Source organism: Companilactobacillus nuruki, assembly GCF_002872255.1.
Taxonomy (GTDB): domain Bacteria; phylum Bacillota; class Bacilli; order Lactobacillales; family Lactobacillaceae; genus Companilactobacillus; species Companilactobacillus nuruki.
In genome coordinates, this window is sequence record NZ_NIPR01000004.1 from 57,672 (window position 1) to 115,342 (window position 57,671).

Annotated in this window: 58 protein-coding genes (2 of these 58 cut by a window edge); 8 read left to right on the top strand and 50 right to left on the bottom strand. The window is 34.5% G+C overall.

What is annotated here, in order from left to right; all coding sequences use genetic code 11:
- The 20 genes from CBP76_RS01840 to CBP76_RS01930 form a co-directional block, all read right to left on the bottom strand.
- Positions 1 to 440 carry the start of a phospho-sugar mutase gene (locus tag CBP76_RS01840; RefSeq protein ID WP_102195228.1) on the bottom strand. The gene continues 1,279 nt to the left of window position 1, outside the view, so the window shows 440 of its 1,719 coding nt (coding positions 1–440); the start codon lies at positions 438 to 440; its stop codon lies beyond the left edge, outside the window.
- A gap of 131 nt (positions 441 to 571) precedes the next feature.
- Positions 572 to 823 carry a helix-turn-helix domain-containing protein gene (locus CBP76_RS01845; protein ID WP_102195229.1) on the bottom strand — a complete coding sequence of 84 codons (252 nt, stop codon included), beginning with the start codon at positions 821 to 823 and terminating at the stop codon, positions 572 to 574.
- Positions 824 to 1,072: 249 nt separating this feature from the next.
- The gene (gene trxB / locus CBP76_RS01850; protein WP_102195230.1) at positions 1,073 to 2,014 is read right to left on the bottom strand and encodes a thioredoxin-disulfide reductase; all 942 of its coding nucleotides are present in this window, start codon (positions 2,012 to 2,014) and stop codon (positions 1,073 to 1,075) included.
- 64 nt (positions 2,015 to 2,078) lie between these two features.
- Positions 2,079 to 2,894 (bottom strand): prolipoprotein diacylglyceryl transferase, encoded by an 816-nt coding sequence (lgt, locus tag CBP76_RS01855; protein WP_102195231.1) that lies wholly within the window; start codon positions 2,892 to 2,894, stop codon positions 2,079 to 2,081.
- Entirely contained in the window at positions 2,894 to 3,853 is a 960-nt protein-coding gene (gene hprK, locus CBP76_RS01860; RefSeq protein ID WP_102195232.1) for an HPr(Ser) kinase/phosphatase, read from the bottom strand. The genes lgt and hprK overlap by 1 nt, the downstream gene beginning before the upstream one ends.
- Before the next feature lie 65 nt (positions 3,854 to 3,918).
- Positions 3,919 to 4,284 (bottom strand): phage holin family protein, encoded by a 366-nt coding sequence (locus CBP76_RS01865; protein ID WP_102195233.1) that lies wholly within the window; start codon positions 4,282 to 4,284, stop codon positions 3,919 to 3,921.
- 28 nt (positions 4,285 to 4,312) lie between these two features.
- On the bottom strand, positions 4,313 to 4,561 hold the full coding sequence (locus CBP76_RS01870) for a PspC domain-containing protein (protein ID WP_102195234.1): 249 nt from the start codon (positions 4,559 to 4,561) through the stop codon (positions 4,313 to 4,315).
- Positions 4,562 to 4,612: 51 nt separating this feature from the next.
- Entirely contained in the window at positions 4,613 to 5,305 is a 693-nt protein-coding gene (gene phoU, locus CBP76_RS01875; RefSeq protein WP_102195235.1) for a phosphate signaling complex protein PhoU, read from the bottom strand.
- Positions 5,306 to 5,317: 12 nt separating this feature from the next.
- Positions 5,318 to 6,076, bottom strand: a complete 759-nt coding sequence (gene pstB, locus CBP76_RS01880) for a phosphate ABC transporter ATP-binding protein PstB (RefSeq protein ID WP_102195236.1) — start codon at positions 6,074 to 6,076, stop codon at positions 5,318 to 5,320.
- A gap of 11 nt (positions 6,077 to 6,087) precedes the next feature.
- Positions 6,088 to 6,894, bottom strand: coding sequence for a phosphate ABC transporter ATP-binding protein PstB (gene pstB, locus CBP76_RS13090; protein ID WP_166667145.1), 807 nt, complete (start codon positions 6,892 to 6,894; stop codon positions 6,088 to 6,090).
- Between the two features lie 3 nt (positions 6,895 to 6,897).
- Positions 6,898 to 7,785 (bottom strand): phosphate ABC transporter permease PstA, encoded by an 888-nt coding sequence (gene pstA, locus CBP76_RS13095; protein WP_166667146.1) that lies wholly within the window; start codon positions 7,783 to 7,785, stop codon positions 6,898 to 6,900.
- Positions 7,785 to 8,705 (bottom strand): phosphate ABC transporter permease subunit PstC, encoded by a 921-nt coding sequence (pstC, locus tag CBP76_RS01890; RefSeq protein ID WP_102195237.1) that lies wholly within the window; start codon positions 8,703 to 8,705, stop codon positions 7,785 to 7,787. Before pstC ends, pstA begins: the two co-directional genes overlap by 1 nt.
- Complete coding sequence (locus CBP76_RS01895) at positions 8,706 to 9,581, bottom strand: phosphate ABC transporter substrate-binding protein PstS family protein (RefSeq protein ID WP_102195238.1); 876 nt, start codon at positions 9,579 to 9,581, stop codon at positions 8,706 to 8,708.
- Positions 9,582 to 9,680: 99 nt separating this feature from the next.
- Positions 9,681 to 11,330, bottom strand: coding sequence for a sensor histidine kinase (locus CBP76_RS01900; protein ID WP_102195239.1), 1,650 nt, complete (start codon positions 11,328 to 11,330; stop codon positions 9,681 to 9,683).
- A gap of 2 nt (positions 11,331 to 11,332) precedes the next feature.
- Positions 11,333 to 11,998, bottom strand: coding sequence for a response regulator transcription factor (locus CBP76_RS01905; RefSeq protein WP_102195240.1), 666 nt, complete (start codon positions 11,996 to 11,998; stop codon positions 11,333 to 11,335).
- A protein-coding gene (gene prfB / locus CBP76_RS01910) for a peptide chain release factor 2 (RefSeq protein ID WP_102195241.1) occupies positions 11,998 to 13,108 on the bottom strand; the annotation gives its coding sequence in 2 pieces (ribosomal slippage) (positions 11,998 to 13,035 and positions 13,037 to 13,108; 1,110 coding nt in all). Before prfB ends, CBP76_RS01905 begins: the two co-directional genes overlap by 1 nt.
- Positions 13,109 to 13,148: 40 nt before the next feature.
- Entirely contained in the window at positions 13,149 to 15,509 is a 2,361-nt protein-coding gene (gene secA, locus CBP76_RS01915; RefSeq protein ID WP_102195242.1) for a preprotein translocase subunit SecA, read from the bottom strand.
- Between the two features lie 207 nt (positions 15,510 to 15,716).
- On the bottom strand, positions 15,717 to 16,265 hold the full coding sequence (gene hpf / locus CBP76_RS01920) for a ribosome hibernation-promoting factor, HPF/YfiA family (protein ID WP_102195243.1): 549 nt from the start codon (positions 16,263 to 16,265) through the stop codon (positions 15,717 to 15,719).
- A gap of 96 nt (positions 16,266 to 16,361) precedes the next feature.
- Positions 16,362 to 16,748, bottom strand: coding sequence for a ComF family protein (locus CBP76_RS13320; RefSeq protein WP_245865538.1), 387 nt, complete (start codon positions 16,746 to 16,748; stop codon positions 16,362 to 16,364).
- A gap of 290 nt (positions 16,749 to 17,038) precedes the next feature.
- Positions 17,039 to 18,349 (bottom strand): DEAD/DEAH box helicase family protein, encoded by a 1,311-nt coding sequence (locus CBP76_RS01930; protein ID WP_102195245.1) that lies wholly within the window; start codon positions 18,347 to 18,349, stop codon positions 17,039 to 17,041.
- Between the two features lie 22 nt (positions 18,350 to 18,371).
- On the opposite strand from CBP76_RS01930, the gene CBP76_RS01935 reads away from it, so the two are divergent.
- Entirely contained in the window at positions 18,372 to 19,016 is a 645-nt protein-coding gene (locus CBP76_RS01935; RefSeq protein WP_245865541.1) for a YigZ family protein, read from the top strand.
- 55 nt (positions 19,017 to 19,071) lie between these two features.
- Here CBP76_RS01935 and CBP76_RS01940 read toward each other — a convergent pair whose 3' ends face one another.
- The 14 genes from CBP76_RS01940 to CBP76_RS02005 all read right to left on the bottom strand — a co-directional run bounded on the left by CBP76_RS01940 (position 19,072) and on the right by CBP76_RS02005 (position 34,303).
- Positions 19,072 to 19,845 (bottom strand): helix-turn-helix domain-containing protein, encoded by a 774-nt coding sequence (locus tag CBP76_RS01940; protein WP_102195247.1) that lies wholly within the window; start codon positions 19,843 to 19,845, stop codon positions 19,072 to 19,074.
- A gap of 141 nt (positions 19,846 to 19,986) precedes the next feature.
- A complete protein-coding gene (locus tag CBP76_RS01945) occupies positions 19,987 to 21,072 on the bottom strand; it encodes a glycosyltransferase family 4 protein (protein WP_102195292.1) in 1,086 nt (361 codons plus the stop codon).
- 115 nt (positions 21,073 to 21,187) lie between these two features.
- Positions 21,188 to 22,753, bottom strand: a complete 1,566-nt coding sequence (rny, locus tag CBP76_RS01950; RefSeq protein WP_102195293.1) for a ribonuclease Y — start codon at positions 22,751 to 22,753, stop codon at positions 21,188 to 21,190.
- Between the two features lie 159 nt (positions 22,754 to 22,912).
- Positions 22,913 to 24,013, bottom strand: coding sequence for a recombinase RecA (gene recA / locus CBP76_RS01955; protein WP_102195248.1), 1,101 nt, complete (start codon positions 24,011 to 24,013; stop codon positions 22,913 to 22,915).
- A gap of 88 nt (positions 24,014 to 24,101) precedes the next feature.
- Positions 24,102 to 24,644 (bottom strand): nicotinamide-nucleotide amidohydrolase family protein, encoded by a 543-nt coding sequence (locus CBP76_RS01960; RefSeq protein WP_102195249.1) that lies wholly within the window; start codon positions 24,642 to 24,644, stop codon positions 24,102 to 24,104.
- A gap of 23 nt (positions 24,645 to 24,667) precedes the next feature.
- Positions 24,668 to 25,252, bottom strand: coding sequence for a CDP-diacylglycerol--glycerol-3-phosphate 3-phosphatidyltransferase (gene pgsA, locus CBP76_RS01965; protein ID WP_102195250.1), 585 nt, complete (start codon positions 25,250 to 25,252; stop codon positions 24,668 to 24,670).
- A gap of 79 nt (positions 25,253 to 25,331) precedes the next feature.
- Positions 25,332 to 26,174, bottom strand: a complete 843-nt coding sequence (locus CBP76_RS01970; protein WP_102195251.1) for a helix-turn-helix domain-containing protein — start codon at positions 26,172 to 26,174, stop codon at positions 25,332 to 25,334.
- A 65-nt stretch (positions 26,175 to 26,239) separates the two neighbouring features.
- Entirely contained in the window at positions 26,240 to 26,962 is a 723-nt protein-coding gene (gene ymfI / locus CBP76_RS01975; protein WP_102195252.1) for an elongation factor P 5-aminopentanone reductase, read from the bottom strand.
- Between the two features lie 3 nt (positions 26,963 to 26,965).
- Positions 26,966 to 28,204: an EF-P 5-aminopentanol modification-associated protein YfmH gene (gene yfmH / locus CBP76_RS01980; RefSeq protein ID WP_102195253.1), complete on the bottom strand. Its 1,239-nt coding sequence runs from the start codon at positions 28,202 to 28,204 to the stop codon at positions 26,966 to 26,968.
- Between the two features lies 1 nt (position 28,205).
- Positions 28,206 to 29,480 (bottom strand): EF-P 5-aminopentanol modification-associated protein YfmF, encoded by a 1,275-nt coding sequence (gene yfmF, locus CBP76_RS01985; protein WP_102195254.1) that lies wholly within the window; start codon positions 29,478 to 29,480, stop codon positions 28,206 to 28,208.
- The gene (locus CBP76_RS01990) at positions 29,477 to 31,864 is read right to left on the bottom strand and encodes a DNA translocase FtsK (RefSeq protein WP_102195255.1); all 2,388 of its coding nucleotides are present in this window, start codon (positions 31,862 to 31,864) and stop codon (positions 29,477 to 29,479) included. The genes yfmF and CBP76_RS01990 overlap by 4 nt, the downstream gene beginning before the upstream one ends.
- Before the next feature lie 83 nt (positions 31,865 to 31,947).
- Complete coding sequence (locus tag CBP76_RS01995; RefSeq protein ID WP_102195256.1) at positions 31,948 to 32,391, bottom strand: DUF1149 family protein; 444 nt, start codon at positions 32,389 to 32,391, stop codon at positions 31,948 to 31,950.
- An 11-nt stretch (positions 32,392 to 32,402) separates the two neighbouring features.
- Positions 32,403 to 32,912 carry a tRNA (uridine(34)/cytosine(34)/5-carboxymethylaminomethyluridine(34)-2'-O)-methyltransferase TrmL gene (gene trmL, locus CBP76_RS02000; protein WP_102195257.1) on the bottom strand — a complete coding sequence of 170 codons (510 nt, stop codon included), beginning with the start codon at positions 32,910 to 32,912 and terminating at the stop codon, positions 32,403 to 32,405.
- 179 nt (positions 32,913 to 33,091) lie between these two features.
- Positions 33,092 to 34,303 carry an AI-2E family transporter gene (locus tag CBP76_RS02005; RefSeq protein WP_102195258.1) on the bottom strand — a complete coding sequence of 404 codons (1,212 nt, stop codon included), beginning with the start codon at positions 34,301 to 34,303 and terminating at the stop codon, positions 33,092 to 33,094.
- A 75-nt stretch (positions 34,304 to 34,378) separates the two neighbouring features.
- Between CBP76_RS02005 and CBP76_RS02010 the strand changes: the two genes are divergently transcribed.
- The 3 genes from CBP76_RS02010 (at position 34,379) to CBP76_RS02020 (ending at position 36,991) form a co-directional block, all read left to right on the top strand.
- Positions 34,379 to 35,398: a lactonase family protein gene (locus CBP76_RS02010; protein WP_102195259.1), complete on the top strand. Its 1,020-nt coding sequence runs from the start codon at positions 34,379 to 34,381 to the stop codon at positions 35,396 to 35,398.
- A 33-nt stretch (positions 35,399 to 35,431) separates the two neighbouring features.
- Positions 35,432 to 36,268, top strand: coding sequence for an undecaprenyl-diphosphate phosphatase (locus tag CBP76_RS02015; RefSeq protein WP_102195260.1), 837 nt, complete (start codon positions 35,432 to 35,434; stop codon positions 36,266 to 36,268).
- A 78-nt stretch (positions 36,269 to 36,346) separates the two neighbouring features.
- Positions 36,347 to 36,991 (top strand): copper homeostasis protein CutC, encoded by a 645-nt coding sequence (locus tag CBP76_RS02020; RefSeq protein WP_166667152.1) that lies wholly within the window; start codon positions 36,347 to 36,349, stop codon positions 36,989 to 36,991.
- A gap of 260 nt (positions 36,992 to 37,251) precedes the next feature.
- Here the strand turns inward: CBP76_RS02020 and mgtE are convergent, their stop codons facing one another.
- The 4 genes from mgtE to yjbM are packed head-to-tail and all read right to left on the bottom strand — an operon-like array spanning position 37,252 to position 40,990.
- The gene (gene mgtE / locus CBP76_RS02025; protein WP_102195262.1) at positions 37,252 to 38,625 is read right to left on the bottom strand and encodes a magnesium transporter; all 1,374 of its coding nucleotides are present in this window, start codon (positions 38,623 to 38,625) and stop codon (positions 37,252 to 37,254) included.
- Entirely contained in the window at positions 38,618 to 39,538 is a 921-nt protein-coding gene (locus CBP76_RS02030) for an RluA family pseudouridine synthase (protein WP_102195263.1), read from the bottom strand. The genes mgtE and CBP76_RS02030 overlap by 8 nt, the downstream gene beginning before the upstream one ends.
- Positions 39,525 to 40,337, bottom strand: a complete 813-nt coding sequence (locus tag CBP76_RS02035) for an NAD kinase (protein WP_102195264.1) — start codon at positions 40,335 to 40,337, stop codon at positions 39,525 to 39,527. The genes CBP76_RS02030 and CBP76_RS02035 overlap by 14 nt, the downstream gene beginning before the upstream one ends.
- On the bottom strand, positions 40,337 to 40,990 hold the full coding sequence (yjbM, locus tag CBP76_RS02040; RefSeq protein ID WP_102195265.1) for a GTP diphosphokinase: 654 nt from the start codon (positions 40,988 to 40,990) through the stop codon (positions 40,337 to 40,339). The genes CBP76_RS02035 and yjbM overlap by 1 nt, the downstream gene beginning before the upstream one ends.
- A gap of 148 nt (positions 40,991 to 41,138) precedes the next feature.
- Here yjbM and CBP76_RS02045 point away from each other — a divergent pair, with 148 nt between their 5' ends.
- Positions 41,139 to 41,786 (top strand): DsbA family protein, encoded by a 648-nt coding sequence (locus CBP76_RS02045; protein ID WP_102195266.1) that lies wholly within the window; start codon positions 41,139 to 41,141, stop codon positions 41,784 to 41,786.
- Between the two features lie 51 nt (positions 41,787 to 41,837).
- Here CBP76_RS02045 and CBP76_RS02050 read toward each other — a convergent pair whose 3' ends face one another.
- The 4 genes from CBP76_RS02050 to CBP76_RS02065 all read right to left on the bottom strand — a co-directional run bounded on the left by CBP76_RS02050 (position 41,838) and on the right by CBP76_RS02065 (position 45,022).
- The gene (locus CBP76_RS02050; protein ID WP_166667147.1) at positions 41,838 to 42,692 is read right to left on the bottom strand and encodes a competence protein CoiA; all 855 of its coding nucleotides are present in this window, start codon (positions 42,690 to 42,692) and stop codon (positions 41,838 to 41,840) included.
- Positions 42,693 to 42,803: 111 nt separating this feature from the next.
- Complete coding sequence (locus CBP76_RS02055) at positions 42,804 to 43,481, bottom strand: adaptor protein MecA (protein ID WP_102195268.1); 678 nt, start codon at positions 43,479 to 43,481, stop codon at positions 42,804 to 42,806.
- Positions 43,482 to 43,661: 180 nt separating this feature from the next.
- Positions 43,662 to 44,060 (bottom strand): transcriptional regulator SpxA, encoded by a 399-nt coding sequence (spxA, locus tag CBP76_RS02060; RefSeq protein WP_102195269.1) that lies wholly within the window; start codon positions 44,058 to 44,060, stop codon positions 43,662 to 43,664.
- 236 nt (positions 44,061 to 44,296) lie between these two features.
- Entirely contained in the window at positions 44,297 to 45,022 is a 726-nt protein-coding gene (locus CBP76_RS02065) for an MBL fold metallo-hydrolase (protein WP_102195270.1), read from the bottom strand.
- A 44-nt stretch (positions 45,023 to 45,066) separates the two neighbouring features.
- Here CBP76_RS02065 and CBP76_RS02070 point away from each other — a divergent pair, with 44 nt between their 5' ends.
- Positions 45,067 to 45,519: a hypothetical protein gene (locus CBP76_RS02070; protein ID WP_102195271.1), complete on the top strand. Its 453-nt coding sequence runs from the start codon at positions 45,067 to 45,069 to the stop codon at positions 45,517 to 45,519.
- On the opposite strand, the gene CBP76_RS02075 is transcribed toward CBP76_RS02070, so the two are convergent.
- Positions 45,509 to 47,509 carry an ABC transporter permease gene (locus tag CBP76_RS02075; RefSeq protein ID WP_102195272.1) on the bottom strand — a complete coding sequence of 667 codons (2,001 nt, stop codon included), beginning with the start codon at positions 47,507 to 47,509 and terminating at the stop codon, positions 45,509 to 45,511. The two genes, CBP76_RS02070 and CBP76_RS02075, sit on opposite strands and share 11 nt — an antisense overlap.
- Positions 47,490 to 48,260, bottom strand: a complete 771-nt coding sequence (locus CBP76_RS02080) for an ABC transporter ATP-binding protein (RefSeq protein ID WP_102195273.1) — start codon at positions 48,258 to 48,260, stop codon at positions 47,490 to 47,492. The genes CBP76_RS02075 and CBP76_RS02080 overlap by 20 nt, the downstream gene beginning before the upstream one ends.
- Before the next feature lie 78 nt (positions 48,261 to 48,338).
- Between CBP76_RS02080 and CBP76_RS02085 the strand changes: the two genes are divergently transcribed.
- Together CBP76_RS02085 and CBP76_RS02090 are read left to right on the top strand one after the other, a co-directional pair.
- Positions 48,339 to 49,013, top strand: a complete 675-nt coding sequence (locus CBP76_RS02085; RefSeq protein WP_102195274.1) for a response regulator transcription factor — start codon at positions 48,339 to 48,341, stop codon at positions 49,011 to 49,013.
- An 11-nt stretch (positions 49,014 to 49,024) separates the two neighbouring features.
- Positions 49,025 to 50,017, top strand: coding sequence for a sensor histidine kinase (locus CBP76_RS02090; RefSeq protein WP_102195275.1), 993 nt, complete (start codon positions 49,025 to 49,027; stop codon positions 50,015 to 50,017).
- Positions 50,018 to 50,080: 63 nt separating this feature from the next.
- Here the strand turns inward: CBP76_RS02090 and relB are convergent, their stop codons facing one another.
- The 6 genes from relB to CBP76_RS02120 form a co-directional block, all read right to left on the bottom strand.
- Positions 50,081 to 50,305: a type II toxin-antitoxin system RelB family antitoxin gene (gene relB, locus CBP76_RS02095; protein ID WP_102195276.1), complete on the bottom strand. Its 225-nt coding sequence runs from the start codon at positions 50,303 to 50,305 to the stop codon at positions 50,081 to 50,083.
- 533 nt (positions 50,306 to 50,838) lie between these two features.
- Positions 50,839 to 52,899 carry a heavy metal translocating P-type ATPase gene (locus tag CBP76_RS02100; protein ID WP_102195277.1) on the bottom strand — a complete coding sequence of 687 codons (2,061 nt, stop codon included), beginning with the start codon at positions 52,897 to 52,899 and terminating at the stop codon, positions 50,839 to 50,841.
- A complete protein-coding gene (locus CBP76_RS02105) occupies positions 52,896 to 53,318 on the bottom strand; it encodes a CopY/TcrY family copper transport repressor (protein WP_102195278.1) in 423 nt (140 codons plus the stop codon). The genes CBP76_RS02100 and CBP76_RS02105 overlap by 4 nt, the downstream gene beginning before the upstream one ends.
- A 178-nt stretch (positions 53,319 to 53,496) precedes the next feature.
- A complete protein-coding gene (gene nrdJ / locus CBP76_RS02110) occupies positions 53,497 to 55,737 on the bottom strand; it encodes a ribonucleoside-triphosphate reductase, adenosylcobalamin-dependent (protein WP_102195279.1) in 2,241 nt (746 codons plus the stop codon).
- Between the two features lie 408 nt (positions 55,738 to 56,145).
- Positions 56,146 to 56,442, bottom strand: a complete 297-nt coding sequence (locus CBP76_RS02115) for a hypothetical protein (protein WP_102195280.1) — start codon at positions 56,440 to 56,442, stop codon at positions 56,146 to 56,148.
- Between the two features lie 295 nt (positions 56,443 to 56,737).
- A protein-coding gene (locus tag CBP76_RS02120) for an SLAP domain-containing protein (protein WP_166667148.1) crosses the window boundary here: on the bottom strand, positions 56,738 to 57,671 show its 3' portion. It continues 368 nt past the right edge of the window; only the last 934 of its 1,302 coding nucleotides appear in the window; the start codon falls outside the window, past its right edge — the gene reads right to left on this strand; its stop codon occupies positions 56,738 to 56,740.

Sequence of the window (57,671 nt, forward strand, 5' to 3'; positions counted from 1 at the left end):
TGGCTAGCTGTGATCATTATACCTGCATAAGTATGCAGATTTCTTACAGCAAAAGATAATTCTGGAGTAGGTCTCAAACTGTCAAATACAAAACTGTGAATGTTATGTGCACCAAGTACTTTAGCTGATTCATAAGCAAAATCTTGTGAGTAATAGCGAGAATCATAACTAATTGCTACACCTTGCGATTTAACTTTTTCATCTAAAGTATCCATAAATGCGGCTAAACCTTCAGTTGCTTGACGAACGGTGTAAATATTCATTCTATTAATACCAGGTCCAATCAAGCCACGCATACCAGCTGTACCAAATTCCATAGGTTCATAAAATGCTTCTTCAGCTACTTTATCATCCTTTTTAATTTCGTCCAGTTGTTCTTTCATATCTGGATCTAAATTTTTATAATCGAGCCATTGTTGCATATTATCTTGCCAAGACATTAAATTTGTCCTCCTAATTTGTAAGTACTTACAATCATTATAGCAATCATAGAGTACTATTAAAATTTGATTTACATAACTTTAACAATAAAAATTTAAAATCGCCTTAAAATTATGTCCAAATTAACAAATTAGTTGTCACTACTAATGATTCTATCAATATCCGTTTCGTAATATTTGGCCAACGAGATCAGGGTATCAATGTCAGGCATACGAATACCAGTTTCATAATGAGATAAAGTTGTTACATCGATATTTAAATGCTGAGCGACTTCCTTTTGAGTTACATTTTTTTCTCTTCTAAGATCTTTTAAATTTTTTGAAATATTAAAGCCTGACTCATGCATTAGATTATGAAGGTTTTTATCTACTACTTCACGCATAAGAATCACTTCCAGTCTTTTTTGATTAATATCATTATATGTTTAAACATATTTGCAATGTGTTCAATTTTAAAAAAATTTATTTTCAATATGTAAACAAATATTGATAAATCGGCCAATTCCAATTTGGAAATATACCAATAGACTAGACGCTATGTATATGAGTTGATGATCCCTGATTTGCCATTATACTTTTTATATAATTGTATAAAAAAACAGCTAGACCAATAGGCCTAGCTATTTTCTTAATTACTTAGTAGAAACTTTATCATCAGCAATTTCTTGAATATAATTATAAGCTTGTTGTCCAGCAATACCGCCTTCACCAACGGCCGTTGCAATCTGACGTAGATCTTTCTTTCTAACGTCACCAACAGCAAAGATACCAGGGATTTTAGTTTCCATATGTTCATTAGTATCGATCCAGCCGTTTTCATCAAGAATTCCTAGACCCTTGAAAGGAGTCGTCATTGGATCAATACCAACATAGATAAAGGCACCCTTTGCAGGAACAACGTGCTCTTCACCAGTTTTCTTATCAATATATTTAACGCCGGATACTTTGTCATCCTCACTAGTGATTTCCTTGACATCAGCATTCCAGACAAATTTGATTTTATCATTCTTAAATGCACGATCTTGTAAAATCGCTTGAGCACGTAATTGATCACGACGGTGAATAATTGTTACAGATTTGGCTAATTGTGTTAAATAAATACCTTCTTCAACAGCAGAATCACCACCACCAACGACAGCAACGTCTTGTCCCTTAAAGAATGCACCATCACAAACGGCACAGTAAGAAACACCTCGGCCTGATAATTCTTCCTCGCCAGGTACCCCAATCTTTTTATATTGTGAACCCGTGGCAATGACTAAAGCCTTTGTTTCATAGTCTCCATCATCAGTATGGATGATTTTAACATTTCCTTTATCCTCAACGGACTCAACTGCACCATAACCAAAATCAGCCCCAAATTGAGTAGATGATTTATACATCTTTTCACTCAAATCTGGTCCTAAAATTGAATCAAAACCAGGATAATTTTCAATTGCGGCAGTATTATTCATTTGACCACCATAAATACCACGGTCAAGAATCATTACTGATAGATTAGCTCGTGAAGCATAAAGGGCAGCTGTCAAACCACCAGGACCTGCTCCAATAACTACTACATCGTATGTTTTCATCGTCGATTACCTCCTATTACTCAACAAATATTACCATTTATTTTTTTCTTAGCAATTAAATTGCTCACAACTCATTATACCAAGGTTCATTTTGTTTCCTTCGACGATAAACAAATAGACAAATTGCGACGGCAAACAATATCAAAGAAAGAACTTGAGAAACTCTAACACCAGGTAAAATATATAAACTATCGGTTCTCATACCTTCAACGAAGAATCTAACGGCCGGATACCAGATTAGATAAGATAAGAAAATCTCTCCACGTTTAAAGAGATGCTTTCTATTTCGCAAAACTAATATTAAAATCAAGCCAATTAAATTACCAACTGATTCATACAAAAAGGTTGGCTGACGATAAGCTCCGTTGATATACATCTGTTCAATAATGAAATGTGGTAAATGCAAAGATTGTAAGAAGCTCAAAGTCGTTTTACCACCAAAAGCCTCTTGATTCATAAAATTTCCCCAACGCCCAACAATTTGGCCTAATAGAACTGATGGTGCAGCAATATCTAACATCAGCCATGGGGAAATACTTCTTTTCTTGCATAAAACTAATAACACAATAAAGGCCGCAATCAGACCACCATAAATAGCGATACCACCATGCCAAATTTTAATGATCTCACTGGGATTAGCTAAATAAAATGGTAATTCAAATATTACATAGTACAATCTTGCACCAACCAAAGCAATTGGAACGCCGTATAAAACCAAATCCAAAATATTATCTGGGTCCAAGTGACGCCTCTTGGCCTCACGCATTGCCATAACGACACCGACTAAAGCTCCTAAAGCAATGATGATACCATACCAATGAATTTGTAATCCTCCCAGATCAAATGCAATTGGATTTAATGCTAATAGGCTAAAAATCATTACTTACTTTCCCCATCATTCTTTGCTTTATTTTCATTCTCTTTGATTAATAATCCCAAATTATCTTCAAACTTTTTAGTTGCATCATAACCCATCTTCTTAGCACGATAGTTCATCGCAGCAACTTCGATAATAATTGAAATATTACGACCAACCTTAACCGGAACAGTAATTTGTGGAACATCCACATCAAAGAACGTTCTCTTATCTTCCAAGGTTCCAATTCGATCATAATTTTTATCAGCCGACCAATTTTCAAGGTTGATGATCAATTGAATTTCACTTTGAGAACGAACTGCTCCAGCACCAAAGAGGTTCATGACATCGATAATACCAATCCCACGAATTTCTAGCAAATGATTAAGAATCTTGGGTGCTTCACCGACAATGGTTTTCTCATCGCGTTGATAGACGTCAACGCGATCATCTGCAATTAAACGATGTCCTCGTTTGACCAATTCTAAAGCAGTTTCACTCTTACCAATTCCAGAGTGACCTGTTAAAAGAATTCCAATTCCATAAACATCAACTAAAACCCCATGGATCGATTCCCTAGGCGCCAATTTTTCATCCAAATATTCAGTAATCATACTTGAAAGACGGGTAGTAGGTAATTCTGAACCAATCACAGGAACATTGTGTTCACTTGCTGCCTTTAAAAGTTCCTTGCTAGGTTGAATATTTCTAGAAATCAATAGAGCTGGAGTATCCTCACGACACAACTCCAACATTACCTTGTAACGATTATTGGATGTCATTGACCGTGAATAGGCCGACTCTGTTTGTCCAAATAATTGAATACGTTCACTTGGATAATAATCAAAATAACCTGTCAATTCGATTCCTGGACGGGAGATATCACTTGTCGTAATCTTCTTTTCTGACAGTATATCTTCACCGTTATAAACCTTTAGTTCATTATCTTTAACCATTTCAGAAACAGTAACAAAATTTGTCATAACCGATCCTCACTAATTCTAGTTTTATAATAATTTTATCATTAAAAATACAAAAAAAACGCGTTCTAAACGCGTCTTTGAAAATTATCCATGGTATAGCTGTTAATAATAGAATTACAAATCGCTAAAATGACTGCTACAACTAGTGCTGAACCAAAACCATTAAAGTGAAAAGTTGAAGATCCTACTAAAACAGAAGTTAATTCCAAGGTTATCGCATTTATTACAAACGAAAACAGTCCAAAAGTAATAAATGTAATGGGTAAAGAAATGATATGCAACAGTGGCTTGATTGTCCAATTGAGGATTACTAGCACAAAACTAGCTAGAACCGCTGTTCCTAAACTATCAATTTGAAACATACCTGGTAATACCCGTGCTATTGCTAGAAACAACAGCGTTTGTACAACCAGTCTGATTAATAACTTCATTTTATACCTCATTTAATTCAAATTTGAATCAATAATATTTTTTTGATGCCTTAGGAAGACGTTTCTTTCTAAAATCGGTCTCTTGAATATTACGCTTTTCAGGGAAAGAAAAGACACAAATAATATAAACCAAAATTGTTAAGAAATTAGTCAACGGCGTTAAAAAGATAAAGGCTAGGCGAATCCAAGTTGAGTCAACCCCAAAGTACTCACCTAATCCTCCACAAACACCTGCAAGCACCCGATTTGTACTAGATCTCGTGATTCTATGTCTCATATAGCTTCACCTCAACTTGTTCTGAAAATATACTCTATATTCAAAAAAATATCAATTTTCATCCATATCTTCATCACTTGTGATATGCTTTCCATCTAGTTCTACCACATGACCGGTATTCAAGTAAACTACCCATTCACAAATATTAGTTGCATAATCACCGACACGTTCCAAATAGCTGGCAACAAGCATATATGATGATCCACTTAATACATACTCACCGTCTTCTTGCATTGCTTTGATGGATAACTCATTTATTTTATTACTTTCAATATGAATATCCATATCCCGACGTGCAACCTCTTCGGCCATCTTACTATCACGCTTTAAATATGCCTCAAGAGCATCTTCAACAATACTTGTTCCTTTATCACCCATTTCAGCAATCAATTTTTCAATTTCAGGACTTCTTGTTTCACCTTTAACCCGAATTGTTTCCTGAGCGATACTGGCTGCATGATCACCCATTCTTTCAAGATCAGAACTGGCCTTCAAAACGGTCACTATCATTCTGAGATCTGAGGTAACAGGTTGTTGTAAAGCAATCATTTCAAATGATTCTTTTTCTAGATCCATTTCACGTTTGTTAATGTAATGATCATTACTAATAACCTCGTTAGCTAGAGACTTATCATGATCAACATAAGCCTTAACCGACTTCATAATGGCCTCACTTGCCATCATACCCATTTCTGAGAACCGTAAATGTAAACTATTTAATTGTTCTTCAAATGTAGTACGCATCTTTTTTCTCCTCTAACCGAATTTTCCAGAAATATAATCTTCTGTTTGTTTTTCTTTGGGATTTAAGAAAATATTTTTAGTATTATCTGCCTCAATCAATTCTCCATTTAGGAAGAATGCTGTTTTATCAGATATTCTAGACGCCTGTTGCATATTGTGAGTAACAGTAATAATCGTGTAATCTTCACGCAATGCCAGCATTGTATTCTCAACCTTGGCTGATGAAATTGGATCCAATGCTGATGTAGGTTCGTCTAATAAAATAATATCAGGTTTCACCGCTAAAACTCTAGCAATACATACCCGCTGCTGTTGACCACCAGAAAGTGATAAAGCACTTTGATGTAATTTATCCTTGACATCATCCCAAACCGCCGCATTTTGTAAACTCGTTTCAACAGCTTCGTCAAGTACTGTCTTATCTTTTACACCAGCTAATCTTAACCCATATACTACATTATCATAAATTGAAAACGGAAATGGGTTTGGTTGTTGAAAAACCATACCAACTTGTTTTCTAAGCTCAACGGTATCAACACTAGGTGCGTAAATATTTTGACCATTAAGAGATATTGTTCCAGTTATCGTTACATCAGGAATTAAATCATTCATTCGGTTTAAGCACCGAAGATAAGTAGATTTTCCACAGCCTGATGGTCCAATTAAAGCCGTAATTTCATTTTTGTTAAAATCTAAATTGATGCCTTTTAAAGCTTCTTTTTTTCCATAAAATAAATGTACATCGGAAGATGTTAAAATTTTTTCTGTCAAGTCGAGCGCTCCTATCCAAAGTGTCCAGAAACATAATCTTCAGTCGTTTTAATTTTAGGACGAGTAAAGATCTTTCTAGTTTCATTAAATTCGACAGCATGTCCCATATGGAAAAATGCCGTGTAATCACTGATTCTAGCTGCTTGTTGCATGTTGTGCGTAACAATAATAATTGTAAATTTGTCTTTCAAGCTCAACATTGTTTCTTCAACATTCGACGTTGATATTGGATCTAGGGCACTTGCTGGTTCATCCATTAACAAAATATCAGGTTTCATAGCAATTGCCCGTGCAATACAAAGTCTTTGTTGTTGACCCCCAGATAGCGCCAAAGCACTTTTGTTAAGATCATCTTTAACTTGGTCCCAAAGAGAAGCCTGTTTCAGAGTTGTCTCAACTATTTCATCTAATTTCTTTTTATCATGTAATCCATGACGCTTCAAAGCAAAAGTAATATTTTCATAAATTGATTTTGAAAATGGGTTAGGCCTTTGAAAAACCATACCTATATGTTGCCTAACCTCATAAATATCAACATTATTTTTGTTGATATCCAAACCGCGGTACATGATTTGACCCTTAACCGTGGCTCCTGGAACATTATCGTTCATTCGATTCAAAGATCGTAAATAAGTTGACTTACCTGATCCAGAAGCTCCAATTAACGAGGTGATCTTATAACGCTCGAATTGTAATGAAGCTTTGTGCATCGCTTCTTTCTCACCATAGAAAACTTGTAAGTCTTTAGTTTCCATGGCAATCTCATGTTCATCCTCATCTAAATGAAGGATGTATTGTTGATCATTTTGTTCATCCATATGTTACTCACCCGTCATCTTTTTATAAACTAAGTTTCCTATATATCTTGCAAGAAGATTGAAGATCAACACTGCAATAATCAATACGGCTGAAGCACCTGCGGAAACTTGAACCGCATCAGGAATCAATCCCTCAGAATTAACCTTCCAAATATGAACCGCTAAAGTTTCTGCTGGACGCATTAAATTCAAAGGACTAGTGATACTAAAAATATTAAAATTAGTAAAATCAAGTGGCGGTGCACTTTGACCAGCTGTATAAATCAAAGCAGCAGCTTCACCAAAGACTCTACCGGCACCAATAATCATACCAGTGATAATTCCTGGTAGACCATCTGGAATAATAACATGGATAACCGTTTCCCATTTTGAAAGTCCCAATGCCAAACCTGCTTCACGTTGAGATTGAGAAACTGATCTTAATGAATCTTCAACATTCCTGGTCAAAATTGGTAGATTGAAAACCGTCAAAGTCAATGCACCTGAAAGAATGGAAAAGCCAAATTTGAAACTGATAACAAAAATCAAAAAACCGAATAACCCTACTACAATTGAAGGTAATGAACTTAAAACTTCGATTGAAACTCTGATTAACTCGACGAATCTATTTTTACCAGCATATTCGGATAAATAAATTCCAGCACAAATGGAAATTGGAATTGAAATCAACATTGATAATATCAATAGGAAAAAGGAATTAAATAATTGAATTCCCACACCACTACCGGCTTGAAAGGCCTTTGAGCCTGATGTTAAAAAATGCCAATTAACATAACGTAGACCATTACCCAAGATATAGATCAATAGCCCGGCAAGGATGAGGACAATGATACCAGACATTACATAAATAACTCCTGTTGCGATCTTGTCCTTAGTTTTCTCATTAAACACTAGAACTCACCTCGCTTAGCAATCTTTCTTATTACAAAGTTGAATAAGAGTGACATTAACAATAGTAATAATGCTAGTGACCAAAGCGCATTATTTGCAGTCGATCCCATAATTGTATTTCCCATATTCATTGTTAGAACACTAGTCAAAGTTGATGATGGTGATACTAAGTTTTGTGGCAATAGCATTGCATTACCAATAACCATTTGAACGGCCAATGCTTCACCAAAAGCTCTGGCCATCCCAAACACCACCGCTGTCAATAATCCCGGTGTGGCTGCTCTCAAAACAACCTTATAAATTGTTTGCCATCTAGTAGCGCCTAAAGCCAAGGAAGCCTCACGATAATATCTGGGGACGGCTTTTAAGGCATCAACAGACATGGATGTAATCGTTGGCAAAATCATAACAAATAAAACAAACGATCCAGCCAAAATACCAAATCCACTACCACCAGCTATCTTTCTTACAACGGGAACAACTATTGTTAAACCAATAAATCCATAAACTACTGAAGGGATACCAACTAATAGTTCAATAACTGGTTGCAAAACTTTTCGTCCCCATTTGGGTGATATTTCTGTCATAAAAATAGCCGCGGCAATTGCAAATGGAGTTCCAATCAAAGCTGCTATCAGGGTAACCGAAAATGAACCTATGATCATCGGTGCAGCCCCAACAATTGGATGTCCCGCACTGTCTAGTTTATTTGGCGACCAAATTGAATGTGTTAAAAAATCAATTGGATTTACTCCATCTTTAATAAAAATAATCAGACCACGTGATGCGATAAAACCAATAATAGTTACAACTAGTAATACAATAATGGCAGTAAAACTGAAAGAAATAATCTTACCGCGGGTCTCACGTTTAGCAGAGACAGATTTTTTAGTTAAACTTTCTCTAATAGGATCTTTCAATTATTTTACCCCCTTAGTAACGGGCGTAACATTGCCCTTATAATCTTTTTGATACTTCATTTCATTTATAGGAACATAATTCATCTTCCTAACGACCTCACGTTGAATTTTATCAGTCATGATAAAATCAAGAAAATCCTTAGTCATACCTGTGGGTTTCCCATTAGTATACAAGTGTTCGTATGACCATATCTTCCACTTATTATTTTGGATATTCTCAATCGTTGGTTCTACCCCATCAACGTTAACTGTTTTAACAGTATCATTTAAATAAGGCATAGCTAAATAACTAATTGATCCAGCTGTATTATAGACAATTTGTCTAACCATTCCACTGGAATCTTGTTCTTGAGAGCGTACAAACGGAGTTCCATTCATAACATCGCTCTCAAAAGAAGCACGAGTTCCACTCCCATCGGCACGATTAATAATCGTTATGGCTAGATTTTGTCCTCCAACTTGTTTCCAATTAGTTATTTGACCTGAAAAAATTTGTCTCAATTGCTTTATTGTTAGGGATTTTACCTTAACATCCTTATTAACAACGGGAATCATTCCAACTGCAGCTATTCGATGATCCACAAGTTTTTTAGCATCAATATCTTTTTTCTGTTCCGCATAAAGATCAGAATTTCCAATATTAACCGCCCCTTGCTGAATCTGGCTGAGTCCTGTACCAGTTCCACCGCCTTGAACATTAACATACTCGTTAGGATTGTCTTTAGTAAACTCTTCCCCGGCAAGTTCCACTAGTGGTTGAGCAGCTGAGGAACCAACTGCTGTAATAGTTTCTTGGCTTCCGCTGCCTTTGCAACCGCTCAAAACTAAAATAGTAGGAATCATAATTGCAAATAATGCGACAAGTCTTTTTTTCAATGTTCTCACCTCTATCCAACTAGGATATTACAACAATGTATATTTTTTGTATAAAAAAAAGGCCACAACTAAATTAATTATTTAGTTGCGGTAATTTTTTTATAATGGTATGTCAACTGTAAAAGTCGTTCCTAACCCTGGATGTGATTCTATCCTAATATCACCATCCAACGTGTCTAGAGTTTCCTTAACTATAGCCAATCCAAGACCAGTTCCACCAGTCTCAAAACTTCTAGAACGATCTACTCGATAGAATCTTTCAAAAATACGGGCCTGATCTGCTTCCGAAATACCGATACCACTATCCTTAATTATAAATTTAATTCGATTCTCAATTTCATCATGGTGGACTTCAATATTAATTTCCCCATGTTCCTTATTATATGAAATAGCATTCTTAATTAAGTTACGAAAAATCAAATTGATTTTTTCTTTATTGGCTGTTACTTCTGGGTTACCAAAATACTCTTGTTTAACGGTTATATCATGTTTCTTAACTAGCAATGACTGACGATCAAGAATCTTTTTTATATCATCTTTTAAATTAATTACATCAGTCTTATTAACATCACGTTTTACTTTAGATAAAGATAAAATATCTTGAATCAATTCTGATAAACGAACACTTTCACTATGAATTATTTCTAGGAAATGATCCAACTTCTTAGGATCATCTTTGGCACCATTCAATAAGGTCTCAGAAAATCCTTCAATTGATGTAACCGGCGTCTTCAATTCATGACTGACATTGTTTACAAAATCAACTTGCATTCGCTCAATCTGACGACTTTCCGTCAAATCATATAATATAACTAAAACTTGTTGGTCAAAATCTTCACGTGAATGAATCAGACGAATAATGCTAGCATCAACATATTTTTGCGAATTACCAACCAATTGAATTTGGCGATGATGATTTTTATTCTTCCTCAATGTATGTTCAATCATTTGACTTAAACTATATGTTTTGACGTCTTCAATGAAAGGATGAATATTATTGGAAATATTTACATCCAACAAACTAGCCATTGCCTGATTATGTAATAAAACATCTCCCTGAGAGTTTAATAGCATAACACCTATAGGCAAATGACCTATTAACCCTTTAAAGCGTCTCTCACGTAACCTAACATCATCCCTTAAATCATTAATATCCATACTAATTTTGTTAGTTTGTTCCACAAGTCCATATAATTCGTCATCTGGTGCAAGAATCAAAGAAGCCATTTCTTTATTTTTCCGAACTCGTCGTAAGTTTTCAGTAACACTTTTAATGTCCTTACTCAATTGCTGACGTTTTCGATAGTAAAACAAGATGACCGAATCAGTAATTAAGAAATACATCAATGCCACAATAACAAAAGTCATTGGACTTTGATTCCAAAAACGATTATACCTTTTGGCTACCAAATAACGGCTTGAACCTGACATAAAATACATCGTTCTAGTTGAAAAAGTCGTGTTAGTAACATAATTTTTCCCAGGGGCAATACGCCCATTATGATATAAATCATAAGCATTTTTTTCTTTAGATGTATTCTCTTTAGTGCTGTCTATATAATCCAAGCCAGCAATTCTAGCCGCATCGGCTGGTTTATGGTTCTTTTTCAATTCCTGATAAGAAACCGTTTCTTCAGTAAACATAGTATTCTGAGAGTTTTCCAAAATACTATCGGAGAATGTTACCAAAATAAGAAAGATAGCTATAGAAATCAAAATAGCAACTATTGGACCTATTCTTCTTTTCATTGTTATACCTCTAAGATGTAACCGAATCCGTGTACGGTTTTTATTAATTGTGGGTTCTTAGTATCCTGTTCAATTTTATCACGGAGATGACTGATTTGAATATCAACCATTCGCATTTGGGAATTAGAATTTATTCCCCAAACATTATCAAAAATCTGTTCTCTTGAAACAACGATTCCCTTATTCCTGATTAAGAATTCTAATAACTCATACTCTTTTTTAGTCAAACTAATTTCCTGACCATCAATTACCAAACCCTTTACATCGGTATTTAGTTGAAAGCTTTTTTCATTACCCTGATGTGTTGTTCTTCTCAGAACCACTTCAATTCTAGCTAACAACTCCTTAATACTAAAGGGTTTAGTGACATAATCGTCAGCTCCACTGATTAGGCCTTCAATCTTATTATCCTCAGAATCAACCGCAGTTAAAAATATAACGGGAGTCAAATTACCTGACATACGCATCTTTTTCAATACTTCCAGACCACTAAGTTTAGGTAACATCTGATCCAAAAGCATTAAATCGAATTCATTTCTGCTGACTTTTTCAAAAGCCATCTGACCATCAGTAGCGGTAAAGACCTGATAATCATTGCTTTCCAAATTATATTCGATCAATTCTAAAATTGAGGGTTCATCATCGACAACTAAGATTTTTTTCTTCATTATTTGGCTCCTTGCAATTTCCATTGAAGATAAGCATAAATAAATGGATCTAAATCGCCATCCATAACGGCTTGACCATTGCTAGTTGAATAGTTTGATCGATGATCTTTGACCATTGTATATGGATGAAAAACATACGAACGAATCTGAGATCCCCAACCAATATCCAATTGTTCACCTTGAATTTCAGCATGCTTTTTGGCTTGTTCTTCCTGTTCACGCTGGAAGAGTTTAGCCTTCAACATATTCATAGCCGTTTCACGATTTTGTAATTGTGATCTTTGGGCTTGAGAACTAACGACGATTCCTGTAGGTAAGTGAGTAATTCTTACTGCTGAAGATGTCTTATTAATATGTTGTCCACCCGCCCCAGATGAACGGAAGACATCAACTCTCAAATCATCATCGTTAATTTCCACATTGATACTGTCATCAAGTTCGGGCATAACATCAATTGATGCAAACGATGTATGTCTACGGCCTGCCGAATCAAATGGCGAAATCCTAACTAAACGATGAACTCCACGCTCCGATCGCAATAAACCATATGCGTTTTTTCCAGTTATCATTATTGATACACTCTTAATTCCGGCCTCATCTCCAGGTTGATAATCTTCTATCTCAACCGAAAATCCATGTTGGTCAGCCCATCTTTGGTACATTCTTAGCAACATTGAACCCCAATCTTGCGATTCAGTACCTCCAGCGCCTGGATGAATTTCCAAAATAGCATTGTTAGAATCGTAAGGTTCCGACAATAACATCATCAACTCATATGAACGTAACTTATCGGCTAATTTGGCTGAATCATCTTCCATTTGCTGCATCAATTCTTCTTCAGGATCTTCTTGATAAAGCTCAACTAGAACTTGTAAATTCTCCAAACCTTCACTCAATGATTTGAAATTATCATATTTATCCTTTAAATCATTCGTCTCATCAATTAGCTTTTGAGCCTTCTCATGATTATCCCAAAAACCATTCTCGGTCATTCTACTTTCATTTTCAGCAATATTTTCTTCAAGACCTTCTAAGTCAAAGAGACCCCCTGAACTGCTTTATTTTGTCTTCCATTTCAGAAATATTATTTTTAATTTCTCCAAATTCCATAAAATCACCCTTATAAAAAAAGCAGGCCATAGGCCCGCTTTTATCTTTCCATATTTTGTCTGATTTCGGCCTTCATGAATAGTCTTGTAACATCATACTCAATATCAGAAACCATTTCTTCAAACATACGATATCCTTCTTCTTGATACTCAACCAAAGGATTCAATTGACCATAACCACGTAGTCCAATTGATTGGCGTAGTTGATCCATAGCATCGATATGATCAGTCCAATGTTCATCAACAACTCTAAGTATAACAACTTTTTCAAATTCTAGCATTTGTGAAGGATCGCCAAGCTGTTGTTTCTTTTCTTCATAGTTATTATGAACAAAGTCCATCAAGTATTTGACGATCTCATCCTGAGTTTTCAGTTGTAAATCAACTACACTCATTTCCTTATCGCCAACTAAGGCAGCCTTAGCAAAATCAGCAATTGCTTCTAGTTCCCAATCTTCTTGTTTACCTTGTGTATGTACATCAACTTGTGCTTTGATAGTACGTTCCATCATTGGAAGCAAGACACGATCTAAGTCCTTGTCTTCATTGATGACTTCCATTCGTTCCTTATAAATAACCTCACGTTGTTCACGCATAACATCATCATATTGAAGAGTGTTCTTACGTGTATCATAGTTATTACCTTCTACACGTTTTTGAGCTGACTCAACTTGTCTCGTCATCATACGACTTTGAATGACAGCATCATCATCTTCAATCTTCAAGGCTTTAAGAACACGTTTGATACGTTCTGAACCAAAACGTTTCATCAAGTCATCTTCCAGTGACATGTAAAATTGTGTCACACCTGGATCACCTTGACGTCCTGAACGTCCACGAAGCTGATTATCAATACGACGTGATTCATGACGTTCTGTACCTAGAACACATAAACCACCAAGATCTGTAACACCAGGTCCAAGTTTAATATCGGTACCACGACCAGCCATGTTAGTAGCAATAGTTACGGCACCACGTTGACCAGCATTCATAACAATTTCAGCTTCTTTAGCATGGTTCTTAGCATTAAGAACAGCATGAGGAATACCTTCTTGATCTAATAGTTTAGATAGGTATTCAGAAGATTCAACAGCAACTGTACCAACCAATAATGGTTGGCCCTTAGCATGACGTTCTTTAATATCCTTAACAACTGCCGCAAACTTACTCTTTAACGTTGGATAAAGAACATCTTCTTTATCTTCACGAATAACTGGCTTATTTGTAGGAATTGAAATAACTTCCATGTTGTAAATTTCTCTAAATTCTTCAGCTTCGGTCTTAGCTGTACCAGTCATACCTGATAACTTGTCATACATACGGAAGAAGTTTTGGTACGTGATATTAGCCATGGTCTTAGTTTCATCCTGAATTTCTACACCCTCTTTAGCTTCAATAGCTTGGTGCAATCCATCGGAATAACGACGACCATCCATAACACGACCAGTAAATTGATCGACAATCTTAACTTCGCCTTCTTGTACAACATAATCAATATTTAAACTCATGATGTAGTTAGCACGCAAAGCTTGATCCAAATGGTGGTTTAAAACAGTATTATCAATATCGTAAAGGTTATCTAAGCCAAAGTAATCTTCAGCTTTTCTAATACCTGTTTCAGTTAAACTAATTGACTTAGTTGGCCAATCAATCTTGTAATCATCCTTTTCAAGTGTTTTGGCAAAACGATCTGCACGAACATACATTGCAGTTGATTTTTCGGCAGCACCTGAAATGATCAAAGGAGTTCTAGCCTCATCAATCAAAATTGAATCGACCTCATCAACAATCGCATAGTGTAACGGACGCTGTACCATTTGTTCTTTATAAACAACCATGTTATCACGCAAATAATCGAATCCTAATTCACTATTAGTTGAATAAGTAATGTCACAATTATAAGCTGCACGTTTTTCTTCAGAATCCATACTGTTGATATTTAAACCAACACTCAATCCTAACCAATTGTATAGCTCACCCATTTGTTTAGCATCACGACCAGACAAATATTCATTAACTGTAACAACATGAACACCCTTGCCAGCCAAAGCATTCAAATAAACAGGTAATGTAGCGGTTAAAGTTTTACCTTCACCAGTTTTCATTTCAGCAATATTACCTTCATGTAAAGTAATACCACCAATCAATTGCACTCTAAATGGATAAAGTCCAAGGACTCTTTTAGCACCTTCACGAGCTGTAGCAAATGCTTCAGGTAAAATATCATCTAATGTTTCACCCTTTGCTAGTCTCTCTTTAAATTCAGGAGTCTTAGCTTGAAGTTCTTCGTCAGAAAGTTTGCTGTAAGCATCAGCGTAACTTTCAATCTTATCGGCAATCTTGCCCATACGTTTGACTTCTCTTTTGTCGCTTTCGACCCATTTTCTTAGTGGATTTGCCATATTAATATATCTCTCCTAAGTGTTATAAACATACTCTTAATAGTAGCATTTTTTTTTAAACTTTTAAACTTAATATCAATTAAACAGACTTTCAGAGTTACAATGATACACCATTTCTCTAAACTTTGTGTTAAGAATGCTTTACAATTTGTAATTTTAGAGCACAAAAAAGCTGAGACACTAAATGTCTCAGCTTTAAAATTATTTTTATTCGTTTGTTTCAATCAAACCATACTTACCATCATTACGTTTGTATACGATGCTGGCCCCATTAGTTTCTGAATCTTCAAAGATAAAGAACTCATGACCTAACATTTCCATTTGTAGAACTGCTTCTTCAGCATCCATTGGTTTTAATGATAGACGCTTTGTTCTAACAATTTCTGATTTATCATCATCTGTATCCTCAGATGTTACATCATCCAAAGGAATATCCTTTAGACTGCCACCTTCACGACTCTTACGATTTACACGAGTCTTGAATTTCTTGACCTGTCTTTCAAGTTTATCAACAACAAGATCAATTCCGGCATACAAGTCATCATTTAACTCTTCAGCCCTCAATGTAATATATGGCAATGGAATTGTTACTTCAACCTTTGTACCTTTTGAAGGGTATGTTTTCAAGTTTACATGAGCAATTGGATTACTTTCATCGCTAAAGTATTTCTCCATTTTAGAAATTCTTTTTTCGACATATTCGCGAATTGATGAAGTTACTTCGATATTTTCACCACGTACATTAATAGTTAACATAATAATCTCTCCTTCCGACGATAGGAAATTAAAGAGTGTTCTTACATCTCTTTAATGCAATTATAATATTCTCAGGCCAATATGACAACGTTTCCATCAGCTAGATAATGAAAACGTTGAAATATTTTTAAATCCTGACTCCCAAAATATATCATGAGCATACATCAAAGTTCTTCCCGTTGTATAAATATCATCCAAAATCAAAATACTCTGATTTTTTGACAACCTATTAATTTCTGGCAACGCCGAAAATGTTTGTGGAGTTTGTAATCGCTCCTGACGATCTTTTTGTGCCTGAGGCTTATCGGCATCTACTTTCACCAAAAGTAATTGTAAATCGAAGATATCTTTATACAATTCAAGGACCGGATCGAATCCTCGAAGCCGTTGATGGCTTTGACTAGATGGAATATAAGTAACCACATCAAATTGATTTTGTTTAGACCAGCTCATTATGTCTTTAAAAAATAACTTAGCTAACAAGACATCCCCATATCGTTTATACAGCTTGAAGTAGCTGTGTATGAACTGATTATACTCAAACAAAGCTTGATGGCAATTAATTATTTGATACTTCTGCTCCCAAATTTGACAATCTGAGCAAATACCAGAAACATTTGGCTTATAACACCTTAAACAATTGTTTTTATTTTTCAATGGTATCAACTGACTACGACATAATTGACATATATAATCCGGAATAATTTTTTTAAATAAAAATATCTCTTTTATTTTTAAATTATTTGTTATTGAATTACCACAGTTTAAACATTTCATCTTTTAGCCTGCCGATTTAGATAGTTGATCTCCCAACAAGCTTTACGGATTTGTTGATTATAATAACGATAATAAAAATGTACTTCATCATCAAAGGAATCTTTCCCTCTACCAGCCCTACCCGCTATCTGAATTAATGCTGTTTTAGAGAATTCCTTTGCCTGTGCCTCTAAAACTATCACTGTTATTTTTTTAAAAGTAACACCACGTTCCAAAATAGTCGTCGTTAATATTGCCTGGACATTCTTCTCACGAAATTGTTGAACCTTTTCTAATCTCAATTCATCTTTAGAACTAACGTCAACAAAAGTCAATGAGGGATATACCTTCTTTAATTTTTTAGCAAATGATTTCATCATTGGAATTTGTGGAAAAAATAACATAAAGCGCTGATTATTTTTAATTAATTTATCGAGATGTATTTTTAGAATAGGGTTTATTCCCCATAGTTCAATTTTTCTAAAAAGTAAATGGCAATAAGGCTCTGGCAGCGGATGTCCATGAAATCTTTGATATAGTCTAGTAATAGATATTTGTCCCTTATTAACCCTCATCAATAATTCTTTTGGAGGCGTTGCCGATAAATAGACGATCATACCTGACTTTTTCTTAGCTTTCTTGATTGCTTTGTGTAGCATCCTATTACCAGCTAACGGATATGAATCAACCTCATCAATTACTAAAACATCGAATGCATCTTCAAATCGCACTAATTGATGGACTGTTGATAACATTATCTGAGTCAAATGATATTTTTCGTCACTCTTCCCATGGAATAATCCTAACGTCGTGTTAGGAAATACCTTTTGTATTCTAGGAAATAATTCAATACAAACATCTACCCTTGGTGAACAAATTGCTATTCGCCTACCTTTTTGCAAGACTTGTTCAATCAAAGGAAAAATCATTTCGGTTTTACCAGCTCCAGTTACAGCCCAAATTAAATGGTCCTGCTTGTTCTCAAAGGCCTTTATAAGCTCTCTAACACCTCTCTTCTGATTAGAGGTCAATTGACCATTCCAATACAAATAATTGTTCTGAATGGGATATTTGACGTTTGTCGAGGAAATTAATAGTTTATCCGTTGACTGGATTTTTCCTAAGTTGATACATTGCCGACAGTATTGCAATTTAATCGGTAACTTAGGTAGTTCCATTAGGCAACGTCGACAAAATAGTTTATCATTTTTCTTAAACGTGGCCTCAAAGATTTTCGAACCACAATTCTGTAATTCATTTAAAACCATTGTATCTAACTCAGTAATATTAAAAATACGTCCACCTAAATACTCATTTATATTTGTCATACTAAAAATTACGCAAAGGAGAATGTTTTTGAAAAATTATAAAACTATTGCTCAGTCGGGGAGTTATGAAAAGGAAATCAAAAAATCGAGATTTATTGCTCATATTGCCCAAACTAACTCTGAAGCCGAAGCAAAAGACTTTATCCAGCAGATAAGGGATCAAGAGTCTGGCGCTACCCACAATTGCACAGCCTTTATCGTTATGGAAAATGTCTTGATTGAGAGAATGTCTGATGATGGGGAACCTAGTGGAACTGCTGGATCACCAATTCTAAATGTTTTACAACAACAGGAAATGCAAAACGTTACAGTTGTTGTCACCCGTTACTTTGGCGGTATAAAACTCGGCGCGGGTGGGTTAATCAGAGCTTATTCATCAACTACTGCTGAGGCTGTTAAATCAATAGGTTTGGTTGAGAATCGTATTCAACAGGGCTTTGAACTAACTATCCCTTATCATATGTTCGATAGATTTGAAAACTATGCCAAAAATGAAAAAATTATTTTGGAAGATAAACAATTTGCGGCAGATATTAAATGTCAAATATTCTTAGATTTGAAAACTGTCGATAAAGCTGTTCAAAACATCAAAGATTTGTTTCAGAATCAAATCAGAATTGTGGAAACAAAAAAAACTTATAAACAGGTTCCTATTGAAGCTAATTAACATACTATATAAGCCATCCTGATTTTAAATTTAATCAGGATGGCTTATTTATTTTTCAATATTTGTAATTATGCATTATAAAAATATTCGAATTATCCCTAATTCCCTTTGGAAGATTCTTTTTGCTATCTTGATATTCCTCATACATACCTCGATAATCAGCGTAATCTTCATACATATTATTACGAATTGAGTTTGGAATGGATTCCCAATCAACAAAGTTAATCCGTGATACGTAGAGTCCCCGATGTTCGACCATCGCAAATGGTTTATTATTCGGTGCCAAACCACCCTGAAATGTTAAAAATGAAGAATTTCCCCAAGCATCATCTGTTACTACCATATTTCTGAAAGGTATTCCTAAAGCTTTTGTATACTTTTTAGTTTTAGAATCCCTCAGGACATTTGAATAATCGGATTCAATCGCTGTCTTCTCCGTAGGTATTGCCGCATAGCCAATTTTAGTAGACATTAGTGGATTAAAACGGTCAATCCATTCATTTTGATATTGATAATTAGAGAAAAAGACATAACTCCCACCAATCAATACCAAAACTGACAAGATGACAAACAACCACAATTTATAAACTTTCTTCAATTTTAAATCTTTATCAATTTTTTCCACAGTTTCACTATCTCCCTTTAAAAACTCGTCTAAGGAAATCTTCAAAATGGAACTCAAATTTATCAATAAAGAAATATCAGGATAAGTTCTTCCTGTTTCCCAACTAGAAATCGTTTTATCCGAAACATTTAATCTCAATGCCAAATCTTTTTGAGTTAATCCTTCTTGCTTACGATATTTCTTCAATTGCTCATTTAATTCCATTTCGTCTCTCCTCAAACATAATTTAAAAGGTTTAAATAAATGTATACCATCCCACAAATGTAGAACTCAATAGATTCGGTCTCTGGAAACTGTAGAATTGTCTCTAGGGACAAAAAAAGCAGGCGCTATAACGGCACTTGCTTAATCTTTCTTTTCTAATCGTTTAACAAATTTCTGGATAGCTTTGAGGAGCGGTTGTCGATTGTCTCCAAGTAAACCGATTGATTCAATAAATAGCTCCAAACCAATAAAGACCCCAATCGTCAATAATACGCTTCCCCATAATGTTGACAGTGGATAAAGCATTGAAATAAAGGCAAATACTAATGACAAACCATAAATCACTAATACAGTTTGTCGATGTGACAAACCAAGTTGCATCAAACGATGATGTAAATGATGCTTATCCGCCTGCATGATTGGTTTCTTATTCAATAATCGTCTTAAAATAGCATAAACAGTATCAGTAATTGGAACACCCATTATTACTACTGGCATCAATAAAGTAATAAAAGTAACGTTCTTTAAACCCTTTAGAGAAAACACAGCCATCATAAATCCAATAAATAGTGATCCTGTATCACCTAGAAAAATACTAGCTGGATGAAAGTTATGTGGTAAGAACCCTACTAGGGCTGCCACCAAAACGAAAATCCAAATAGCAACATAAACATTAGTCAAATTGAGGAAGAAATAGGCCATAACTCCCATAGTGAACAACGCAATGATCGAAACACCTGTCGCCAATCCATCCAATCCATCAATCAAATTAACTGCATTTGTAATCGCAATGACCCAAATTATTGTTATCGGTAAACTCCACCAACCAAGTTCAAATGATCCAATAATTGGTAAGGTAACCTGATTCATCCTAATACCTGCTAAGAAATATATCACTAAAGCAGCAGCCAATATACCGGCCAATTTAGCCTTAGGAGACAATTCTCGAATATCATCAATGATTCCCGTCAAAATGATAATACATTCAGCCAAAAAAACACTGAATAACTCATGCGTTGGGAACTGTTCACGTAATAAGACAAACGTTGAAAAGTTAAATGCAAGAAAGATAGCCAAGCCGCCCATTGTAGGCATCGGCTTTATATTTACACGACGTGCGTTAGGTTTATCAACCGCTCCCAAAATATAAGCTAGCTTAACTACAAAGGGAGTTATCGCAGCCGATACTATCATTGTTAAAAATAATTTTACTATTACACTAAACATACCCGACATATTTAGAAAAACTCACTTTCCATTAATAGAACAATTATACAATATCTAAGGCTCAATCCAAAAAGAAATTAAAAAAGAGCGTATCTAAAGACACACCCCTTGATAATTATTTTGCTAATTCAACTTTTCTAACTTCACGGACAACTGTAACTTTAATATGTCCAGGATATTCAAGGTTCTCTTCAATCTCACCTTTCATATCACGAGCCAAAATTGCGGCTTGGTCATCAGAAATCTGTTCTGGTTTTACCATAACGCGAATTTCATGACCTGCCTGAATTGCATAACTATGATCAACACCTTCATGTTTATCAGCGATTTCTTCGAGCTTTTCAAGTCTATGGATATAATTTTCCATTGATTCTGATCTAGCTCCAGGACGTGATGCTGAAATAGCATCAGCCGCTGCGACAATCGTTGCAATAAGTGATGTTGGTTCCACATCCCCATGATGTGAAGCAATTGTATTAACAACTACTTCTGGTTCTTTATACTTGGTTGCGATATCTACACCTATTTCTACGTGTGATCCATCAACCTCACGATCGATAGCTTTACCGATATCGTGTAATAAACCTGCTCGTTTTGCTAGCATAACATCTTCACCCAATTCAGCAGCCATTACAGCGGATAATTTAGCTACCTCTATTGAGTGATTCAAAACATTTTGACCGTAACTCGTACGATATTGCATACGTCCAATAATTTTAATTAAATCTGGATTTACTGAACTGATACCCAAACTATAAATAGTCTGCTCACCAGTCTCACGAATATGGTCGTCCATTTCTTTTCTAGACTTATCGACCATCTCTTCAATGCGAGCTGGATGGATACGGCCATCTTCAATCAGTTTTTCCAAGGCCATTCGAGCAATCTCACGTCTGACCGGATCGTATGCACTTAATGCGACTGCTTCAGGAGTATCATCAATAATCAAATCGACACCCGTAAGCGCTTCAATGGTACGGATATTTCTACCCTCTCGACCAATAATTCTCCCCTTCATATCTTCATTAGGCAATGTAACAGTAGTAACAGTTGATTCTGAAACAGTATCAGCTGCACTTCTTTGAATAGCAGCAACAATCAAAGCTTTAGCGTCTTTTTCAGCCTTTTGCTTTGCTTGTTCATCACTTTCTTTAATCATCTCAGCACGTTCATGAACTAATTCTTTATTCAACTTGCCAAGAATAATTTTTCTTGCTTGTTCCCGAGTTAAGTTACTTACTCTTACCAGCTCCGCTTGCTGTTCTTTAAGAGTATCAGTCAATTGTTTATCTTTTTCATCAAGTTTATGTTGTCTGGCTGAAATATTGTTCTCGTTATTTTCGATATTTTCCTCACGCTTTTCAAGCGATTGGTCTTTTTTATCCAAAATATCTTGTCTTTCCAGAACACGATTTTCTTGTTTCTGAATTTCTCTACGACGTTCTTTCAATTCATCTTCTTGTTTCTCACGATAACGATGAACTTCATCTTTTGCCTCAAGTAGTTTTTCCTTTTTAAGGGACTTAGCGGCCTTTTCAGCGTCTGAGACAATATCCTCAGCAGTTTGTTTTGCTTGTGAAAGTTTTTTCTCGTAAGCATCCTTACAGAATGCATATCCAAAGAGTATACCTACGATTAATGCTACTACAGCGAAAGAGAAGGTTATGATAGCAGGATACATATGATACATGCTATTACCTCCATGTTTGCTTTTTAAAAAAGTTTGTTTGTAAAAATTTTGAATGTTACAGATTATTTACATACAACTTAATATTATAGAATAAATATGACCTGTCAACCAAATAAAACTAAAAAAGAGACCATTAAGGCCTCTTTTTATTTAATTTTTTTCTTTTTTATCTGAATCTAGGTTCAAATCAAGATTTTTTTCGTCTTCTTTAGCTTCAGTTTGATCCGAATCTTCACCAGTTTTTTCTTCTTCTGGTTTTCCATCCATTCCATAAGCATCACGAACTTTTTTCTTAATTTCTTCCATTTTTTCAGGATTCTCAGCCAAATAGGTCTTAGCATTTTCTCTACCTTGACCAATTCTTTCATCACCGTATGAATACCACGAACCAGATTTATCAATAATATCCTTATCGACAGCCATATCGACTAATTCACCAGTCTGAGAAATACCATGTCCATACATAATATCAACAAGGGCAATCTTAAATGGAGGTGCAACCTTGTTCTTAACAACTTTAATCTTAGTACGGTTACCGATCACATCAGTACCATCTTTAATTTGTTCGGCACGGCGAACCTCAAGTCTAATTGTTGAATAAAACTTCAACGCACGACCACCAGGTGTTGTTTCAGGATTACCAAACATAATACCAACCTTTTCACGAATCTGATTAATGAAAAGTGCAATTGTTTTGGTCTTATTGATAGATCCAGAAAGCTTACGTAAAGCTTGTGACATTAGTCTAGCTTGTAAACCAACATGTGAATCACCCATGTCACCCTCAATTTCAGCACGTGGAACCAAAGCGGCGACAGAATCAACAACAACAATATCAACGGCACCACTGGATACCAAAGCATCAGCAATCTCTAAACCTTGTTCACCGGTATCAGGTTGTGATAGCAATAGGTCATCAATATTAACGCCTAGGGCAGTAGCATATGCCGGGTCCATAGCATTTTCAGCATCTATATATGCAGCAGTACCACCTTGTTTTTGTACCTCAGCAACAGCATGCAAAGCCACAGTTGTTTTACCAGAACTTTCAGGTCCATAGATTTCAACAATTCTTCCACGTGGAAATCCACCGACACCTAAAGCATTGTCAAGAGCTAATGAACCACTAGAAACAGTTGAGATCTGTGTGTTCAAATCATCACCCATTCTCATAATGGCACCCTTACCAAAATCCTTTTCAATCTTTTTTAAGGCCACGTCTAAAGCCTTTTGACGTTCATCTTTTGCCAAATTGATTTCCTCCTAATGCATTCATCATTAGTTATATTATTAGTAATTAGTAAAAAAAGCAAGAAAAAAGCGAACAAATGTTTGTTCGTTATATAATTTCTTGAACGAGAGCAAATCCACAAAGAACCGATTTTTCACGAATTGCCTGACGTGTGCCAGAAAAATGAAATTCTTTAACTATCTCTTCGTTATTTTTCTTGTTATAAGCACTTATGAAGACTGTACCAACTGGATTACCTTCTAGTGGGTCAGGACCAGCTACACCGGTAAAACCAACTCCAATGTCAGCCGATAATTTTTGAGCCGATAATTCAGCCATTGCCTGTGCAACTGGAGCACTGACAACAGTATATTGAGTGATCAAATTTGGATTCATTCCCAAAACTTGTACCTTAACCTCATCAGAATAAGTTACAAATCCGCCATCAAAAATATTAGAAGCACCTGGTATAGCAGCTATTGTAGCTTGAAACAAACCAGCTGTTAAACTTTCTGCTGCTGTAATCTTTAATTGCGATTTTTTCAACAAATCAACTGTTTGTTCAGGAAAGCCGGAATATTCAGTTGGTAATCCATTTTCAAAATTATCTTTTTCAATTGTCTTAAAAATTTCAGCTACTTTACTTTTCATTGCTCTCTCTTTCAAATTACGTATTATGATTTGAAAATTTCTCTACTTTGATAAAAATAATCAGCACCAGAATAAATAGTGAAGATTAAACAGATATACAAGAAAATTTCACCAATAGGTATATTAATAGCAGAGAAGAAAATATTATGCATTAATAAGAAAATAATTGCTAACATTTGTGTGGTTGTTTTGATTTTCCCAGGCATTTGAGCAGCCATAACTTTACCACCAACCTCAAGAACGATTGTTCTAAGACCAGTAACTGCCAATTCACGACAAACAATGATAGCTACTACCCAGGCTGGAGCCATTTTGAAACTTACTAAGAAGATGAAAGCTGTCATGACTAACATCTTATCGGCTAGTGTATCCGCAAACTTACCAAAATTAGATACTAAATTATATTTACGGGCTATTTTACCATCAAGTAAGTCTGTCAACGATGCTATGATAAACACGACTGTTGCTAAAACATGATTCATAGGTATCAAATCATTAGCAACATAAATATCTCCTAAATTGGTCCAATTAAATGCCAATAAAATAATAAATATTGGAATCAGAATTATCCTTAGCATTGTTAATTTATTTGGTACATTCCAAACCATTAAAATATCCTCCAAAAATTACATAATTTTTCTAACAAAATAATGGTGCCCACCCTAAAAAGAATTAGACACCATTATTTTATTTTTCAATATTAAACGTCAAAGTCTTAACGATAGTGCTACCACTTTGAGACTTAGATAAATCAACATCCTTGCCGTCAATTGTGATCTTAGTATTCGTTACATTACCAGTTTGAATACTAAATGTTGTTGTATCACTAGGTACAGTAGTTGACTTCTTTTCATCAGCACTCAAAGCCTGTTGCCATGTCGTATTTGAACCTTCGCTAAATTGAACCCAAGCTTGACCGCCACTTCCTTCAACAACTACTTTTAAGCCACTTGAAGGAGCATTAGTGATTGTATAAGTACCCTCAGTACTTGATTCTTTAACTGTAAGTTCAGAACTAGTACTCTTTTTTGCCTTAGTAGTTGTTTTCTTAATCGTAGTCTTTTTGGTCGTTTTTTTAGTTGTTTGTGTTGTATTATCCTTTGGAATCGTCACACTTGAAGCATTTTGATTACGGTGAACCATTCCAAAAGCTATTACACCAATAATAACAAGAACGACAATACCTACAATAATTTGAGGAATATAGTTACCCAAATTAGAAAAGAAAGAATTTGACTCTTCCTTGATTGAACGAGTCTTAGTTTCTTCTGGTTTAGCCTCTTGAGTTGGTTGAGAATTAGGAATCTCAGCCTTATATTCTTCTAATAAGTCATCGCTAGACATTCCGACAGCATCAGAATATTGTTTGATAAAAGCTCTGACATAAAAATCACCAGGAAGATGATCAAATTGACCTTCTTCAATAGCAATTAGATATCTTTTTTGAATTTTTGTGATTTGTTGTAAATCATCAATTGTGTATCCTTTTTTGATACGTGCATTTCTTAACTTTTGGCCAATTTCGTCCATTATTTACCACCAATTAACTAATTTTTCTAAGTATAACATATATTATTATCCAACTACTAGCGACCTTATAACAACCAGCCACCAGCAAAATAAATCGTTTGTCCCGTTAAATAATTTGATTCAATATTAACTAGATAACTGACTAAATCAGCTATCTCATCAGGATTTGCCAACCTATCAGCCGGTATTTCATCCTTAACATTTTCTAAATCTTCACTAGAAAATTCCTGTGTATTCATTTTAGTATTCACAGCACCAGGCGCAACAACATTAACAGATATTCCAAGAGAAGCTACCTCTTTAGCATATGAATCTGCAAAAGAAGACATTGCTCCTTTTACTGTACTGTAAACTACTTCCATGGCTGAGCCAATTTTTCCATAGATAGAACCAATAAAAACAATTCGTCCATGATGCGTCTTGGCCAATTTCCCCTGCAATTGTTTCAGTATCAACATTGGTAATTTGACATGAATATTCCATAAAGAATCAATTTCTTCTTCAGAAATATCAACAAATAACTTGTAATATGTATTTCCCTGAGCAAAAACTACTGCATCTAAAGCAAATATTTGTTCGACCAAATCTTCAACTTTATCATGCTCCATATCAAACTTGATTGGTATGAAATCTTGTTCAGGATACTTCTCCACAAGTTCCGTTCGCAGCTTTTCAATTCGCTCTTGATTTCGATTATAGTGCAGATATAAAGACCACCCCTTTTGGGCTAGTTTTTTTGCACTACTTGTTCCGATATCTCCAGAACTTCCCATAACTAATGCATACATGTCTTACTTCCTACTTGGTAAAAGATTGTAATAGGTGCAATTATTATCTTTTAAGAACTTCGCTGATATTTCCAATACATCGTCTTTCTTTATTGAATCAATCATGTGAATTAATTGTAGGTAGTCGACATCATAAAAATATAGCTCTGCCATTTGATTAGCAATCGCCTCAGGCGAATTTTGAGCAAATAGATATGACCCGATCGCATCACGCTTAATTCTTTCAAATTTTGTATCAGACAAAACCTTCTTTAAGGATTCATATGAAAGATGAGAACGTAAATATTCTTGAAATTGTTCAGGATTATTAGTTGACCCACTAATAATGATAAAACAATAGTTGTTTTCTGCAACAACATTATAAGAAAAACTATCATCAATTATATTTAATTTACTCATCTCTTGATAATTCTTAGAAGATTCGCCAATTAAAGTTTCCATTATCATATTCAATTCAAATTGTTTCTTAACCAAACCATAGCCAGTCATTTTAGTATCTATTCGAATTCCATAAGCTGAACGGGCCTGGCTAATATCCATATTCTCTTGACCACCTTGACCAATCGGTGCAAATTCATTAAATACTTTTTCTATTGGTGTCTCTATTGGACGAAAATCAGATTCTTCAACAATATTTTCAACTTTTTCAAAATCAACATCACCAACTAAAACCAAATCCATATTATCAGGTCGATAATTTTGATGATAAGTTTCTAAAAGATTATTACGATTTATCTGTTGCAAAGAAGCACTTGAACCAGCAATATCTTCAGCAATTGGATCATTAGGATATAGTTGACCCAAAATTCTTTGTTCCAAAACCCATTCGGGCATATCCAAGTACATTTGAATTTCTTGATCAATAATCCCACGTTCAGAAGCCACATTTTTATCAGTGAAATATGGATTCTGAACTAAATCTAAAAGAATCTTCAAATTATCATAAGGATTATCAAGAGTCTGAAATAAGTAAGCTGTTTTAGTATAGCTGGTATAGGCATTAGAATTAGCGCCATACTTAGCAAACTTCTCGGAAACATCATATTCCGGTTTGGCAAATAATTTATGTTCAATAAAATGGGCTATCCCAGACGGCAACAGACCATTTTTAGTTTTAGTATCAACCGATCCAAAATTTGTCATGGCTAAACCATAGACTTGATTAAAACCTGCCATTGGCACAACGCTGATTTGTAGACCATTATCCAATTTTTTTGTTTGTTTCTCTAGTTTTTCCGTCATCCTAATCTCCAATCAACTGATATTGTGCAATTGAGTGCATATTATCCGCTACACTAGCAATATGTTCACGATCCAAACTTTCTAATTCAGCTTGAAATTGCTGGTCTGTCAATAAGGTCTTTGGATAAACAGTTTCCCAAATGCTTTGCATTATATAATACTGAATCGAATCAGTTGAAATTTTACGGCGTGTTAACATGACCTTTTGAGCATGATCAATCTGTGCATCAGTAAATTTACCATGTTTAATAAAATCAATTTGTTGATTAATTAATTCTAAAGCTTTATCAATCGAATCAGCATCAAGTCCAGCCTGAATCATTACTAGATGATTAAGTGGTTGATAAGTACTTGAAACTGAATAAGCCAAACTATTCTTCTCACGAACTTGCTGGAACAATTGTGACTGATCATCACCACCCAAAATCAAGTTCATGATCTGTGGTGCCAAACGATTGTATTTCTTAGAAACACCCTCAGTTGCATAGGCTAAAGCAATTCGACTCTGATTCAAATGTTTGTGATCAGTTTGATTTACAGGGCTCTTAACTAATTCTTCAAATTTATCAAATTCAATTTGTAAATCATTACGATCATTATTCATTTGATTATAAAAATCACTATTTTTCAATTCTTCAAAAAATTCATTCTCATCGACGTTTCCAACCACATTGATAACAATCGTATCGTTTTTTATAACGTCATAATAAGTTTGTAAAAGTTTCTCATTAGTCAAATCATTTAATTGCTCAATATTTCCAAAAATTGGTATTTGTCGATTGGGATTATCCCGATAAATCAGTTTAGCTAATCCTAAGGTACTAACCAAATCTTGATTATCTTGAATTGAAACTAAATTTGACATTAAGTTTCTTTTTTCAGTTTCAAAAGCTGTTTCATCGAATTTATTTCCAGACAAGTTAGGCTTAAAAATAATTTCACCCAAAAGCTCTAAGTTATCTTTTAACTGATCCTGTCCATCAATTAGAAAATTAGGATCAGCGAATTCAACACTGAAAGCTAAATCATTAAAATTTAACAAATTACGTGTGAAAACATTTATTTCTGAACCATATAATTCCATTTCACGATCATTTATCGCCCGAAAACTAGGATAATCAGCAGTTGAATTGGACATAACATTAGCCAATAAACGGCGACTGGTAGTTTCTTCTTTATTTAACGGACGTAAAAAATCTATTTGAATTTTTATTGTACGAAATTTTTTGATGGGATTAATATTTAAGAAAATATTCTTTGCTAATGTTTTTCTCAATTTTTCACCTGATTTTTCTTAATTGTTTCTAATTGTTCGGGTGTGATTAAAACCTTTCTCGGCTTACTACCCTCTGAAGGTCCCACGATACCCTTATTTTCCATTTCGTCAACCATTCTTGCAGCTCGATTATATCCAATGGCAAATCTTCTTTGAAGCATTGATACACTTGCTGATTGTTGATTAACGATTAAGTCAACTGCATCGTCCCAATATTCATCCTCTGGTTTATCACCACTATCAGAATTGCCATCATCAATATCAGTCGGGATCATATCTTCATCATAATCGGCTTCTTGTTGATTACTTACGAATTTAACGACATTCTCAACCTCAGATTCAGAAATATAGGCTCCCTGTAATCTAACTGGTTTGCTCTTCCCAATTGGCTGGAATAACATATCGCCACGTCCAAGTAATTTTTCAGCTCCGACAGCATCCAAGATGGTTCTGGAGTCAACACCACTTGAAACCGCAAAAGCAATTCTAGAAGGAATATTAGCTTTGATAAGCCCTGTAATAACATCTACCGATGGACGCTGAGTTGCAATAATAATATGCAAACCAGCTGCACGAGCCATTTGAGCTAGACGAACAATTGCTGCTTCTACTTCATGCCCAGCTACCATCATTAAATCGGATAACTCATCAACAATAACAACGATATAAGGCAGACGCTCCATTTTATCTTCATCACTGGCCGTTTCATTAAACTTATCAACATCATCATTGTATTCACCTATATTACGGTGACTGGTTTCCGCAAATAGTTTATAACGGCGTTCCATCTCTTTAACCGCCTTCTGCAAGGCACCAGCGGCTCTTCTAGCATCGGTAACAACTGGAATCAGCAATTGCGGTATACCGTTATAAACATTCAACTCAACCATCTTAGGATCAATTAAGATCAATTTCACCTCATCTGGTTGAGCCTTCATTAAAATTCCTGTAATAATTGTATTGATAGCAACTGACTTACCACTACCAGTCGAACCTGCAATTAATAGATGGGGCATTTTAGTAATATTAGCTTCAATGATATTACCAGAAACATCTTTACCTAATGGGACAACTAAAGGATTCGTTTTATCCTTTTGATGCTCAGTAATATCCCTAAATGAAACTGTTGAAATGGTTTTATTAGGAACCTCAATCCCGACAAATGGTTTGCCTGGAATAGGAGCTTCAATACGAATATCTTTTGCAGCCAAAGCCAAAGCCAAGTCATCAGCTAGGTTAACAATCTTACTTACCTTAACTCCAACTGCAGGTTGAACTTCATATTTAGTAATTGTTGGACCCAAACTAGCATTCTTAACCTCAACATCAACACCAAAACTTTTAAATGTTTGACGTAATTTTTCCTTATTCTCATCAATTAGTCGAACCTCGGACGTTTGATCCGCTTGAGTTACCTGTTTCAAAAGATCAACTCCTGGCAATTGATAACCCTCACCATTGGAATTATTAGTTTTTCTTGAACTTATTGGTGTTGGTAAATCTTTACCACCATCGCCCATCCCAGATGGTTCATTTTCAATTTCAGCACTGGCAGCCATATCTTCATTAGCTGAAACAGATGATGATTCCGTCTCATCTGGAACATATTTAGGAAAATCATCATTTGGTGTTTTATACTTCAAACCATCATCAACATTAGCTGTACTATTCTTTTCTTCAGGTTCTGGATTCTCCATTACTGGGGATTGCGTCGACGTTTTAGTTTCATTATTATTCTTTTGATCAACATAGTTATTATAATGGCCTGACAAACCATCTTTTATCTTAATAATCCATCCCTTAAAACGTATCAATATATCAGCCATAATGACCGACATTTGATGCATAGTCACATTAAAGACCATCAATACACCAATAATAATTAATAACGCCGTCACAAAATAAGTTCCTACTGTGGAGAACATTGGCATAAAGAAACTATACAAATACGAGCCAATCATCCCTCCGCCGACAGATCCATCAACTGATACTTGTGTTATGTCAGCAGCTAATGTGTTCCATGTAACAAGATTATAGTTGTGATAAAGCGACATACTCGAAAAGAATATGCTATGCAAAATTATTAATACACCTAGATATATAAAGATAAATCCAAAGTTTCGTTTTAGTTTCATAAGGGGCGGATGTCCACTAGCAAAAATCACCGCCGCTACAAAAATACTGATAAGTAGTAAAACTGGATAACTATCCCCCACAAAAATCCGATATAGATTATCGAAGGTTTTACCGACCAATCCGAATTTAAATAACCCTAAAATCGACAAAATAATCCACAACAAACTCAATAACGATCTAATAAGTCGTGAATTATCAACGGTTCTTTTTCTCTTTCTAGGCTTTGTAGTTGCCTTTTTTCTTACCATAAGTACCTCACGTGAATTTAAAAATTAATCATCTAAAATTATACCTTTTTTGAACGTTAAAAAAAACAGCCCTACTGGACTGTTTATTTATCTTCATGTTTCTTTAAATCATTCATTGCATCATTAGGTTTAATTTCAGGTTTATTAGTAAAGTTTAAAGAAACACCATGATTCAATGTAACACTAGTTATTTGATAAGTTAAGGTCTCAATATATTCAACCACCGGTCTTGATAATTGTTGAACTTGCTTAGCATCAAGATCCTCAATTTCGTCGTGATAGCCGACAGGTTGAACAACCTGACCGATTAATCCAGATACTTTAAAGGGAGCATCTTGAACATGAATTTCAAAAGGAACAACAACTTGAAAAATTTTTCCTTCATCTTCATTAATCGGTTGACCATCTTCCCCCTTCAAATCAGGATGTTCAATTTGAATATTTAAATCAGTTTTTACATCGGCACTCGGTGATTCTATATCATAATGAAATGATTGAACTGTTACTGCACCTTTATTAATTTTCATAATAATAACCCCTAATCTAATTTATCGTGTTCATAATGATGGCTTAATTCTAATCCAGCAAAGTTTTGTTGACGAACGGCCTCATAAATAACCAAAGCTGCACTGTTAGATAAATTCAAGGCACGAATATTATCGCTCATAGGAATTCTCAAACATTTATCAGGATTACGACGCATAAAATCCTCTGGCAAACCAGTTGTTTCTTTCCCGAACAAGAAGTAGTGATCTACCGATGTATCGCTAAAGTCTTGATCACTATAAACCTTATCAGAGAATTTAGTAATTAAATATAAATACTTATCGTCTGGAACAGATTTTAAGAAATCATCCAAATTATCATGATAAGTAATATCAACTTTTTCCCAATAATCTAAACCAGCACGTTTCATATGAGAGTCATCAGTACTAAATCCTAATGGACGAATTAAATGCAATTTGGTATTGGTTCCTGCACAAGTTCTAGCAATATTACCAGTATTTGCAGGCATTAATGGTTCATATAATGCAATATGGTTAGTCATTATTTATCTCCTTTAACAAAAAAGCGCATACCCTCGGTGATAACCACAGCAAGGACATGCGCTAGTATAGCCTCTCGTTTACTTGCTTTTGTCAAAATCGCTTCTGAGAAAAACAAATAACCACAAAACTCAAGGAATATTATATACGATATACCCGGTCTAGACAATATATTTTTGAATTATTTGTGAATTTTCTCCGAAGTATCTGTGTCATCCGTTTCTTCTTCATCTTCGCCGCTCTCTAAAAGCTCTTCTTCACTATACCAGCTAGAATTTCGCTTGAACCAGTTAAACATTCTAGTAAAAATAATTTTCAAAATGGCAAAAATTGGAATACCTGCAATCATTCCCACTAGTCCATACATTCCAGCCGAAACTAGCAAAACAAGAATTGTTGTTACAGGATGCATCTGCATTTTATTACCGACGATTATTGGGGAGATAACACGTGTCTCAACTGTTTGTTCAACTGCAAATACGATCAAAACTTTCAACACCATTGATGGTGCAATAAATGCAGCAATAACAAGTGATGGAACCAAGGCCAACGTTGAACCAATATAAGGGATCAAATTCAAAATACCAGCAACAATCCCTAATATCAGAGCATAACGTTGCCCTATGATCAAGTAGCCGACAAAGAACATTACGGCAACCCAAAACGCTACCGTTAACTGTCCCGTTATATATGAACTAAGTGATTGACTTATTTCAGAAAGCATATCACCGACTGACTTTTTAACACGATCAGGCATAAACTTAATGACTGATTCCTTAAACTTCTTATCATCCTTCAGCATGAAAAACAAAATGAACGGCGCTGTCATTAAAATAACAACAACATTAGTTAATACACTTACTGCTGAACTAATATTATTCATTGTTTGTGGTAAGATTTGATCCATTGATTTTTCAAAACTCTTAGTTACACTTGCATTTGTTTCAACCAAACGTTCTCTAAATATGTGCAACTTAGGATCAGAAAACATATTTTGAAGGCTACTGTTCAAAGAGTCCCAATACTGAGGCCAGTTTTTGATTAGTGAATCAACTTGGCTTTGGACAAAGGGAATCAATGACATAACGCCCCAAATCAATAATGCCAAAATAATAATAAAAACAAACGTAATAGAAATAATTCGATTTACATGAAATTTGTTCTCTAAAACGTTAATCAATGGATTGATCAGATAATATAATACCAACGCCAAAATAACTGGTGGCATCGTTATGCCAAGTATTTGATTTATTGGTTTAAAAACAAAGCTGATCTTGGAAAATAGAAAAATAATTAAAAATACTAAAAATACATTAATTAAAACCACGGTCAATTGATTATTAAGAAACCATTTATAAAACCAAGTTTTTTTTCTATCCGATGTTTCTTTCATTTATTGTCCCCCAAATTTTCTCTACTAAGATTATACTGTATATTATAATACTATACATTATTTGGAGGAATTCTAATGATTGAAAAGGTTCTCTTTAGTGGTTATACAAAAAAAGCCGGAAAAGGCGTTTATAAAGCCGACTTTAATTCTGACAATGGTGAATTGACAACACCAGAGGTTTTAGTTGAACTAAATGGTCCAACTTATATCGATGTTACCAACGACCTGAAATTAATTGCTTTAGCAAAGAAGGATGATCGTGGTGGTATCGTCATCTATGATATTAACGGTGACACTCCTAAATTATTGGACGAAGATTATTCAGAAGAAACATCACCTTCATACGTCAAATTCGATGCTAGTCGTAATTTGATTTTTAGTGCTTATTTCCATTTAAGTAAAGTCAAAATCGATCATCTAACTGATGAAGGAAAAATTGAACATTATTCTGAGGTAAGGTTTGAAGGACATGGTCCCCGTGTTGAACAAGATCAATCAAAGCCTCACTTTAGTGCCTTAACTCCTGATGGAAAATTAATTATTTGTGATTATGGTGCCGATCGTATTTACATTTACGATATTGAGGACCCTCAAAAGCCAAAACTAATGAATAATTATATTGCTCCTGCTGGGTATGCTCCTAGACACTTAGTATTTAACCCTACAAAGCCTTATGTATACGTTGCATGTGAATTAGCATCTAAGATACTTGTAATGGAATACAATGCTCAAACGGCCGGTTTAACGCTTGTCGACGAAGTTGATGCTGCTAAAGATGAACAAAAAAATACTACAGCCGCCATTCGTATCAGTAAAGATGGTAAATTCTTATATGCTTCAACCCGTGGTGCTGATACAATTGTCACCTTCAGCGTCGATAAAAATGGTGATCGTCTAAAGAAATTAAATACCGTTTCTACAAATGGTAAAGGACCTAGAGACTTTGATCTTGATCCATCCGAAAAATATGTTGTTGTTCCTAACCAAGATTCAGATGACCTATCAATCTTCAAGCGTAATCCTAACAAGGGAATTCTAACCAAAATTGGAAATAATATTTCCATTCCTGAGTGTACTTGTGTACACTTTATCTAGTTCCAAATTTAATCAGGAGAATAATTATTAATTATGTTCATTGAAATTATTAAAACCATCATCCTTGGTATCATCGAAGGTTTTACAGAATTTCTACCTATCAGTTCAACTGGACATTTGTATTTAGCCGATGAATTCGTTAAATTAAACGAACCAACAGCATTTATTAATATGTTTATGGTAGTTATTCAATTCGGGGCAATTTTAGCGGTTATCCTAATCTATTTCCACAAATTGAATCCATTCTCTCCTAAAAAGAATCATCGTGAGAAAAATCAAACTTGGAGTATTTGGTTTAAGGTAATTCTAGCTATTATTCCTTCCGTTGTCATTGGTTTACCTTTAAATGATTGGATGGATAAACATTTAACAAGCTGGCAAGTTATTTCTGCCACTCTATTGATTTACGGTATTCTTTTCATCGTTGTTGAAAATTGGCTCAAGGACAAACGTCCTCAGACTGCTGACCTAGATCATTTATCATATAAGACGGCATTTGAAATCGGGTTATTCCAAGTACTTTCATTAGTCCCTGGTACATCACGTTCAGGTGCTACCATCTTAGGTGGTATGACCGTTGGTACATCAAGATTCGTTGCAACTGAGTTTTCATTTTTCCTAGCTATTCCAACTATGTTTGGCGCTAGTCTTTTGAAAATCGCCAAATATTTTATGCATGGAAATACTTTTACTGGAGATCAAATAGTAATTCTTCTAATTGGTACCTTTGTTTCATTTATCGTTGCCTATGCTTCAATTAAGTTCTTACTTGATTACATTAAGCGCAATGACTTCAAGGCCTTTGGTTGGTACAGAATTATTTTGGCAATCATCGTTATTGCTTACTTTGGTTTAAAAACTATTCTATAAAAGAACGTCTACGGACGTTCTTTTTTTTATAAATATTGTTAGAATGTAATTACATCAAACGAAGAGAGGCTAATCATGATTTTTAAAGAAGTAGCTGTAGAAAATTTCACAAAAATCCCTACTGCCGTTTTAAAGGGTGCAAATCGAATCGAATTGAATGATAACTTGGCAGTCGGTGGTACTACACCAAGTCTAGGTGTTCTTCAAGAAGCCACTAAATATCTTCAAGAAAAGTCTGTTCCTGTGGTCGAAATGATTCGTCCCCGTGGCGGAAACTTTGTTTATAATGATTTGGAAATCAAAATGATGGAGGCTGACCTCTTTCAAGCTCAAAAATTTGGCGTAGATGCAGTAGCATTTGGCGCACTAACAAATGATGGCAATCTGGATGAAGATGCCATGGAACAATTAATTGCTGCTTCGGCTGGTATGCAGATTGTATTTCATATGGCATTTGACGCCTTGGCAGAAGATAATAAAAAAGATGCAATTGATTGGTTAATTGATCATGACGTCGATAGAATCCTTACCCATGGCGGTCCTTTAACAACACCTATTGATCAAACCCTTGGTAATATTAAGAAATATATTGACTATGCGGATGGTCGTATTACCATTTTGCCTGGTGGTGGAGTTAACTTCAAAAATGTTGATGAAATTGCTGAGAAACTTGATGTTAAAGAATTGCATGGTACTAAAATTATTGATGGAGTTAATAACTAAAGTACTTCGATTGCAAAATACGTTTCACTAATCTGATCTACTTTGTTTATGTTTCATTAGGGGTAAGTGTTAGATAGATTCTATTTTTATACATTGCAATAAATGTAAATAGTTCTATTTTAAATAATAAAAAAAAGTCTGTATTGATATCAATGGTGTTCTATTACAAACACGATTGATTAATCAATACAGACTTTTTATTTTGAAAAACTAAAGTCATTTTAATTTTTGTGGAAGGCAGAGACTACTTACACCCTTAATCAAGCTTTAACGAAATATTGCATAAACATCCCAGCAATACTGAAATAAATCAAAACACTGGTTAAATCACTTAACGTAGAAATAAATGGACCACTGGCAACAGCTGGATCAAAACCAAAACTAGACATCAACATTGGAATCAAACTACCAGCCAAATTAGCAACGGTAATAGCTGCACACATTGCTAATCCAATCACCATCCCTAAAACAAAATTATGTTTCCAAATACCAACTAGTAAAAACACCGATACACCAGTTACTAATCCCGTAACAAATCCTGTAATAAGTTCTTTACCAATTAATTTCAAAAATTCATGACGATTGATTTCTTCCACAGCCAATCTTCTAACAGCAACGGCCAAACTTTGTGTACCCGCATTACCAGCCGTACCAGTAATAGTAGAAATAAAGACTGCTAAAATACTAGCTTCCGCAAGTAACCCTTCAAAGTGGTTAATCAATGTAGCTGTAATCATACTCAACAATAACAATGTAATCAGCCAAGGCAGACGTTTTGAAGCTGCCTTAAATGGACCATCATTATTAGTTTCGTCCATACTAACACCGGCCAAACCAGAGTAATCTTGTTGAGCCTCATCATCAATAACCTCAATAACATCATCAACCGTAACGATACCAACCATACGATTAGCATGATCAACAACTGGAACAGCTAGAAATTCATAATCCCTAAAGACTTGAGCAACCTCAGCCTGTTCCGCATCAACATTAACTGTAATAATATCACTATTCATTTTCTCGCTTAATTTGTCATTATCATCAAGCAGAATCAAATCACGCAATGACATGACTCCAACTAAATCATCATGATGATCCAAAATATACAAGTAATAAATTGTTTCGGCGGTTTCGGCAAATTTCTTCAGAGCTCTAATTGCTTCAGCAGCAGTCTCTTCCTCATGAAATTCGACATAATCCGTCGTCATGATACCACCAGCAGTTTCGGTGTCGTAATGTAATAATCCCCGCAAATTATTAGCATCATTTTTAGGCATCTGTTCTAAGAACCTATCAACATCAACTTTTTCTAAATGTTCCAAAACATCAGCCGCATTATCATCATACATATCATTCAACATCTTTGAAGCATATTCCAAATCCATTTCTTTTAATAGCTCTGGAATTACAGGATTATCATCTTCAATCGTATCGAACATGTCACCCATTTCATCTGGCTCCAGAATTGAATAAAGCGTCATTCGCTCGGGCTTATTTAGTGTGAGATAAAAGGTACTTTGATCATAGAAGTGCATGTCTAAGTATGTCTTTCTAAACCTCTTTTTATCGCCATCATCAAGATATTTTTTTAATTGCGTAAATTTATCTTGAAGTCTCTTTTCGTTTTCATCCATTCTTCTCACCCCTTAACACACCCATTAACATTACCATATCTTCAGGTAATGGTGCCTGCAATTTCAATAGTTCTTTAGTAACAGGATGAACAATATTCAATTGATAACAGTGTAACGCTTGACGATTCATTCTAGTATCGACTTTCCCACTATACATATCATCGCCAATAATCGGATGTCCAATAGCATTGACGTGTACTCTTATCTGATGGGTTCTTCCAGTCAATAGCTTCAATTTCAATAGACTGGCATTAGGATAAGTTTCAAGCGTCTCATAAATAGTCTTTGAAGGTTTACCATTATCATGGTCAATATTTCGCATATAAAAAGCTATCGGATCAATTCCTATTGGCAAATCAATTAACCCTTCTTTTGGATCAATCTGACCGTAAACCATTGCTAAATAATATTTTTGAAAATCCTCAGTATGCAAAATCTGATCTAACAATGAATGCGCATATGATGTCTTCGCAAAAACCATTAATCCTGATGTATTCCGATCTAAACGGGTCACTAAATGAATAGAACTATTCTCATTTTTCTCAATCAAATATGCTTTGACCAAATTGGCCATAGTCTGACTATCTTTAGCCTTGGCAGGTAAACTAGCAATCCCTGGTGGTTTGTTCACGACTAATAAATAACTATCCTCATAAACAACATCAATTTTCCCCTTCATTGGTTCAATCAAATCCGATGGCTCTTCGGTATTCAAAATAATTAACATTTGGTCACCGATTTTCATCTTAAAATTAAAATGACGTTGTTTATGATTAACGTATATCAGTCCACCCTTGTTTTTCATATTATGCAATTGACTAGAGGAAAACTTGTGCTGGACTAAAAACTTACGAATTATTTTTTTATCATTTTCCCCAATTGTGAACTTAAGAATACGGTTATTTTTGTTCATCTTGACCTAAGAAAGCTGTTTCTACTCTAGTCCAGAAATGACGATGTCTATACTGAGCAAACTGAGCTCGTTGATAATTAAGCTTAATTGTTATCTTACGAACATTTTTTAGCTTAGTTGTAATTCCATCACAGCTGATTACATAATCGTCGGCCGTCTGTGGATAAAGATCAACTTGTTGATTGTGAGGAATAATGATTGGTGAGGAAATTGTTCGATAAACTCGATTATTGATCGAAGCAATTTCAATCATTTGAAAAACACTTATTTTGGGATGAATTAAGGCACCACCAACCGACTTGGAATAAGCCGTTGAACCCGTAGGTGTTGAAAAACACAGACCATCTCCACGAAAACTTTCAAAAAATTCTTTATCCAAATCAACCCTAGTCTTCATTGTTAATGATGATAAACGACGAACCACTGTTTCATTAATAGCAATTCCATGAAAAACTGATCCCTCTTTATTCTCAACCATCACATCTAATAATGGATAACTCGTTGAAGGTATATTATCCTGACATTCGATGATTCTATCCGCTAATTCATCGATCTCCGTATCAGTCCAATCAGAATAGAATCCCAAATGACCGGTATGTAGAGCCAAAAATTTCACTCTGTCCAAATGAGCCGCATAAGCATGAAAAGTACTCAAAAGGGTACCATCACCACCAACACTAATAACTAATTGGGGGTCACGTCGATCTAAAATCAGTCCTGCATCAAGCAATTTTCCACGCAACTTATTAGCCGCCGCAACTGATTTTTCTTTACTATTATTATTAATCCATAATTTCATTATTTATTATGCTCCGTAGGGTTATTTAAATCTCTTTTTCGATCGGTGAAATATTGTTGTGCATCCTGAATCTCTTCTCGAATCTTAGACATTTCCTCATCTAACATAAAAGAAGCCTCAGCAGCACGCTTAAGTCGCTCATTGATTTCCTCCGGAAAATCGCCCTTATACTTGTAGTTAAGCGAATGTTCAATTGTTGACCAAAAATTCATTGCCAAAGTTCTAATTTGAACCTCAGCCAAAATATTCTTTTGACCAGTAGATGTTTGAATAGGATATTCAATAACAACATGGTATGAACGATACCCACTTGGTTTACTGTTAGCAATATAATCGCGTTCCTCAATTACTCGCATATCTTCTCTGATATGCAGCAATTTTGCAACATCATAAATATCTTCCACAAATTGACATTGAATCCTAATACCAGCAATATCCTGCATGTCCTGTTCCAAAAGATCTGTTGAAATAAAACGGCGGTGCATTTTTTCTCTGATGCTATCAACCGTCTTGACACGCCCGGTCACAAATTCAATTGGCGAATGTTCATTTTTTTCTAAAAATTCCTTACGCAAGTTTCTAAATTTTATTTTTAACTCATCAACCGCCTGTGAATATGGTATCAAAAATTCGTTCCATTTAATTTCTGACATAATAACCTCTCTTTACTTAATTAAATATATCGTATATTCGAACAAGATTCACTCAATTCTGAATATTATGTTTGTGAGTTTATAATTTTACCTTTTTAACAAATGTTGGTAGAATGACTATGCAATAGAGAGATGGAGGGAAAACATAATGTGGGAAATATTCTTATATATTAATCCCTTATGTTCGTATTGTTTAACAGTGGAACAATCAATAATTGATTTCACTAGAAAACATGATATTGATACACAGTATCATTTCGTAACGAACTATAACATGGCAACACTTAACGATTATATGCAACTTAAAGGTTTCAAAATTAATGATATCGAGAAACGTACTAATGCATCTCAAGAAGTCGTCGAAGCAGCAAAACTTTATAAGGCTGCTACTTGCCAAGGGAATAAAAAAGCACGTAACTTTTTAATGAATCTACAAGAACAGGTTAACGTTCTTAACAATCCCTTTGATGATACCACTATCAAAAGCGCAATTAACAATAGTGGGCTTGATTACAAATCTATTATGACTGACAAAGAAAGTCTTTGCGTCACTCAAGGATTGAAGCGTGATCAACAATTATCAATGGAAATGCATATTCAAAAAGCTCCCACAGCTGTTGTTTTCGATTGTGATGACGAGGAAAAACCAGGTGTTATGATCAATAACTTTGGTGATATAAATTCTCCAGAAAGTATTAATCAAACTATTAATACCCTCTTGGAACGAGAATTACCTCAGTCAAGCAAATCTTTGAATAACTGTTCAGTGATTAGTTTAGATAAATTTAGAAGATAACAAAAAAGCCTTCACTTTCGTGAGGGTTTTTTTGTGGTTCAAAAATACGACTTATTTTAATCGTTTCAATAATGGTTGATTTAAATAATCTTTATTTGCTCCACAGGCAATCTGCCAAGCACGGTGCTGATAAATCGGCTCTTGTGGCAAAAAACTTTTATCCGCCAAAAATGATTCCACTGTTATTTTATTTTTTTCATAAAATTCCAACTTTATTCTTTGCGAAATCAAATCATTTTTTTGGCGTAATTGTTTAAGTAATTTTTCATTCATTGATTGTGCTAACAGCCTTGTTGTTGGTGGATGAAATTCAAAAACTTGATTCATATTATCTTCAGATAGAACTATTTTTTGAGAATAAATCTTACTAAATGGTCCAACAAATCTAATATGATGAAAAATAGTTAGTAATTTTGTTGAAGAATCTAACATCAATAAATAAAAACCTAATTCATTATCATAATTAAGAAATTTTAGATGCTCACGGCTTACCTTTGGGGCCAAATAGGTTCCACCAAGTATCCAGATGCTAGACATCCCCATTTGTTGATACCCATTTACCCTCTGTTCTAAAATATGAACATTCAATTTGGCACATTGGTATTCGATGGCTAACTTTTGATTGATCAATAAATCTGGTCTTTGTTTAGCTTTAGGTAAATAAAATTCATCAACAACCCCATACCCCATCGAAACAAAAGCCTTATGAAGAATGTTCTTACCTTCCACATGAACCGTTCGCTCATTGATGTCATTATCCACTTTGTTGATATGACGAAAGTATTTTCTAGTTTCTGTCAAAATCAGTTTAACTTTCTTATCGCAATGACAACAATAATAATTCTGGTTCATCAGAGCTGTTTTAGCATAAATCAACGTTCCATTTTTGTCCAAAGCTGCATACATTTTCATCACCTCTAAACAAAAATACGTAAAAAATTTCTATGATACTTCTTAAAAATTAATCAAAAAAAACAGGCCTAATAATCAAAATATGATTATTAGGCCTATAATTTTTTATTTACCAAAATAATATCTAGTCAATTCCAAAGCTGTTTTGTTCATAACTTGCTTACCATATTCTGATAAGACAGCCGCTGTAACCTTTGTCTTAAAACTATACTCACTAAGCAATGCTAAAACATCACTATAAGTCATTTCATGCATTTCATCAGTGAACAAAATAAGCTGCAAATAATATTTATTTTCATATTCCCAAAGATTAGAGATACCACTCTCTAGATGTAATAAGTTAGCCAATTGGACATAATCTTCAAAGTCTTTAAATTCAACAATAATAGTCTTAGTAGGTGTATCTGGATCATTCAAATATGGAGCTGTATCGCTATCATATTCTTCAGTTCCAACCTTGTTATCATCAATATCACTATCATCATTATTATTTTCGACTGAATTTTGTAGCCCATTAAATGGCAATGAACCAGTACCATCAGAATCATCGCTCTTACTGATCAACAATTCCAAACCTTCTTTGTTTGGCATTATTTGAAAAGTAACGGGCTCATTATTTGTAAAGACGTGATCCTTATCAACCTCATCCAAAATACTATAGAAGAACGATTCAATTTGCTTTTTATTACCCAGCAAATCTAGAACAGTAACCCCTCGTTCTTGTAAATCATCTGTACTAAGAATGACTCTGATTGTATTCTCATTAAGTCGATCCATTTCCATCATAGTCACCTCAATTCTGTATCTACATTCTAACAGTCTCAAAAACTATTTCAACTATCATAACCCGATATTGCTAGTCATTCGAATAATATACTAAAAGTAGAAAACATAGTCAAAAAAAATCACTTTAATCTATAGACAAAAAAATCATCCCTCACTAGGAGAGATGATTGGTTAATTTTAAAGTCCAGCCATTAATTGAGCCTTTTGAAGTTCCATAGTTCTAACACTTCTAGGCAAGAATCTTCTGATTTCATCTTCATTGAATCCAACTTGAAGACGTTTGTCATCCATAATAATAGGACGCTTCAAAAGACCAGGGTTTGTTTGAACAAGGTCTAATAATTGATCAACAGTTAAGTCGTCAAGATTAACCTTAAGGTTTTGGAATGCCTTTGAACGAGTGGAAATAATTTCCTCCGTTCCGTTCTCAGTCATTTGAAGTACTTGTTTGATTTCTTGCTTATTTAAAGGTTCTGAGTAAATGTTTCTTTCTTTGTAAGGAATGTCATGTTGTTCAAGCCATGCTTTAGCCTTACGACATGATGTGCAACTTGGAGATGTATAAATGGTTACCATATATAATCTCTCCTTTCCTGTGTAGTATCAAACTCTTTAAACACAATAATATTGTAACTTAGATTAATTATAAAATCTATACTTTTTTTAAAAAAAGTTACGAATATTTGTTCTAAAATAATTATATTGTGAAAACACGTACCCAATAAATAGCCATTTATATATTTCTTTCACAAATTACATAACTAATATTTTATCAATCCCATTAGTTATACTTTATGTATCTTTCGATGTAATTACACTTCGATTTCCAATCCTTCAAAAGCATGAACTACCGGAATATCTCCTGCATATTTTTGTGATTGACTTAACATGGTTTCTAAATCAACAGTCTGTGGTAAATGGCTAATCATCAAACGTTTAACATTGCTATCTTTTGCTAAAGTTCCAGCTTCCTTGGTATTAAGATGTGCCTTATGTCCAGTAACATCCTCTGGAAAATTGGTATCAGCAATCAACAAATCTGCATCTTTAGCAAAATCAACTAGTCCATCAAAGTAAGTAGTATCAGCCGTATAAACTAACACCTTACCTTCCTTATTAGTTATACGCATGGCATAAGCTGGAACAGGATGAATGGTTCTTAAAAATTCAAATTTCAAACTACCAATTTCAGTTGATTCATAATCATTATAGGCAATCCCTTTCGAGGCATTATCAACTGTAAGTTGTGCAAAGTTGACAAAATCTTGCGTATGACCATAAATAGGTAGTGGATTTTCTTTTTTAGCAGCGAGCCATTCATACTGCAATACACCAATATCTGCTGTATGATCATGGTGATAGTGAGATAATATAACTGCATCCAAATCTGTTGGTTTCATATATTTTGATAGAGCATTTAAAACACCGCTACCACAATCAATCAACATTTTCTTGCCGTTATCCTCTAATAAGTAACCGGATGTACCGATTCCATTATGAGGATATCCACCATAAAAACCTAAAACTGTAACTAACATAGAAAACCTCCAAAAAAATTTAAGTTGAAAGGATTTCAATAATTATGAACATAACATTAAAGCTAGGCACATATAATTTTTTAAAAGATCAGCTAACTTCTGCTGATACTTTATTAAAACCCTTATTTCATGCAAACGCCGATCATCTTTTAATAAAAAGTTTATCAACATTTGCTCAATATCGCAGTATAACAGGGACTTATGACAAAAATAATAATTTATATTCTTTAACTTATTTAAAATTAAATGCCGATCAAGCAAAATTATTTGAAGATAAATTATTCAGTACCCATCCATACTCCTTTAATTCTACATCAACTGCGGTTCTCCAAAAAAGAGAAAGCCCACGAGAATATTTAATTATTAGAACATTTACCGAACCCGGTCAAATCAAGGCTTGGCAAAGAATGTTACAAGATGAAATTCAAAAACAAATTCAAGGCTCCACTGAGGAAGACTTTGGTTTCTTCTCCAAAGCATATTCAGTTATAGACTAAATTTCTGTTTTACACTTCGCCAGGAAACTTGATAGCTGATAATTCCAAATAAACCATATAGGATTACATAGCCCCCATAGATTAAAATAATATTCTTGGAAATATGACGTCCAACATCAAACATGGCAATGGCCGCGTAAGATTGGACTAATGCAAATATTATTGGTATCACAAAGGTTAAGGTATTTTCTCGACGAATGATTCCCTTTATTTCGCTTTCTTCGACACCAATCTTTTGAAGTGTTCGCAATTGTCTAGACTGATAATCATCTCTTAGAAGTACTCTCAAAGTTAATACACTACCAAGTGCAACTAATAAAGCAACGCTGAATAGTGCCACAATAAAGAGATAAAAACCCCCACCTTGTTTAAAACGCTTTTTGATACTTCCTTGACGTAAGAACCCCGCTTGAGTATAGGTATCCTCATACTTGTGGGGTTCTTTTTTCATAACCTCAATACTGGACTTCGATAACGAAGACTTAAAATCGACCTTCATAAAGTACGCATCACGATAGCTATTTAACCTCTTTAATTGTCCTCGACTAAGACGATCTCCTTTTTTGAAATCCCATCCATAAAAAGTATCTTCTACCTCAGCGGGCATTTTAGTATAGTACTTATCAGGTACAATCATCATTGGACCAAAATGCATTGAACTACCATAAGGAAATGAACTACCAGTTCTAGCCGTTTGAATCATTGGCGAATTCTTAACCTGAATATTATGTTCATCTGGTTCACTATCATATCTAAATGTTGACGAACTATAATCAATTTTCAAATATTGATGTGAATTGATCTTGGCATTTCCTTTATGCATTCGTTTAGGTAGCGACATATAATCAGAATAAGACATGAAAGTCATTGGTTGACGAATATATGATTGTGTATTTTTACTATAATAAGAAACCAAATTAATCTTAACTGGTGTCTTATAAGTACCCTTTACCTTAGAATCTGTCTTTTTCAGTTCATCTTTAATTACTCGAACAGTATCTTTATTAGCAGCTAACTCAAACGGGTAGGCATTATTATAATTTTGATGAACCGCTTGATATCCAAAATAGCAAAATGTCAACAAAGCTAATGCCAGTGCTGATAATTCGGTAACAAACCATAAAATAGAAATATTTTGAAATAACCGATCTTTCATATATTTGAAAGAAAAAATATTTACACCTGAATACGACAAAGAGTGAACTCTTTCCAAAATATTAAGAACGAATGGTAAGAATCCAAAGTAAACTAAATACGTTCCAAATATATCAGCCGTCATAATATAAAAAACTTCAGTTAATGGCTTAGAAGAATAGCCAAGCATTCTTATATCTTTAAATAACATTGCCGTACAAAATTGAGCACTTAATAATAAAACAAATCCAAATATTCCCGCGGGAATCCTTAACCACCAACGAGTTTTGATAATAATTCGACGTTTTTTCTTTTGGAGAATTCGAATTGTTTTAATCGCATTGACAATACTCAAAATCAAGGTTGAAACAAGAAATACCTGAATCAAAAACCATAAATTAGTCAAACTAACATGCATTTCAAAATTAAATCTAACTCTCATCAAATAAAAAAGCAGCATCCCCATAAATTTTTGGAAAATGAGCATCAATACCATTCCTATTAACCAAGCCAAGGCCTGAACGATTATCGTTTGTAAAAAACTAATCATTACAATTACCCAGCGCTGCATACCTAATTTTTCAAAGGTCAAGAACTCATTACGTTGTTGTTTAATAAAAAATCCACCGACATAGATCATATAAACAAAGGCACAAAAAGCAAACAAACCACTCATAATTGAGGTTACGTCAGAGATAAAAGAATCCCACATATGTAAAGCAAAGTGTAATGAAGGATTATCGCCCATTGATTCAAGTATTCCAAAGATACCAATGGCAAAGCTACAAGCTAAAATATAGATTAAATAACTATCGCGCATATTGGATAAACTACGTCTAATAATTTTTCGATACATTGAAGTAATCCCCTCCTCCAATTGTTCGTTGCATGTTAATTATCTGTTCAAAAAATTTGTCTCGGTTACCCGGGTTGATTACCTCTGAGAACACTACCCCATCCTTAATAAATACGACTCTACTGCAATAACTAGCTGTAAAAGAATCATGGGTAGCCATTAAGATGGTTGTTTTTTCTTTTTGGTTGATCATTTGCATATAATTCAACAAGATAGTTGCTGACTTAGAATCAAGACTCCCAGTCGGTTCATCCGCAAATAATATTTCCGGACGGTTGATCAAAGCTCTTGCGGCAGCTACAATTTGGCGTTGTCCTAAAGATAGTTCATCAACCGCACGGTGTGATAATCCTTCAATATTTAAAAGATTCATCATATAATCAAATCGTTCTTCAATTAATTTTTTGTTCGAACGGTTTAATGCTAATGGTAAAATAACATTTTCTTTAACATTCAATGAATCCAACAATTCAAAGCTTTGATAGATAAATCCCATTTTATTACGTCGATACTTGGCCTGTTCACGATCATGTAACTGTGTCAGATCCAATCCATCAATAATGATCTGACCATGATCAGGACGTTCATTAGTGGAGATCATATTTAATAAAGTAGTCTTCCCAGCACCTGATGGACCCATGATACCCAAAAATTCACCATGTTCTACTTCTAGGCTGATATCTTTAATAGCATGAACCGCAGAACGTTTTTTTCCAAAATCTTTTGAAATATTCTTTACAGCAATTTGCACAGTTAATTCTCCATAATTAATTAATTATTGTTATCATACTATATAGTGTCTTTATTCTAGCACGGAGGAAATATTATCATGGCTAAAATTATGATTATTGAAGATGATCCTTCTATCTCAACATTAATCAGTGAAAATCTCAAGAAATGGCAAATGGATTCTTACATTACTAAGGATTTCAATAACGTTATTGAACAATTTAACGACTATCAACCTGACTTGGTTCTATTAGATATAAACTTACCTGTCTATGATGGTTACTATTGGAATCAAGAAATTCGTAAGATTTCCAAAACGCCAATTATTATTATTTCATCTCGTAATTCTAATGTAGATCAAATCATGTCAATGAATATGGGCGCCGATGATTTCGTTGAAAAGCCCTTCTCAGTTGATATCTTGATTGCTAAGATCAATGCCCTTTTAAGACGTACCTATGATTTCACTAAGAATGCCAGTGACGTCATAGAACACAATGGTCTTAAATTAAATCTTTCAAGCGGTACTGTTGAAATTGCCGACAACAAAATTGATCTTTCTAAAAATGAATATAAGCTCTTACAAAGGCTTTTGAAAGACCAAGGTAAGATTGTCACTCGTGAGCAACTTCTTAATTTTATGTGGGACGACGAACGATTCGTAGATGATAATACACTGACAGTTAACATCAATCGTCTCCGTGGAAAAATCGAAAAATATGGTCTCAAAAATTACATTGTTACCAAAGTCGGTCAAGGATATATTATTCCTTAATGAGGTAAAATATGACATTTCTTAAATACTTACGCGATCATATCTATTCCATCCTAATAGTTTTAATTGGGATGACTTTTGTTGAATTAGTTTTATATTTAGATCCTCGTGTCCATTTCCACATGGGTACTTTGATTTATACATGGATACTTGCAATGATTTTCTTAATAACCAATCTGGCTATATCGTACAATCACAAAAAAAATTGGTATTCTCAACTAGAAAGTTACCAGGAAGATCTTTCTAAGGAACTATTTGGAGCTCAAAATAATGAGCAAAAATTTATTCAAAACAAGATCAATAATATTTCGTTAGAATATCGGAATGAACTAACCAACCTCTATCAAAATCAAAAAGATCAAAGAGAGTACACGGAGTCTTGGGTTCATGACATCAAAGTCCCTCTTTCAGCCTTAAAATTATCTCAAGATGAAGAACTAGATAAAAATTTAATTGCAGAGGAACTGGACCAAATTGACTATTTAGTTGATCAAGCACTCTATTTTGCTCGGCTGAATAATTTCTCAAATGATTATTTGATTCAAGAACAGGACTTAAACGATATCGTAAAAGCCTGTATTCGCGCTAATAAACGGTTATTTATTAGCAAAAGAATCGGTATTAGTTTTGATGTTACCGACAAGAAAGTTTTAACAGATGAAAAATGGTTGAGTTTTATTATCAATCAAATAATTTCTAATAGTTTAAAATACACTGATCAAAACGGCAAAATCAATATTTTTACTACAACACATGATAATAATATTGAACTACATATTAAGGATAACGGTATTGGAATCGTTGACCAAGATATTAGTCGTGTTTTCAACAAGGGATTCACTGGTACTAACGGCCGTAAATCTGGCAGTAAATCAACTGGTATGGGTCTTTATTTAGTTAAAAAAATGGCCGATAAATTAGGACACTCTATCCAAATTAAATCTAAGCCTAATCAAGGTACAGAAACAATAATTACCTTTTTGGATCTGCCTTATTATAAATAATAAAATCCCCGTAAGTCCATTGCGCCTTACGGGGATTTTACTCTTTATCATCATCACGTTTACTTAACAATAGTTTTCCATCTCTTTTTTTAAATCTGCTAACGAAACATCATGATTAACTTTACGCTCACGTACTGATTTCTCATAAAGCTCATCATCAATATCGTCTTCTATCTTTTCGACAGCTATCGAGCGCAGAAAAGCTGATACGCTGACATTCTTCGACTTAGCATAGTTTTTTATCAGCTTCTCATCTTGACCGTCCAGATATAAAGAAATAACTGCCATCTACGTCACCACCTTATTTTCATGTACAGTCTATTCTGTTATACAATTTTTTTCAATAGTTAGCCCTTTCACGATTAAAAAACACATAAAAAATATTCTGTAAATTGATTAATTGATACTTAATATATAATTAGTTACTTTTGTAGATATATATCATGTCACCTTTGTAGAAAAGGGAGTAAGAAAAAGCCACAATAGATTGCTCTGATAAGAATCCTCACCTACTAATAAGGCTTTATATAGTAAGATTTAAGTCAATTATCATTAATAAACAATTCCAATAATATATATTATCAAAGAGTTCTAGGAATATTTTTTATAAGTTTAACTAAAATAATAAGAATTTATTCGAACTTTAAATTCATCATGAATATTTTTTCTGACACAAAAGAATGAAAGTTTAACCATACTCCAGAATAATATAAACTTGTAATCTACGACGTGAAACAAATAATTCCTAGTAATCAAAATTCGATTACTAGGAATTATTTAGTCTTAACGCTTGAACACTGAACATGTTTTGTCCCAATCTTCTACATTCTTAAGGTCAATGCATTCAATGCAACTACCACTGTGGATAGTGACATAACTACCGCTCCAATTGCAGGGCTCAAAATAAATCCAACTCCGGCTAGAACACCAGCGGCTAATGGGATAGCAATAATGTTATATCCTGCTCCCCACCAGAGATTCTCAACCGTCTTGCGATAAGTATTATGTGACAATTTCAAGAATTTGATGATGTCGCTAGGATCAGAATTATACAAAACAACATCAGCAGAATCAATTGCTACATCAGTTCCAGCTCCAATTGCTACGCCAATCGTTGCTGCAGCCAAACTTGGTGCATCATTGATTCCATCACCAACCATTAAAACATGATGACCACTTGCTTCAAGTTGTTCAATAACCTGATGTTTGTCCTCTGGCAATAATTCAGCTCTAAATTCATCAATACCCATTTGTTTGGCCATAATAGCAGCTGATTCTTTATTATCACCAGTCAGCATAATCGGAGTGATATTTCTAGCCTTTAGGTCCTTAATGAACTGAACTGTGTTCTCTTTGATTCGATCACCCAAAGCAACGAATCCTAGAACTTTTTGTTCAAGAACCAAGTAACTAATCGTATTACCTTGATCAAGATAGCTTTGAACCCTTTCTTTATCAAGTGCAATCTTATTTTCGTTAAGATACTTCATATTTATTAAATAGTACTTATTTCCATCGAAAGTTCCACTCATACCATAACCCTTGATGGCCTGAATATCATCTAAGGTAACTGATTCAACATTTTGATCTTTAGCATATTGAACAATACTACTTGCGATAGGATGGCTTGAACCACTTTCAATTCCGGCAATAATAGCTAATAATTTTTCATTATCGATGCTTGAGTCCAAACTCTGCAAACCATTAACTGTAAACTTACCTTCAGTCAAAGTACCAGTTTTATCCATAGCTACATAATCAATTTTGCGACTATTTTCCATTGCTTGATTATCACGAATAATCAACCCATTAGTAGCAGCGATTGAGGTGCTTCGTGACATTACTAGAGGAATAGCTAATCCTAAAGCATGTGGACAGGCAATTACTAAGACTGTAACTAATATGTTCAAAGCCGTATTCAAATTACCAAAGATCAACCAGTAAATAAATGCAACGATCCCAACACTTAAGGCAGCATAGAATAACCATCCTGAAACCCTATCAGCTAACATTTGTGTCTTAGAACGATTGTTTTGTGCATCTGAAACTAACTTACTGATTTGAGATAGATAACCTTCTCCAGCAGTCTTATCAACTTTGACTCTAATTGTACCTTCTCCATTGATTGAACCACCAACAACTTTACTATCTAGATTCTTTTTGACAGCCTTAGGTTCACCGGTAATCAAAGATTCATTAACATAACTTTCACCACTAATAACGTGTCCATCCAAAGGAATAGATTCACCAGCACGAATCTCGACAATATCACCGGCTTTTACCATTGAAATATCATGATCCATTGTTTTGTCATCATGTACCATATGAACTTGATTAGGAACTAGTGAAGCAATCTTTTGTAAAGCATTACCGGCACTCATTGTTGATTTCATTTCAATCCAGTGACCTAATAACATAATCACAATTAAGGATGCCAATTCCCAAAAGAAATCCATAATATGATTTTGGGAATGTAATAAATCATTCATAACAAAAGCGTACAAACTATAAATATAGGCTACGCTAATACCCATTGTGATCAAAGTCATCATTGCTGGTTTCTTTTCAGCTAATTCACCACGAGCACCAGTAAGAAATGGCTTACCACCGTAAAAATATAGTCCTGATGCCAAAACTAATACTAGCCAATCTGAACCTGGAAACTGAAATTGAAATGGTAGCTTCATGCCCATAAATGGCGACAGTATAAAAATTGGAATTGCCAAAACTAACGAAATCCAAAATTTTTGTCTAAGATCTCCCATATCCATCATATGACCACCATGCATCATCATATCGTGCCCACCGGACATATTTGAGTGATCCATCTTCATATCTGAATGTTTCATATCCATATCTTTCATATTCTCACCATCTTTCATTTCAAATCAGCCTCCAAACAGTTACATTCAACCATTTCTGGAGCTGTCCGTGCTTTTTTAGTTAAGGTTTCGATCAGCTTAGTTATATCGGTTTGAGAAATTTCAGAACTTTCAATTAGATCATTAATTGCCATTCCCTTCCTCATACAACAAAGACTATCGAAGAGGTCATTTACATTCTGATGGATTGCATCATCTTCTGCAACTAAAGGGTGGTATACATAAGGTCTTGTCCCTATATCGGCTTTAAGAAAATTTTTCTTTTGTAAACGTATGATCAAAGTTTTGATAGTTGGAGCTTTCCAATCTGTCTTTTTTTCTAGAATTTCGATAACTTGCTTACTAGTTGCTTGACCTAAAGTCCAAATTATTCTCATTACTTGCCATTCAGCCTTGCTCATTGTTTCAACTTCAGCCATGTTATTTCTCCCTTCTAGTTTACATATGTAATCTTTTATAAATATAGTTTACATTCGTAAACGTAAAAAGTAAAGCAAAAAGACTTTAAAAATTCATTCCACAAAAAATACGTTCTAGTAACTATTTGAAATAGTTACTAGAACGTATTCTGCTATTCAAAGAATATATTTCCTATTCTTATCTAATAGGACAAGCCCCACCGGCACAATCTGATTGATCGACTAGTTCAATATCCTTCTTATCGTGATTATCATTTTGTTGAGCAAAAACAGCTGCAACATTTTCGTTAACTTCTGATTCACGTTTTTGATAGACTTTTTTATCAATTGGCTCTTTTGGAGCTTGCTTGAAATCTGCACCACTGTAAGGCAATAGGGATGTTGATTTTGTTACATGCCTATATTGATACATCAATGGAGCAATTTGATCTGCTTCATCTGGTTGGAATGTGATGGTACAACTAACTGCATTATCTGACCAATATGTTTGTAAAAATGCTTGTGTGGCAAATTGTTCAGCAATTGAAACTGAACCTGCTGAAGCAAAATTAGGATCATCAGCGTTGGCAGCCTTAACTGGGAATTCTACACACATTGTATGTTTAGTGTAAACATCTGGTTCGATCTTATATCCGCATGCTTTTAATGCTGGCAATAGTGGATCTGAATCTTGGAATCTGATTCTTTGAATTAAGTAACCTGCATAATGGAAATGCATACCCTCAGAAACACCAGCCAATTTAGCAACAGTACCTGATGGTTTAACTGTTGTATGTTTGATCGATGCCTTGCATCCTAGATCCTTTGAGTACTCCTGATCTGCTTTGACAACTGTTTGATACAAATCATCAAATTTCTTCACAACGCGTTGATCGTAAATAGGTTTTTGATCAGTATCACCCGTTTCGGGATCTGTGGTAGGCTCAAAACCAGTCACAACACGATTACCAAAGGTAGTTAAAATCCAATCTTGAATACCAGACATAGAAACACCTATACGGCGATTCTTTTGAATAACATCTCGAGAAACTTCCCAATCATAATTACTGAAAGTTACACGCTTTGTATAACGAGCGGCCAGAGCAAATGCCTCTTCCAAACTCCAACCTTGCTCAGTCGCGATCAATGGAAAGACTTCGAATAAGTTACATGGTTCACCATTGCTTAGAGAGATCTCGCCACAAGGATTTGTTCCTTCGACTCCATCATCAATACCAGGTTGGTAACCATCAATTGCACGACCATAATTACGTGACAATTCCAAATTAACAATCCCAGGTTCACCATTATGAGTTATAGAGTCAGCAATTGGTTCATAACGTTTAAATTCTGAATCAACAGCCACACTATTATTAGAAGCCCAACGGTGATGGTAAAGTTTTGCTTGGTCTTGTTTCATAGTAATGAAATCATCATCCGTTGATCCACCTAAAGCAAGCTCAGCTGAACGACGAACATTACCGGCTACAACGGTTTTACCAATTAGATTTCCCATATCAGTACAATCAACAGAGGTCAATTTACGACCAACCGCATCATTCAAGACACCATTAATGTCAAAGAACATTTCGATCAAAGGTACAGGACCAGAAGCAGTTCCACCAAAACCCTTGATTTTGGCTCCCTTAGCACGGATATCAGTAATATCTAGAACAACGTCGCTTAATCCATCATTAGTATCGTTAAAATGAGCATCAATCATATTGGCGTTCCCGATGACCCAACCTTCACGAGTATCAGGTAATTTATAATTACGAGTTCCTTCTAAACTATTTTCAGCTAACCATTCATCACGATCAACCGCACCAGCTTCAATTGAGTCTGCATATGAAGCACTTTCCTTACCGATCAAAATAGTTAAATCAACCCTTTGATCTACGACAGGCATTAGTTTCATATTTTCAGGCACAACAGAGAAACCAACGCCGCCACCCTTCATCAATTGATCAAACATGAATGAGAATGGCATAGAAACAGCCAATTGATTCTTTTGAAGATAATCAGGAACAATGTGACTATCACCATATTTTTGTGGTCTGATGGCAACAAACCAGCAATTATTCAAGGCATCGCCATTACGATGTTGATATTCGGTTCCAGAGATCCAAAGGTTTCTCCCTGAAGGAGTGGCAGCTAAACCATAGACCAATTTATATAAATCTTGAGCTTCTTTAACTAAACCGGCATATTGTTTATCAGTTAAATTAGCATCCTTTAAACGAGGATCAAGATTGATATTTCCTTCGACCACACGTTTAACGGTTTCGGACCAATTTTCAGTCCGACCCAGCTCAGGTATCCAGCGAGCATATGTACGCTTATAAGTAACCCAACCTAGTTCACCCCAGTGGGGTTTAATTGTTTTTTTGACTTCGGCAATAAAGTCATCTGATAAAATAATCTTATTAATAGTATCCATTAATATTCACTCCACACATTTGAAATAACACTATATATAGTACCTTCAAAGAAGAAATATAACAATATATAGTGATTAATTATTACTATTGACATTTTGATAATAGATTTGCGTATTGATAATTCAGCAATTCAAAATGAAAAAAATTTGAATTCGTATTTCAATCAAATAATTTTCTTTATTGAAATACACTTGAAACCGCATTTACTATTCTAATATCGTTTAAGAATACTTCGCAATGATTTTTTTAATTTAAACTTATGGATGAATTTCAAGAGGTTAAAACCAAATTTTCTACTTGACACGAACGTATGGTTGTTAAATCAAGTCTCGTTAATTTAAATTAAAATATCTTCAATTAAAAAATACAGGTAGACTCTAAATTAGAATCTACCTGTATTTTTTAATTTAAACCTGTTTAATATGAACCGTACTCCCCTGAGATTTGTATTGTGCTAGAAAATTAATACCGTGTAACTTACGATAATGATTCCAATCCATCGTTCTAACCCAAATCCTGACATCTCTATCCCCAATATCAGACACCAAGATCTTCGAGTGACTGAATGGATAAACAACAATCAATAAAAGCGATAAAAGATAGCCACTAGGAAAAAATAGCAATCCTATAATCATAATTAATGTAACAATATCTAGTGATGTTACCCTACGATAATACAGCTTCGATTGGTCCAATGTTTGCATCTTAAAAGTCTCCTTTTATTTACAAATCTCTGTACGCTTTTACTATACTACCCGTCTATTATTTTGTTGAGGAGATATCTTAATCTTAAGTAATTTTTTAAATATTTTTGCTTAATAAATTTTTATAATAATCTCTAGTTTGTAAAAAAAATTAACTTTATAAAAAGATAACTTAATTTCAACTTTTGAACTCAGATTAATATTTTTCGGATATCACATGAATACACCCAACTTAAAATGCTGATCTAGCGACTATTTCCGAGAGTGACCAAATCAACATAATTTTTAAAATAATTTATTTAATTAAACTACTTGCTTTAACCCATTCATTTGTAGCAACTTGATAATATGTTTCACCATTTAAAACTATCTTATTAGCGGTTTTCCACTCTGAATTTGGTCCTAAACCACGACCACTAATCGCCTGACCATCTTTAGTATAAAGTGTAGCGGGAGAATTAGTAGTTGTAACAACACTAACAAATGGAGTTGCGGTTGTATTATTGTTATCAACATTTTGCCCTTGTACTGTAACTAAACTTGCATCAACCCATTCATTTGTAGCAACTTGATAATATGTTTTGCCATTCAATTCTATCTTATTAGCAGTCTTCCACTCTGAGTTTGCACCCAAACCACGACCTGTAATGACTTTGCCTGTCTTATCAACTAAATTAACTGGCGAACTACCGGTTTTAACTGTACTGACAAATGGTGTAATGGCGGCATCCGATTTAACATCTACATCACTTGCTTTAACCCATTCATATGTGGAAACTTGGTAGTATGTCTCACCATTAATTACCTTAGTTCCGAATGTCTTCCATGGTGTTCCTGGATCTAAAGTACGGCCAGTAATGGTATTTCCATAAATACTGTATAATTGTGCTGCCTTGTCTTTGACTGTTACAACTCCAGTTGATGTATCAGCTGACTTAGTAACTGTAACAAATTGAGTATTATTATCAGTTTGCAAAGTCAACGCGCTAGTATCAGTTGTATAGCCTGTTGGTATTTTATCTGAAGTTAAACTAATACTATCGCCAACTTTATCACCAAAGATTTCTGTACGGCCGACTTCTGTATTATCAGAGGTCTTGAAAATAATAGTATTGAAAACTTTTTTATTAACTGGAACGTTGTATTCTTTACCTTCAACCAAGGTAATAGTTTGTTCTTCATCATTAACCCAACTGCATCCAGCAGGAATATCAGTTAACTTATAAGTA

What these genes read in the sequence shown, in the direction of transcription:
- CBP76_RS01990 (WP_102195255.1), bottom strand. Translation starts at nt 31,864, where the DNA reads ATGGTAAGAAAAAAGGCAACTACAAAGCCTAGAAAGAGAAAAAGAACC.
- CBP76_RS02015 (WP_102195260.1), top strand. Translation starts at nt 35,432, where the DNA reads ATGTTCATTGAAATTATTAAAACCATCATCCTTGGTATCATCGAAGGT.
- nrdJ (WP_102195279.1), bottom strand. Translation starts at nt 55,737, where the DNA reads ATGGATACTATTAATAAGATTATTTTATCAGATGACTTTATTGCCGAA.
- CBP76_RS02030 (WP_102195263.1), bottom strand. Translation starts at nt 39,538, where the DNA reads ATGAACAAAAATAACCGTATTCTTAAGTTCACAATTGGGGAAAATGAT.
- CBP76_RS01845 (WP_102195229.1), bottom strand. Translation starts at nt 823, where the DNA reads ATGCGTGAAGTAGTAGATAAAAACCTTCATAATCTAATGCATGAGTCA.
- ymfI (WP_102195252.1), bottom strand. Translation starts at nt 26,962, where the DNA reads ATGTATGCATTAGTTATGGGAAGTTCTGGAGATATCGGAACAAGTAGT.
- CBP76_RS02090 (WP_102195275.1), top strand. Translation starts at nt 49,025, where the DNA reads ATGACATTTCTTAAATACTTACGCGATCATATCTATTCCATCCTAATA.
- yjbM (WP_102195265.1), bottom strand. Translation starts at nt 40,990, where the DNA reads ATGTCAGAAATTAAATGGAACGAATTTTTGATACCATATTCACAGGCG.
- CBP76_RS01970 (WP_102195251.1), bottom strand. Translation starts at nt 26,174, where the DNA reads ATGGACGAAATTGGCCAAAAGTTAAGAAATGCACGTATCAAAAAAGGA.
- trxB (WP_102195230.1), bottom strand. Translation starts at nt 2,014, where the DNA reads ATGAAAACATACGATGTAGTAGTTATTGGAGCAGGTCCTGGTGGTTTG.
- secA (WP_102195242.1), bottom strand. Translation starts at nt 15,509, where the DNA reads ATGGCAAATCCACTAAGAAAATGGGTCGAAAGCGACAAAAGAGAAGTC.
- CBP76_RS02105 (WP_102195278.1), bottom strand. Translation starts at nt 53,318, where the DNA reads ATGGCTGAAGTTGAAACAATGAGCAAGGCTGAATGGCAAGTAATGAGA.
- CBP76_RS02065 (WP_102195270.1), bottom strand. Translation starts at nt 45,022, where the DNA reads ATGTTAGTTACAGTTTTAGGTTTTTATGGTGGATATCCTCATAATGGA.
- relB (WP_102195276.1), bottom strand. Translation starts at nt 50,305, where the DNA reads ATGGCAGTTATTTCTTTATATCTGGACGGTCAAGATGAGAAGCTGATA.
- rny (WP_102195293.1), bottom strand. Translation starts at nt 22,753, where the DNA reads ATGTATCCTGCTATCATAACCTTCTCTTTCGCTGTAGTAGCATTAATC.
- CBP76_RS02005 (WP_102195258.1), bottom strand. Translation starts at nt 34,303, where the DNA reads ATGAAAGAAACATCGGATAGAAAAAAAACTTGGTTTTATAAATGGTTT.
- hpf (WP_102195243.1), bottom strand. Translation starts at nt 16,265, where the DNA reads ATGTTAACTATTAATGTACGTGGTGAAAATATCGAAGTAACTTCATCA.
- CBP76_RS01960 (WP_102195249.1), bottom strand. Translation starts at nt 24,644, where the DNA reads ATGAAAAGTAAAGTAGCTGAAATTTTTAAGACAATTGAAAAAGATAAT.
- lgt (WP_102195231.1), bottom strand. Translation starts at nt 2,894, where the DNA reads ATGATTTTTAGCCTATTAGCATTAAATCCAATTGCATTTGATCTGGGA.
- pgsA (WP_102195250.1), bottom strand. Translation starts at nt 25,252, where the DNA reads ATGGTTTGGAATGTACCAAATAAATTAACAATGCTAAGGATAATTCTG.
- spxA (WP_102195269.1), bottom strand. Translation starts at nt 44,060, where the DNA reads ATGGTAACCATTTATACATCTCCAAGTTGCACATCATGTCGTAAGGCT.
- CBP76_RS01870 (WP_102195234.1), bottom strand. Translation starts at nt 4,561, where the DNA reads ATGAGACATAGAATCACGAGATCTAGTACAAATCGGGTGCTTGCAGGT.
- hprK (WP_102195232.1), bottom strand. Translation starts at nt 3,853, where the DNA reads ATGACAAATTTTGTTACTGTTTCTGAAATGGTTAAAGATAATGAACTA.
- CBP76_RS02085 (WP_102195274.1), top strand. Translation starts at nt 48,339, where the DNA reads ATGGCTAAAATTATGATTATTGAAGATGATCCTTCTATCTCAACATTA.
- phoU (WP_102195235.1), bottom strand. Translation starts at nt 5,305, where the DNA reads ATGCGTACTACATTTGAAGAACAATTAAATAGTTTACATTTACGGTTC.
- CBP76_RS02055 (WP_102195268.1), bottom strand. Translation starts at nt 43,481, where the DNA reads ATGGAAATGGATCGACTTAATGAGAATACAATCAGAGTCATTCTTAGT.
- pstB (WP_166667145.1), bottom strand. Translation starts at nt 6,894, where the DNA reads ATGGATGAACAAAATGATCAACAATACATCCTTCATTTAGATGAGGAT.
- yfmH (WP_102195253.1), bottom strand. Translation starts at nt 28,204, where the DNA reads ATGACGGAAAAACTAGAGAAACAAACAAAAAAATTGGATAATGGTCTA.
- CBP76_RS01900 (WP_102195239.1), bottom strand. Translation starts at nt 11,330, where the DNA reads ATGAAAAGAAGAATAGGTCCAATAGTTGCTATTTTGATTTCTATAGCT.
- mgtE (WP_102195262.1), bottom strand. Translation starts at nt 38,625, where the DNA reads ATGGATGAAAACGAAAAGAGACTTCAAGATAAATTTACGCAATTAAAA.
- CBP76_RS02075 (WP_102195272.1), bottom strand. Translation starts at nt 47,509, where the DNA reads ATGTATCGAAAAATTATTAGACGTAGTTTATCCAATATGCGCGATAGT.
- CBP76_RS01865 (WP_102195233.1), bottom strand. Translation starts at nt 4,284, where the DNA reads ATGAAGTTATTAATCAGACTGGTTGTACAAACGCTGTTGTTTCTAGCA.
- CBP76_RS01935 (WP_245865541.1), top strand. Translation starts at nt 18,372, where the DNA reads ATGTTTTTGAAAAATTATAAAACTATTGCTCAGTCGGGGAGTTATGAA.
- CBP76_RS01940 (WP_102195247.1), bottom strand. Translation starts at nt 19,845, where the DNA reads ATGGAATTAAATGAGCAATTGAAGAAATATCGTAAGCAAGAAGGATTA.
- trmL (WP_102195257.1), bottom strand. Translation starts at nt 32,912, where the DNA reads ATGACTAACCATATTGCATTATATGAACCATTAATGCCTGCAAATACT.
- CBP76_RS01930 (WP_102195245.1), bottom strand. Translation starts at nt 18,349, where the DNA reads ATGACAAATATAAATGAGTATTTAGGTGGACGTATTTTTAATATTACT.
- CBP76_RS01905 (WP_102195240.1), bottom strand. Translation starts at nt 11,998, where the DNA reads ATGAAGAAAAAAATCTTAGTTGTCGATGATGAACCCTCAATTTTAGAA.
- CBP76_RS02050 (WP_166667147.1), bottom strand. Translation starts at nt 42,692, where the DNA reads ATGTATGCAGCTTTGGACAAAAATGGAACGTTGATTTATGCTAAAACA.
- CBP76_RS02010 (WP_102195259.1), top strand. Translation starts at nt 34,379, where the DNA reads ATGATTGAAAAGGTTCTCTTTAGTGGTTATACAAAAAAAGCCGGAAAA.
- CBP76_RS02035 (WP_102195264.1), bottom strand. Translation starts at nt 40,337, where the DNA reads ATGAAATTATGGATTAATAATAATAGTAAAGAAAAATCAGTTGCGGCG.
- CBP76_RS02100 (WP_102195277.1), bottom strand. Translation starts at nt 52,899, where the DNA reads ATGAAAGATGGTGAGAATATGAAAGATATGGATATGAAACATTCAGAT.
- CBP76_RS02045 (WP_102195266.1), top strand. Translation starts at nt 41,139, where the DNA reads ATGTGGGAAATATTCTTATATATTAATCCCTTATGTTCGTATTGTTTA.
- CBP76_RS02115 (WP_102195280.1), bottom strand. Translation starts at nt 56,442, where the DNA reads ATGCAAACATTGGACCAATCGAAGCTGTATTATCGTAGGGTAACATCA.
- CBP76_RS01945 (WP_102195292.1), bottom strand. Translation starts at nt 21,072, where the DNA reads ATGTTTAGTGTAATAGTAAAATTATTTTTAACAATGATAGTATCGGCT.
- CBP76_RS02070 (WP_102195271.1), top strand. Translation starts at nt 45,067, where the DNA reads ATGAACATAACATTAAAGCTAGGCACATATAATTTTTTAAAAGATCAG.
- CBP76_RS01995 (WP_102195256.1), bottom strand. Translation starts at nt 32,391, where the DNA reads ATGAAAATTAATAAAGGTGCAGTAACAGTTCAATCATTTCATTATGAT.